38 protein-coding genes and 2 pseudogenes are annotated in these 44957 nt (G+C 46.3%); 15 read left to right on the top strand and 25 right to left on the bottom strand.

Annotated elements, in window-relative coordinates; translation table 11 throughout:
- Nucleotides 1-379 precede the first annotated feature (379 nt).
- The 3 genes from JGK11_RS21165 to JGK11_RS21175 all read left to right on the top strand — a co-directional run bounded on the left by JGK11_RS21165 (nucleotide 380) and on the right by JGK11_RS21175 (nucleotide 4240).
- Nucleotides 380-3166 carry a phycobilisome rod-core linker polypeptide gene (locus JGK11_RS21165; RefSeq protein WP_293212738.1) on the top strand — a complete coding sequence of 929 codons (2787 nt, stop codon included), beginning with the start codon at nucleotides 380-382 and terminating at the stop codon, nucleotides 3164-3166.
- A 341-nt stretch (nucleotides 3167-3507) separates the two neighbouring features.
- On the top strand, nucleotides 3508-3741 hold the full coding sequence (locus JGK11_RS21170) for a hypothetical protein (protein ID WP_293206199.1): 234 nt from the start codon (nucleotides 3508-3510) through the stop codon (nucleotides 3739-3741).
- On the top strand, nucleotides 3734-4240 hold the full coding sequence (locus tag JGK11_RS21175) for a hypothetical protein (RefSeq protein WP_293180435.1): 507 nt from the start codon (nucleotides 3734-3736) through the stop codon (nucleotides 4238-4240). The genes JGK11_RS21170 and JGK11_RS21175 overlap by 8 nt, the downstream gene beginning before the upstream one ends.
- Here JGK11_RS21175 and JGK11_RS21180 read toward each other — a convergent pair.
- Together JGK11_RS21180 and JGK11_RS21185 are read right to left on the bottom strand one after the other, a co-directional pair.
- Nucleotides 4237-4875 carry a Uma2 family endonuclease gene (locus JGK11_RS21180; RefSeq protein ID WP_293180438.1) on the bottom strand — a complete coding sequence of 213 codons (639 nt, stop codon included), beginning with the start codon at nucleotides 4873-4875 and terminating at the stop codon, nucleotides 4237-4239. The two genes, JGK11_RS21175 and JGK11_RS21180, sit on opposite strands and share 4 nt — an antisense overlap.
- Before the next feature lie 49 nt (nucleotides 4876-4924).
- Nucleotides 4925-5815 carry a LysR family transcriptional regulator gene (locus JGK11_RS21185; protein WP_293180441.1) on the bottom strand — a complete coding sequence of 297 codons (891 nt, stop codon included), beginning with the start codon at nucleotides 5813-5815 and terminating at the stop codon, nucleotides 4925-4927.
- An 18-nt stretch (nucleotides 5816-5833) separates the two neighbouring features.
- On the opposite strand from JGK11_RS21185, the gene JGK11_RS21190 reads away from it, so the two are divergent.
- The 6 genes from JGK11_RS21190 (at nucleotide 5834) to JGK11_RS21215 (ending at nucleotide 10490) form a co-directional block, all read left to right on the top strand.
- Nucleotides 5834-6001, top strand: a complete 168-nt coding sequence (locus JGK11_RS21190; RefSeq protein ID WP_293180444.1) for a hypothetical protein — start codon at nucleotides 5834-5836, stop codon at nucleotides 5999-6001.
- A 129-nt stretch (nucleotides 6002-6130) separates the two neighbouring features.
- Nucleotides 6131-6811, top strand: a complete 681-nt coding sequence (locus tag JGK11_RS21195; RefSeq protein ID WP_293212740.1) for a type 1 glutamine amidotransferase domain-containing protein — start codon at nucleotides 6131-6133, stop codon at nucleotides 6809-6811.
- Nucleotides 6812-6896: 85 nt separating this feature from the next.
- On the top strand, nucleotides 6897-7133 hold the full coding sequence (locus JGK11_RS21200) for a hypothetical protein (RefSeq protein WP_293180450.1): 237 nt from the start codon (nucleotides 6897-6899) through the stop codon (nucleotides 7131-7133).
- Nucleotides 7134-7371: 238 nt separating this feature from the next.
- Nucleotides 7372-8730: a P-loop NTPase fold protein gene (locus JGK11_RS21205; RefSeq protein WP_293206192.1), complete on the top strand. Its 1359-nt coding sequence runs from the start codon at nucleotides 7372-7374 to the stop codon at nucleotides 8728-8730.
- Nucleotides 8731-8897: 167 nt separating this feature from the next.
- Entirely contained in the window at nucleotides 8898-9947 is a 1050-nt protein-coding gene (locus JGK11_RS21210) for a shikimate dehydrogenase (protein WP_293212742.1), read from the top strand.
- Nucleotides 9948-10058: 111 nt separating this feature from the next.
- Nucleotides 10059-10490 (top strand): hypothetical protein, encoded by a 432-nt coding sequence (locus JGK11_RS21215; RefSeq protein ID WP_293180459.1) that lies wholly within the window; start codon nucleotides 10059-10061, stop codon nucleotides 10488-10490.
- 158 nt (nucleotides 10491-10648) lie between these two features.
- Here the strand turns inward: JGK11_RS21215 and JGK11_RS21220 are convergent, their stop codons facing one another.
- The 3 genes from JGK11_RS21220 to JGK11_RS21230 all read right to left on the bottom strand — a co-directional run bounded on the left by JGK11_RS21220 (nucleotide 10649) and on the right by JGK11_RS21230 (nucleotide 12020).
- Nucleotides 10649-10936, bottom strand: a complete 288-nt coding sequence (locus JGK11_RS21220; RefSeq protein WP_293180462.1) for a YggT family protein — start codon at nucleotides 10934-10936, stop codon at nucleotides 10649-10651.
- 221 nt (nucleotides 10937-11157) lie between these two features.
- A complete protein-coding gene (locus JGK11_RS21225) occupies nucleotides 11158-11481 on the bottom strand; it encodes a hypothetical protein (protein ID WP_293197038.1) in 324 nt (107 codons plus the stop codon).
- Nucleotides 11482-11651: 170 nt separating this feature from the next.
- Nucleotides 11652-12020, bottom strand: a complete 369-nt coding sequence (locus JGK11_RS21230) for a YkgJ family cysteine cluster protein (protein ID WP_293180468.1) — start codon at nucleotides 12018-12020, stop codon at nucleotides 11652-11654.
- A 349-nt stretch (nucleotides 12021-12369) separates the two neighbouring features.
- Here JGK11_RS21230 and JGK11_RS21235 point away from each other — a divergent pair, with 349 nt between their 5' ends.
- The 3 genes from JGK11_RS21235 (at nucleotide 12370) to JGK11_RS21245 (ending at nucleotide 13642) form a co-directional block, all read left to right on the top strand.
- The gene (locus JGK11_RS21235; RefSeq protein ID WP_293180539.1) at nucleotides 12370-12573 is read left to right on the top strand and encodes a hypothetical protein; all 204 of its coding nucleotides are present in this window, start codon (nucleotides 12370-12372) and stop codon (nucleotides 12571-12573) included.
- Between the two features lie 96 nt (nucleotides 12574-12669).
- Nucleotides 12670-13323 (top strand): Uma2 family endonuclease, encoded by a 654-nt coding sequence (locus JGK11_RS21240; protein WP_293180471.1) that lies wholly within the window; start codon nucleotides 12670-12672, stop codon nucleotides 13321-13323.
- A 178-nt stretch (nucleotides 13324-13501) separates the two neighbouring features.
- Nucleotides 13502-13642 carry a photosystem II reaction center protein Ycf12 gene (locus JGK11_RS21245; protein WP_293180474.1) on the top strand — a complete coding sequence of 47 codons (141 nt, stop codon included), beginning with the start codon at nucleotides 13502-13504 and terminating at the stop codon, nucleotides 13640-13642.
- Nucleotides 13643-14096: 454 nt separating this feature from the next.
- Here the strand turns inward: JGK11_RS21245 and recJ are convergent, their stop codons facing one another.
- Nucleotides 14097-16172 (bottom strand): single-stranded-DNA-specific exonuclease RecJ, encoded by a 2076-nt coding sequence (recJ, locus tag JGK11_RS21250; protein WP_293180477.1) that lies wholly within the window; start codon nucleotides 16170-16172, stop codon nucleotides 14097-14099.
- A gap of 351 nt (nucleotides 16173-16523) precedes the next feature.
- On the opposite strand from recJ, the gene JGK11_RS21255 reads away from it, so the two are divergent.
- The gene (locus JGK11_RS21255; protein WP_293197036.1) at nucleotides 16524-17429 is read left to right on the top strand and encodes a bestrophin family ion channel; all 906 of its coding nucleotides are present in this window, start codon (nucleotides 16524-16526) and stop codon (nucleotides 17427-17429) included.
- 315 nt (nucleotides 17430-17744) lie between these two features.
- Here JGK11_RS21255 and JGK11_RS21260 read toward each other — a convergent pair.
- The 3 genes and pseudogenes from JGK11_RS21260 to JGK11_RS21270 form a co-directional block, all read right to left on the bottom strand.
- Nucleotides 17745-19442 (bottom strand): annotated as a pseudogene (locus JGK11_RS21260) (hypothetical protein); the annotation flags it as partial.
- A 479-nt stretch (nucleotides 19443-19921) separates the two neighbouring features.
- On the bottom strand, nucleotides 19922-21004 hold the full coding sequence (gene psbA / locus JGK11_RS21265) for a photosystem II q(b) protein (protein ID WP_293180485.1): 1083 nt from the start codon (nucleotides 21002-21004) through the stop codon (nucleotides 19922-19924).
- Between the two features lie 615 nt (nucleotides 21005-21619).
- Nucleotides 21620-21967: a histidine triad nucleotide-binding protein gene (locus JGK11_RS21270; protein ID WP_293180488.1), complete on the bottom strand. Its 348-nt coding sequence runs from the start codon at nucleotides 21965-21967 to the stop codon at nucleotides 21620-21622.
- A 244-nt stretch (nucleotides 21968-22211) separates the two neighbouring features.
- Between JGK11_RS21270 and JGK11_RS21275 the strand changes: the two genes are divergently transcribed.
- On the top strand, nucleotides 22212-23741 hold the full coding sequence (locus tag JGK11_RS21275) for a YifB family Mg chelatase-like AAA ATPase (protein WP_293190961.1): 1530 nt from the start codon (nucleotides 22212-22214) through the stop codon (nucleotides 23739-23741).
- A gap of 689 nt (nucleotides 23742-24430) precedes the next feature.
- On the opposite strand, the gene JGK11_RS21280 is transcribed toward JGK11_RS21275, so the two are convergent.
- The 7 genes from JGK11_RS21280 to JGK11_RS21310 all read right to left on the bottom strand — a co-directional run bounded on the left by JGK11_RS21280 (nucleotide 24431) and on the right by JGK11_RS21310 (nucleotide 35102).
- Entirely contained in the window at nucleotides 24431-26299 is a 1869-nt protein-coding gene (locus JGK11_RS21280) for an adenylate/guanylate cyclase domain-containing protein (protein WP_293180494.1), read from the bottom strand.
- A 280-nt stretch (nucleotides 26300-26579) separates the two neighbouring features.
- Entirely contained in the window at nucleotides 26580-29900 is a 3321-nt protein-coding gene (locus JGK11_RS21285; protein WP_293212745.1) for a PAS domain S-box protein, read from the bottom strand.
- Between the two features lie 94 nt (nucleotides 29901-29994).
- Entirely contained in the window at nucleotides 29995-30186 is a 192-nt protein-coding gene (locus tag JGK11_RS21290; protein WP_293180499.1) for a hypothetical protein, read from the bottom strand.
- A gap of 287 nt (nucleotides 30187-30473) precedes the next feature.
- A complete protein-coding gene (sbcC, locus tag JGK11_RS21295) occupies nucleotides 30474-33593 on the bottom strand; it encodes an exonuclease subunit SbcC (protein WP_293212747.1) in 3120 nt (1039 codons plus the stop codon).
- 65 nt (nucleotides 33594-33658) lie between these two features.
- Nucleotides 33659-34000 (bottom strand): type II toxin-antitoxin system PemK/MazF family toxin, encoded by a 342-nt coding sequence (locus JGK11_RS21300; protein ID WP_293212749.1) that lies wholly within the window; start codon nucleotides 33998-34000, stop codon nucleotides 33659-33661.
- Complete coding sequence (locus tag JGK11_RS21305) at nucleotides 33993-34334, bottom strand: hypothetical protein (protein WP_293212751.1); 342 nt, start codon at nucleotides 34332-34334, stop codon at nucleotides 33993-33995. Before JGK11_RS21305 ends, JGK11_RS21300 begins: the two co-directional genes overlap by 8 nt.
- 372 nt (nucleotides 34335-34706) lie before the next feature.
- Complete coding sequence (locus JGK11_RS21310) at nucleotides 34707-35102, bottom strand: type II toxin-antitoxin system VapC family toxin (protein WP_293212753.1); 396 nt, start codon at nucleotides 35100-35102, stop codon at nucleotides 34707-34709.
- A gap of 494 nt (nucleotides 35103-35596) precedes the next feature.
- Here JGK11_RS21310 and JGK11_RS21315 point away from each other — a divergent pair, with 494 nt between their 5' ends.
- Nucleotides 35597-35857: a nucleotide disphospho-sugar-binding domain-containing protein gene (locus JGK11_RS21315; protein ID WP_366053941.1), complete on the top strand. Its 261-nt coding sequence runs from the start codon at nucleotides 35597-35599 to the stop codon at nucleotides 35855-35857.
- Nucleotides 35858-35887: 30 nt separating this feature from the next.
- On the opposite strand, the gene JGK11_RS21320 is transcribed toward JGK11_RS21315, so the two are convergent.
- From JGK11_RS21320 to JGK11_RS21360, 9 genes and pseudogenes are all read right to left on the bottom strand, one after another.
- A complete protein-coding gene (locus tag JGK11_RS21320; protein ID WP_293212757.1) occupies nucleotides 35888-37930 on the bottom strand; it encodes an amylo-alpha-1,6-glucosidase in 2043 nt (680 codons plus the stop codon).
- Between the two features lie 125 nt (nucleotides 37931-38055).
- On the bottom strand, nucleotides 38056-38181 hold the full coding sequence (locus JGK11_RS21325; RefSeq protein ID WP_293212759.1) for a hypothetical protein: 126 nt from the start codon (nucleotides 38179-38181) through the stop codon (nucleotides 38056-38058).
- A gap of 56 nt (nucleotides 38182-38237) precedes the next feature.
- Nucleotides 38238-39809, bottom strand: a complete 1572-nt coding sequence (locus tag JGK11_RS21330; RefSeq protein WP_293212761.1) for a GMC family oxidoreductase — start codon at nucleotides 39807-39809, stop codon at nucleotides 38238-38240.
- A 2-nt stretch (nucleotides 39810-39811) separates the two neighbouring features.
- Entirely contained in the window at nucleotides 39812-40618 is an 807-nt protein-coding gene (locus JGK11_RS21335) for a glucose 1-dehydrogenase (protein WP_293180515.1), read from the bottom strand.
- A 123-nt stretch (nucleotides 40619-40741) separates the two neighbouring features.
- Nucleotides 40742-41245, bottom strand: coding sequence for a peptide-methionine (R)-S-oxide reductase MsrB (gene msrB / locus JGK11_RS21340; protein ID WP_363319228.1), 504 nt, complete (start codon nucleotides 41243-41245; stop codon nucleotides 40742-40744).
- A gap of 9 nt (nucleotides 41246-41254) precedes the next feature.
- Nucleotides 41255-42622, bottom strand: coding sequence for a 2Fe-2S iron-sulfur cluster-binding protein (locus JGK11_RS21345; protein WP_293207981.1), 1368 nt, complete (start codon nucleotides 42620-42622; stop codon nucleotides 41255-41257).
- Between the two features lie 283 nt (nucleotides 42623-42905).
- Complete coding sequence (locus JGK11_RS21350; RefSeq protein WP_293212763.1) at nucleotides 42906-43283, bottom strand: hypothetical protein; 378 nt, start codon at nucleotides 43281-43283, stop codon at nucleotides 42906-42908.
- Nucleotides 43284-43342: 59 nt separating this feature from the next.
- Nucleotides 43343-44080 carry a DUF4079 domain-containing protein gene (locus JGK11_RS21355; RefSeq protein WP_293180524.1) on the bottom strand — a complete coding sequence of 246 codons (738 nt, stop codon included), beginning with the start codon at nucleotides 44078-44080 and terminating at the stop codon, nucleotides 43343-43345.
- Nucleotides 44081-44489: 409 nt separating this feature from the next.
- Nucleotides 44490-44957 (bottom strand): annotated as a pseudogene (locus JGK11_RS21360) (IS1 family transposase); the annotation flags it as partial.

Raw genomic sequence — 44957 nt, forward strand, 5'->3', positions numbered from 1 at the left:
ATGCCAAAAAGAATGACCACTTTTGAGGTGCCAAGGTTTTCTTTTGTATGCTGAGTCCACGTTTGTCCAATTAATTGGCGATTAGAGGCGTAGCGATCGTCGCAGGAGTCAGCTATCCTGCCTTTGTATTTTTTCCAGGAATGTACGGGCGAAGCAAGCGCGGAGGGAGTGCCCCGTCGGTGTCTTCGGGTCGGACATTTCCCGGCAGGACGAAAGATGAAACCAAAACATTTTAATCTAAGAAAGTAAGCGCCCTAACCTCGTGATAGGTCAAGGCAAAAAGTAAACAAAGCAAAAATACCTAATTTTACCTGCATGAGAAGGCAAGGTTAGTCTGGGTAAATGCTGCAACGATTTAGATAGGGAGCGAAGGAGTCTAATGACTGTAAAAGCAAGTGGTGGAAGCTCAGTTGCCCGTCCGCAACTATATCAAACTGTACCAGTCGCAACGATTTCGCAAGCTGAACAGCAAGACCGCTTCCTACAGCGGGGCGAACTGAGCGAACTGGCAAGTTATTTCAGTTCCGGTGCTCTTCGGATCGCGATTTCTGAGACGCTGACCAGAAACTCGGAACTCATAGTATCCCGCGCAGCCAACCGGATTTTTGTCGGCGGTTCCCCGCTGGCATTTTTGGAAAGACCAGCAGAACCTGTGATGGCTATGGCTGGCGCAACTCGCGGCGGCTCGGTAAATGTCTCTGAAGGCATGAAACTGGGAACTGTTACTTACGTTGAAGGTCGCGCAGGTGGCGGCGGCGGTAACGGCAAAGGCTCAGGTGGCGGCGGATTCTTGGGCTTGGGAAATCTGTTTTCGACTAACGGCGGCGGTGGCGGCCCAATTCCAGCAGGATTCCAGCCGATTAATGTCTCGCGCTACGGCCCGAGCAACATGACCAAATCTCTGCGGGATTTGAGCTGGTTTTTGCGTTACATTACCTACGCGATCGTTGCTGGCGACCCGAACATTATTTCGGTGAATGTGCGCGGATTGCGGGAAATTATCGAAAATGCCTGCTCGTCGGCGGCGACAATTGTGGCAATGCAGGAAATGAAGGCTGCATCCTTGAACTATTTCAAGAATGATGAGGCCGCACGCACGATCGTCGCACAGTATTTTGATGTAGCAATTACCGAATTCAAAGCTCCCACACCTTCGGCTAAGGTGCGTCAGCGCGAAAGCAACGACCAGCAAGGGCTGCAACTGCCTCAAATCTACTTCAACGCAGCGGAAAATCGGGCGAAATTCGTCATGAAGACGGGTCTGTCGTCGGCTGAAAAGATTGAAGTAATCAAAGCAGCTTACCGCCAAGTTTTTGAGCGCGACATTACCCGCGCCTACAGCCAAAGCATTTCTGACCTGGAATCTAAGGTCAAAAACGGCGAAATCTCCATGAAAGAGTTTATCCGCCGCCTTGGTAAATCTCCTCTGTACCGCCAGCAATTCTACGAACCGTTTGTCAACAGTCGCGCTGTAGAACTGGCGGCCCGCCACTTCCTCGGCCGCGGTTTGAGCTCGCGGGAAGAATTTAGCAAGTATTTTGCGATCGTCACCAAAGGCGGCCTGGCAGCCCTCGTAGACGCGATGGTTTATTCTCAGGAATATTCCGACTACTTCGGCGAAGAAACAGTCCCTTACCTGCGCGGTTTGGGCCAGGAAGCTCAGGAATGTCGCAACTGGGGCCCGCAAATTGATTTGTTCAATTTCAGCGCTCCTTTCCGCAAGGTTCCTCAGTTCATCACCTTGTTCGCAGGCTACACTCAGCCTCTACCAGATCAGCACGTTTACGGTATTGGTAACGATCCGCTGGAAATTCAGTTCGGTGCGATTTTCCCGAAAGAAACTCGTAACCCTAAGAACCGTCCAGCTCCCTTTGGCAAAGACACTCGCCGGATCTTGATCCGTCAAGGTGCGGGGATTGACAATCAATTGAGCAACCCAGCGGCTCGCGGTGCGGCTCCTGGTTCTCTGGGCCCCAAGGTCTTTAAACTAGACCAGTTACCCAGCAACTATGTGGCTTCCAAGAAAACCGCTCGCGGTGCCTCCAGCAGCTACAGCAATGCTTCCAGTGTCAAATATACCGAAAGTTCGACTCAAGCGGTGATTCGGGCTGCTTACCTGCAAGTGTTTGGTCGCGATGTGTTCGACGGCCAGCGCCAAAAGGTGGCGGAAATTAAGCTGGAAAACGGCGACATCCCGATGCGCGAGTTTATTCGGATGTTGGCGAAATCCGATGTGTTCCGCAATATGTACTGGAGCAAGCTTTATGTTTGTAAGGCGATCGAGTATATTCACCGCCGACTCCTGGGACGCCCTACTTACGGCCGCCAGGAAATGAACGCTTACTTTGACATTTGTGCCAAGAAGGGTTTCTACGCGCTGGTCGATAGCATCATGGACAGCATGGAGTACAACGAAGCTTTCGGGGAAGATACAGTCCCCTACGAGCGCTATGTGACTCCGGCTGGTTTGTCGATGCGGACGATGCGATCGGGTTCCTTTGGTGAGAAAAAGGCCAACGTTGAGCCGACTCCTGAAACACCTCGGTTTATCGAATTGGGTACTGCGATCGATGGCGGAGATCTTCAGTTGCAAACTCGGATTGCTCAAGGTGTGAGCAAGCGCCGCGAGCAAACTAAGGTGTTCAAACTGACAACAACTTCGGATAAGGTAGCTTTGAAAACTTTAATTCAAGCTGTTTACCGTCAAATTTTTGAGCGTGATATCAACTCGTATGTTGTGAAGAATGAATTCACGGCGTTGGAAAGCAAACTTGGCAACAATGAAATCAATCTCAAGGAGTTCATTGAGTGTTTAGGTTGTTCGCCGCTGTACGTGAAACAGTTCTATGCACCTTATCCAAATACTAAGGTGATTGAGTTGGGTACGAAGCACTTCTTGGGCCGTGCTCCTCTGAATCAAGCGGAGATTCGGACTTATAACCAAATCTTGGCAAGTAAAGGGATTAAGGGCTTTATCAATGCGATGTTGCTGACTGTTGAATATGCTGAGGCTTTTGGTGAGGATACTGTTCCTTATCGTCGCTTCCCAACTCTACCGGCTGCTAATTTCCCGAATACTGAAAGGCTGTACAACCAGTTGACTAAGCAGAATTCTGATGTTGTGGTTCCGAGTTTTGAGCCTGCGACTGTTACTGACAGAAGTTAGATTAATTTGAGTTTTTGGATGTTAAATTACTGGTAATTTAACATCTAAAATTAGTTGAAGGGCTGGTAACTATACCAGCCCTTTTTTGGGATAATTTGGAGTTTTTTTACCGCAGAGGGCGCAGAGAGCGCAGAGTGAGGAAAGGAAGAGTGTGCTGCGAGTTGTTTGCTTCATCAAGTGTTCCTCGACGTGAAAGTGTCAATTATAATGGATAGAATAAATTGGTATAAAAATTGGGTTCTATAATATAAATTATGTGAATGCGCCCCGGTGAGTGAGGACACACTCAACCGAGACGACTTCTCCAAAGTCCGACTATCCGAACTAGGAGTAACTTAATTATGCCAAAACCCAGATACGACGAGGAAAAAGATGAAACCCGCCATGCGGCAGCGAATGAAGAATGCTGCGAGGATATGGCAGATAATTACGGGTGGACGCTGAAGCAGGCAGAGCTAGTCGCAACTGATGTTTTACCTGTTGATTGCGTTTTCGATGGCTACTGCGAGTTTCCACCCTCTCGCATGGATTTAACGCAAGGCGACTATTTCAAGGAGGACAAAGAAGATGCGTAAACTGATTCTGTTCAAAGCGGATAAAGGTGAAATTGAAAAGTATCGTCAGAAAACTGAGACACAAATCGGAAAGTCATTTTACCGCATTGCAAATGTGGATTCAGTACCTTCTTTAACTAACACCATTGCCGAACACTACGACTCTAGTGGCAAACCTGCTCCTGCGATCGGACACCGACTGACGGAAACAGTGCCAGAAAACCGGGACTCCTTTCGAGATAGTGGCTGGGAAGTTGTGCGGGTGGAAGAATACACCCCTGAAATCCCGCCTCCCTATGGTGCAGGATTTGATACAATTTGCATTTGCTACTGCGCCTATAAGCCTTTAGCACCTGAAAATGTCTGGATGAAAAAGGCTCATCGCTTTGCTCCATCCCTAGATTCCTTTGGTGGTGATGAAAAGGCTTATCAGGAGTGGCTAGCTACTCAGTCGGAGGACGTGCAGGCTGAATCGAAATCGGCAATGGAGTGGCTCAAGACTCAAGAAAAACAGCATTAAAACCAAGCTCGCAGGTCGCGTATTGCCGCAATTTCATCTTCTTTTGCCTGTTCTAGAAAAGCAATTAGCCTTTCTTTCGGCACTTGAGGAAAGGTAGGACTCGATTCAACCTCCATATACTCGCCCTCGTGCAATTGATAAATTCGCCACACTTTGCCATTGAACCGCCAAAACTCCGGTACACCAATAGCAGCGTAGAATTTGTTTTTCTCAATATCAGTATGAGTAATATCTACTTCTACCACTAAATCAGGCGGAGGATCTTTGGTAAAATCAACATTTCGGCCTTTGACGAGGGGTTGATTTTGAATATAGTAGGCATTATCTGGTTCGGCTCCCTTTTTCAGAAAAGGATAGTTCATAGTTGTTGAACCCATCGTTTTCATCCGCATCCCCATGAGTTCAATCAGCGTCCGAATAAAACACTCGATTAATCGACTTGAAAATTCGTGTTCTTCTAAGGGCATGGTGATTTCTAGAATCCCGTTGTCATAGATCAAATGACAGCCTCGTGACTGGGGTAAGGCATTGAGAATTTGTAGATAACCGTCCCAAGATAACCCCCAAATTACGACGCGCTGTTCGCCAATAGGTTTTTGCAGTTCTGCTGTAGCTTCTGGTGCAGATGTTACCACAAGTGACCTCCAAGTGGAATTGATATTGATGGTTTACTCTAAGGCTAACTTAGTTTACATTGATTTGGCAAATTTCTAACATCCGTTTGACTTTTGGCAACTGTCTTTCCGATTTCCGAAAAGCCAGCCAAATCCGATTGGTAACAGCCTGTGTAGGTTTAAGCACAAGTGTCAAACGATTTTCTGTCACCCAATCTGCACACAAGTAATCGGGAAGCACGCTAAAGCCAAATCCGCATTCAACGGCTTGTCTAATTGCTCTTAAATCGGGAATAATTAGTTTGGGTTGAACATCGATTCTTTTGCCAAACACGACGCGCCAAAAGCGGCGGGCGATCGGTAATTCTTCGCTGTAAGCAATCCAAGGTTGAGTTAATAGCCATTGAGAAAGTGGGTTTAAATCTGCTTGACTGATTCCTTCAGCAATCGGAATCGCCATATTTGGCGGCCCGACTAGCCAGAAGTTTTCCTCGAATAGTAGTTCATATTCAATGTCAGACAAGGTAATTTTTTGGGTAGCAATTACGATGTCTAGTTTTCCGGCTTTGAGTTGTTGGATCAACTCCGATGTTAGTCCAAATTGGATTGTGTAAAAAGTGTGATCGTCTTGGGGTAATTGACTGAGGATGCGATCGGTAAAAAATTCTTGTGGTGTACCGATTCTGATGGTTTGTGGTGTTTCGGCGCTGGAGTTTTTGTGGGGAATTGATTCGAGTTTCTCGATCGCACTTGCAACTTGACTATACAGTCTTTTTCCCGCATCCGTCGGCACCATCCGTCTCGGAGTTCTTTGAAACAACGGATTTCCCAAAGCTGACTCTAGGGCTGCGACGTGTTGGCTGACAGCCGGTTGCGTCAGATGGAGAACTTGGGCCGCCCCGGATACGGTTCCGACGCGGTAAACCTCGATAAAGCTGCGATACCACTCAAAGCTAATCATAAATAAGGCAGTTCGGCAATGGATTTTAGGAACGGGCAAGATGCCCATTCCACAAGAAATGCACTTTTTGTGGAACAGGCCGGAAAGCCTGTTGCTAAGCCCCCACAAGAAATGCACTCTTTGTGGAACAGGCCGGAAAGCCTGTTGCTGACAATGGTGAAATATCTCAGATTTAACGGATGTTAGGAAGTTCGGCATTGGGATTTGGTATAACTAGATTTATAGTTACACGAAACTTTCATAATTTGTATTTTAGATGAATTCGACCTAGGATAAAAACAACGAGCACAAAGACACCCACAACAGGAATCGAATATGACTAGCCAAAAAGTTCTGATTGTTTTAACCAGCCACGATACTCTTGGTGACACTGGTAAAGAAACTGGTTTCTATCTCCCAGAAGTAACCCATCCCTTGGACGCATTTACTAAAGCCGGATTAATGGTAGATTTTGTCAGTCCAAAAGGCGGCAAAGCTCCAATGGTTGGGATTGATTTGGAAGACCCGCTAAATAAGGCTTTTTTAGACGATTCCGAGCAGGTTTTGCGAGTCGAAAATACTCTGAATCCTGCACAAATTAAACCCGCAGAATATGCTGCTATTTTCTATGCTGGCGGACATGGAACCATGTGGGATTTTGCTGATAACCAGGAACTCGCTGAGATTGCGGCTGCTATTTATGAAGCAGGCGGAATTGTCGGTGCTGTCTGTCACGGGCCTGCGGCGTTAGTCAATATTAAGCTGTCTGACGGTACATACCTGGTTGCTGACAAGACTGTGGCTGCTTTTACGAATGAAGAGGAAGCCGCTGTGGGATTGACTGATATCGTGCCGTTTTTGCTGGAGTCAACATTAATCGAACGCGGGGCGAAGTTTACCAAGGTTGCTAATTTTCAAGTCTGTGTGGTGGCGAGCGATCGACTCGTCACAGGTCAAAATCCCGCTTCCGCCGCAGGTGTAGGCAAACGAATGGTAGAATTAATTAATGCAACATAGCACTTTGAAATCTGGTGAATCGGTACACCCAACAGTTTCGGCAAATTAATCTGGCTCGGTGAGAAATCTGTTATGCGATTCGCTGATGCAATTAGATTTGAGGTTGGAGATTCCCGCCAATCTTAACTGGATAATCCATCGGGGCGAGTGCAAGTGCTCGCCCTTTCTGCATTCGGTTAACCCTACTCAAATACCCAATTTTACTGGAGAACATTACCGCCCACAGTTCGTCTTTGATTTTAGCAGACAAATTCGCGATCGCCTGTGTCAGATGCTGTTCGGCAAATTCTCCGCAATCAATCTGTTAGTTGTGATGACTTGAGTCCTCTGATTTTGGAGAGAACTCAAGTCCTCACGCTCGAAGCAATCAAGTTATTACTGACTTTTGTTCATTCCGTGACTGCAAAAAATAAGTGGGATTTGTGATTGCGGATTCCGATCTACATTTAGATATTGAAAGACCAATAAAACATCAAAACAACTAGCAATTTGTGCGGAGCGGTCAAATTGCTCAATGAAGAAGCTCTTAGGGCATAATATTATAAAACAGAGAACAGGGTATGGAACTAAATTTACAGAAATTTTATACGGCCTGCAATCCCAGCTACACCCTGGCAGTAGCAAATCAAGAAGACCGACAATACTATATCGATTTTTCGTCAGTGCGGGGCGGCACAATCGTAGAACAATTGGAGCGCACCATCAGCCGTCTCTCGCCCGATGTACCTACCTGTCAATTATTTACCGGTCACATCGGCTCGGGGAAATCCACAGAATTGCTGCGGCTGCAAGCTCAATTGCAGGAGCAAGGTTTTCATGTGGTTTATTTTGAGTCGAGTAAAGATTTAGACATGGCTGATGTCGATATCACTGACATTTTGTTGAGCGTGGCGCGTCAGGTGAGCGAAAGCATTGAGAAAATGAAAATCAAGCTGCAACCGACGGGTTTTAAAGCTTTGCTCAAGGGCGTTGCTGATGTTTTTCAAACTCAAATAGATCTGAAAGCGGGAGCTTCTGTCCCCGGTTTGGGTGAGGTAAATGCTAGCACGGATGGAGAGTTTTCTTTGTCTTTGGGTATTGGCAAAATTACTGCTAAGGCGAAGGATGCTCCGAATTTGCGATCGGAGTTGAGGCAATATTTGGAGCCGCGGACTAATGTAATTTTAGATGCGCTCAATAAGGAGTTGCTGGAACCGGCTAATCAAGAACTCAAGCGCCAAGGTAAACAGGGACTTGTGGTAATTATCGACAATCTCGATCGCATACACCTGTGCGCGAAACCAACGGGGCGGATGCAGCCGGAATATCTGTTTGTCGATCGCGGGGAGCAGTTGGCAAGACTGAACTGTCATGTCGTGTATACAATTCCTTTGGTGCTGATTTTCTCTAACGACTTGGGTCAGCTTAGCAATCGCTTCGGGGTAGATCCAAAGGTTTTGCCGATGGTGCCGGTGCAATTGAATGACGCTTCTGAGTGTGCAGAGGGTGTCGAATTGCTGCGACAGATGGTTCTGGCGCGCGCTTTTCCAACAGTGGAGGCGTCGCAGCGCTATGCTTTGGTTGGCAAAATTTTCGATTCTGCCGAAACTCTCGATCGCCTCTGTCGAGTTAGCGGGGGTCATGTTCGCAATTTGTTACAACTACTCTATAGCTGTCTGCAAAAACAAGACCCTCCTGTGTCGCGGGAAACTTTGGAAAATGTGATTGTCCAACGCCGTCACCAGCTTACTTTGGCGATCGAACCTGATGAGTGGCAATTACTCCGCCAAGTATCTGCTACCAAAACAGTGAATGGTGAAACTAAATACCAAATTTTGCTCCGCAGTCTTTGGGTATTTGAGTACCGTTACGGCGAGGATTACTGGTTTGATGTCAATCCGATTTTGGCTGACGCAAAGGAGTTTTTGATTGATAGTTGATTAATGTTATTGGTTATTTGTTATTGGTTATTCGTTATTAGCGTCCCTAAGCGTAGTAACCCTTCGACCCTTCGACTCCGCTCAGAGCGCCGCAAGTAACAAGTAACAAATAACAAATAACAAATAACAAATAACAAGTAACAAATAACAAATAACAAATAACAAAAATGATTAAAGGCACTACTAAACTGCTCGGAGTAATTGGTCATCCGATCGCACATTCTCTGTCCCCGGTGATGCACAATGCTGCCATTTCTCACTTGGGTGTCGATTTTGTTTACCTGCCGTTTCCGGTAAAACCAGAGGATTTAAAGGCTGCGCTGGCAGGATTTGCCGCGATCGACCTTCGGGGATTTAGCATCACGATTCCTCACAAACAGGCAATCTTACCGCTGCTGGCGGAGGTTTCTCCCATTGCTAGGGCGATCGGCGCAGTCAACACTGTCTACCGCACTGACAAAGGTTGGTGCGGCACAAATACCGACGTAGAAGGCTTTCTCGCGCCGTTGCTAACCCTTCCAACCCCCCCTTGCCAAGAGCCAAATTCACCCCCCCCAACCCCCCCTTGCCAAGGGGGGGAGCAAGAGGCAAGCTATATCTTAGAAATTAGCAATAGGGTTGTCGAATCCTGTCCGCCCCCTTACCAAGAGGGAGCTTTGGAATCCTGTCCCCCCCCTTACCAAGGGGGGGCTAGGGGGGGTTCCGATTGGAGTCAGAAAGTAGCGGTAATTTTGGGGAATGGCGGGGCGGCGAGGGCTGTTGTGGCTGGATGCGCTCAATTGGGATTTGCAGAGATTCACGTTGTCGGGCGCAGCGCCCCCAATTTAGCGGAATTTCAACAGAGTTGGGTTAATTCTCCGATGCCGATGCAGAATTTGCAGGTACATACTTGGGATAATTTGTCAATGTTGATTTCGCAGGCCGATTTGCTGGTGAATACAACTCCTGTGGGGATGCACCCGCACGGGGAAAAGTCGCCGGTTGCTGCTGCTGCGCTCGATCGAATTTCCGCAGGTGCGATCGTTTACGATCTGATTTACACCCCGAATCCTACTCAGTTGCTCAAAGATGCACAGCTTCGCGGTGCAATACCGATTGACGGACTAGAAATGCTAGTTCAACAAGGAGCAGCAGCCTTGAAAATTTGGCTGGACACAGAATATGTCCCTGTGGATGTAATGCGCCAAGCCTTGCGCCAGCATTTAGGTTTAGACTAATGCCGTCTCCTCCTGGAGCCGGACACGGCAGTGCCGTTTCCCGGAGGAGGTTAAGAATTTGACCTTGAATTCGCGCTAAGCTGAGTAAAATATATTTACGCTGCAATTGTTATGAAATTTCGAGCTATCAGTCTTCTTTTTGCCACTTGGGCGATCGCAATTTTGAGTTTGGTATTCACTCCACCAGCTTGGGCTACCACACAGATTAAACTTTCCGATCTTTCCTATCACGAATGTCCCGCAGAAATGGCAGAAGGAACAGTCACCAGCGGCAGTTCTATGGAAGCTAATTGCTTTTTGATTACTGGGAAAGCTGAAAATACTAGCGGCAAACCTGTTTTTGATGCTGATATTTTCGGTCGTATTTATGATGCAGATGAAAATCCAGTGATGCAAAACCGGACTCGCTTAGGTTCTATCGAAGAAGTTCCTCCCGGAATTAGCGATTTTCAGCTCAGAATTTCGGTTGCAGCCAATCAACGAACACCTTTGCAGCTCAAGCAGTTTAAAGCTACAGGTTTTACTGGCGTGGTTCGCCGTTAGTGAAACTATAGCCTTTCGAGCGAAATATGAGGTGCTCATGGGCATAGGGCATAGGGCATAGGGCATAGGGCATAGGGCATACCTCACTTTTTCGAGAACGGCTATAAATGTAAATTCCCCCTATAAGGGGGAAGTTTTAAACCCTATTTTTCTGATAACTAAAAAGCGGTTTGCAAGCTGCCCAAAAGACCGATCAGAAATTGCGAGCCAAACTGAAGTACAAAAAACGCAATCATTGGAGAAAAGTCAATACCTCCCAAGGGGGGAATAATTGAGCGGAAGAGATTGAGGTAAGGATCTGTTAACTGACTCAAAATCGAAAACGGGGGGTCGTACCAATTGATGTTGGGGAACCAGCTTAACAGTACCCTAATAATCATCAGGACTAGATAGATTTGCAGAAATGTCGCTAGCGTGTTTGCCAAAAGGCCTATTGAATAACTCATAAATTTTGGTTGTCGTTTGAGTAAAGTTTACAGACACTTTAACTTTGAGTTTAGCATAGCTGCGGAAGAGGGAAGGCACTGAGGGTAGAGGCTGAGCAATTTTGTGGTTCCTTTTTACTTTTGCCTTGGTTTTTAATGGGAAAGTTGAACAGAGAAATGTGCGACAGTTGGTCGATCGCCCGCATTCTACTCCCCGACTGCTCTAAAATCTTCAATCTTATTCAGGAGTCAGGGGCGATCGAACCCTCGCTGTTGTGGGCTGGCGCGTTCCCGTTGACATCGCCGAGTTGCAGCCGCACGTCATCAATTGCCTGATTTAGCTGGGCAATTTTATCTTCCAAACTCAGCCTTGCTACTTCCATCCCTTCGGCTTCGAGTTGGCTGGCTTTCCTCTGGCGCATCTTTCTGGTCTTGGCATCGGAAGGATCGCTCAGCAAAGCTTCAGCAGCGCGCCTCGACAGCACCGCACCCAAAACTGCCCCCACCAAGCCCCCAACTGCGGCTCCCGCAATAAATCCGCCTGTAAAACCCTCTCGATTGCTCATGGCTCAACTCAACTGCGCGATATTTCCTTGATTTGTCTATTTTTACACTCTCTGGAGCGATCGACCTGGAGAGGATTTTAGATTTTAGGTTTGAGATTTTAGGTTTGAGATTGAAATACGATCTCGAAAAATGCTTCGGAAGCACAAAGCCCACAGGGACATCAAGTCGGTTAATTGTCGGGTAAGGCGATCGTTCCAACTTCAGAGTTGAAGCGAATCATCTCCAAAGATCGATCGCCATACATATCTTCAATGTGCTCCAAACAGCAGTCGATCGCAAAATCGTTCAACTCAGCAGGCTCAATCCCGTACATATCCTGAAACACTTCCTCGTCTACCCGACAAAAGCGCGGGCGATCGGCATAAATTCCGCATTCCCTCGTTTCTTTGTCAAAGTTTATACACCAACCGTCATCTCCCACTAAGCTCAAGTAGAGCGCCAATTGCTCGGTAGATAAATACTCGTCCAGGTCAGGGCGCTCTGTTGGTTCTAGGTAACAACAAGCACCGCACTGCTTTACGCAACGCCAAGTAGCCATAATTTGATTTTAGATTTTAGATTTTAGATTTTAGATTTGGAGCATTATCTGGAAAATGCCCAACTTTAAGAGAGATTAAAGCCTTTCAAGTATACCAAGTGCCAGCGCCGCAGAAGGAGTTCGCGAAAAGACGGTTCGATTTTTGATTGCGAACACTCTCCGGTAAAGGCATCCAGCCCTGGTTCCTGTACGGATGACTGTTTTATGCTTGGGGCTGGCTCTTTTTTGGCTGTGAGCTTTATCAAAATCTACAAGTACATCACTTGTCAAGTATGATGTACCTGATGGTAAATTGAAGCCTCGGTAGACAGTCGCGGATAATGTTGATATGTATAGACAACCGCGCGATATGGCTACCAAGCGACCAAGAACTACCATCAGCTTTGACTTTGACGAGTACAAGGAGTTAAAAATTTGGGCTGATTCTGAATTTCGTTCCATTCCTCAACTGGTTCTTGTCTTGGTCAAGAAAGCCTTGATAGAGAGGAATAAACGATCGTCAGATCCAGCCAGCGCACCTCCGAGTGAACCTGATAGCTCCGGACTCACATAAACCAAACCCCCGCCAACTACCAAAGCTAAGCGGGGCAAGGAAAGTAAGGAAGCTGGCTAATATCTAGTATAAATCTAGCAAAGGAGGAACAACACCATGATCCAAGCCCAAACAATCCCCAAAACAGTCACTTTTGATGAGTTCGCAGCCTGGTATCCAGAGAACTCAGTTCACCGCTACGAACTACACAATGGAGTAATTGTCGAAATGCCTCTAGGAACTGGCCGCCATTCCGGTGTTACAGGTTTTATCAGCTTAAAAGTAGGAGTTGAAATTGACCGACGCGAATTACCTTACTGCATCCCTGGTGACTGCCTGCTTAAACCCACTCGCGATGAGGCTGGTTATCAGCCCGATGTAATTGTCCTAGATCAAGCATCTCTGGCAAAGGAACCGCGCTGGGAAAGGGAGTCCATCATCACGATGGGGTCTTCGATCCGACTGGCTGTAGAGGTCGTCAGCACGAACTGGCGAGATGATTACCATTTCAAATTTGCTGATTACGAAGAAATTGGCATCCCTGAATACTGGATTGTGGACTATTTGGGTTTAGGTGGCCGCAAGTTCATTGGGAATCCCAAACAACCCACCCTTTCAGTTTGCCAGTTAGTAGATGGGGAGTATCAGGTAAAGCAGTTTCGGGGCGATGACACTGTTGAATCGCTGGCTTTCCCAGAATTGAGGTTGACTGCCGAGTTGATTTTTCGGGCAGGTTTGCCTCCAAGCAGCCCCATGGATGAACCGGACTAATTACGATCGCCCAAACTCAGGGTTTTTTAGCCGAATTTGCGATCGCCCGCAGGTCGATCGTTCTTTACATTTTGTTGAATTTTGTAAACTTCCTTAAAAAAGAGGGCCGATCGCCCGGTAAAATCAGAAGCGGATTTTCTCATCAATCTAGACTTACTCACTACAGTCAGGAGGACACATGGACTTTATAACGGATCTTTTTAACGGCGGAGGCCCTGTAAACTTGCAACTTATTGTTCAGGTAGCTTTACTGGCAGCAGTCGTGCTTTCTGGCCCGATCGTGATTTTTCTGTTGGCAGCTAAAGGCGGCGACCTGTAATTATACCACGGCTGGCGATCGATAGTTGAGAGTTTTGCATAATTTAAAATTCAAAATTCCCAAAGCTCGATCGCCACTCAAGTCAATTTGAGATTTTAGATTGTAAATTAGACTTCTTGCAAAAATAGTTAGGACGGGCTAGAAGCCCATCCCACAAAAATCTTTTTTCTTGTGGGATGGGCTTCTAGCCCGTCCCAAAATTTGATTGACGTTGAATTTTGGTCTCAAATTGTCGATTCGATCCTAACCTTCGTGTTGGGGGCTTGTACCTGTTTTTGTGCGGGCGAATTTTCCCTAAATTTCACCCCGATGAATTAGGTTTACCAGAAAGAATTGGTTGAAAGCCGGAACACGAGTGAGGGAGAAATTAAAATAAGACTATTCATTGCTTCAATCCTCGGACTGACCGGAAGAGGTAGCTGTCAACTGTCAACTGTCAACTGTCAACTGAAGATCAAATACCGAGGGCGTGTTTAGCCGTTTGAATCAAATTCTCGAAAAAAGGTAGAGATACATCGACTTCCCTAGCATCCTGGCGGGAGTTACCCAACAAACCCATGCTTTGTCCAGGTTCAACAACCAAAACTTGCCCTTGAGAATTGCGAATTCTCAATTCCTCTTGAGAACCGGCGGGAGACAGACTACAAGAATAAGTGCGATCGCAATAATCAAACTCAACTTTTCCAAACACCGACGGCCTCGAACTAGCAGCACTGGCCACTAAGCGGACACCCAACAATTCCAACTCAACCGAAGTCTTGCCATTAAAACTATTTTCCCGCAAGCGGTACGCAATATCAACCCGCCGAGGCAACGGAAAATATTCACCCCAACGCCACGCAATCCCCTTCAAACTAGCCGAACCTTTTTCATCTTGAGTTGCAGTTAGTTTAACATGACCTCCCTTACCAACAATTTTTTGTTCAGTAATACAAACATTAGGCGTCCAAAATACAGGAGCCTTATTTTCAATCCCGCAAGGTTCTAGAGCATCAATTTGTCGGTAAAGGTCAAGATTAATCTCAGCCAAATCCGCTCGCACATCTACTGAAACCAACGGCTTGAGGTGTTCCGGCTGCAAACATTGATTCGCAAAAATTGACAGTTGCTTGCGGAATTGTTCAAGATTCTTGGCAGGCATCGAAAAACCCCCAGCCGCCTTATGTCCGCCAAATTTAGTTAATAAATCCGCGCAAAAATTCAGCCCGTCAAATACATTAAATTCAGGAATTCCCCTCGCCGAACCCCGGATGATATTACCCGTTTCGCCACCCTCATCCTCAAAAGTACCGATAAAAACGGGTACGCCGTAACGTTCGAGCAACCGAGATGCTACAATCCCAATCACCCCGTGGTGCCAACCGGGCTGCACGACAACTAAAACTCGTTCCTGCTGTAAATTGAGCGCACTTTTCTCGCACCAAGCAATCGCTTCCTGCTCAATTTCCTGACACAACTCCTGACGGCGCTGATTTATTTGTTCGCACTGCATCGCGTTTTTGAGTGCCAATTCGCGATCGTCCGTTGTGAGCAACTCTATCACAATTTGAGGGTCAGCCAGCCGCCCCACAGCATTAATCCGCGGGCCCAGCCGAAAACCAATATCTTCAGGCTTTAAGGTATTGTTAGCTTGAGTTTTTGAATTAAAAAGAGGTAAATTTTCCGCACTTGCAGGCTGCACTCCCGCCACCTGAATCAAAGCTTGAACTCCGGCTAATTGCGAGTGAGGCAAAAGTCGCAAACCCCGCTTTACCCAGCGGCGGTTAACTCCTGTCAGAGGCGCCAAATCTGCAATAGTTCCCAAGGTAAATAATTCCAGCAGCGGATTCACCAACCCGCCAACTTTCTTCAAATCTTGAGCCAAAGTAATCGCCAAAACATAGGCAACGCCTACTCCAGCCAAACCGCGATAGGGCGAAGATTCCGCAATTAATTTTGGGTTGAGAATAGCATCAGCCGGGGGCAGTTTTGGCGGCAAATCGTGGTGGTCTGTAATAATAACTTTTACACCGAGTTCTCGCGCTCTGGCAACTGGGCCATAGGCTGCAATCCCGTTGTCTACCGTCAGAATCAGAGCCACACCTTCGGCATGAAATTCTTCTACAATGCGATCGTTAATCCCGTAACCTTCGTGCATCCGGCTGGGAATCGCATAATCAACATTCGCGCCCAAAGCCCTCAGAGCTCGCAGCAACAAAGCCGTGCTCGTCATCCCGTCAGCATCGTAGTCGCCGCAAATCGCAATTTTCTGACCTGTTGAAATCGCCTCCCGCAACAATTTGACACTCGCAGCCAAATCGGGAAATTCATCCAGTGGCGCCGGCAAAACCAGAGATTCCGGTTCGATAAACCCTTGCACTTCTTCGAGAGAATCGATACCGCGATTAATAAGTACCTGTGCTAGCAAGCATGACAAACCGATTTCATTGGCAAACTGTTCGGCTTGCTGTGGTTGAGGCGAATAAATTTGCCACCGTTGGTTCGGCAATCGGGGAGAATGCGGGGGTACAGATGTCGGTAGCTCTGGCACGGAAGCTGAGGTCTAAAGATACATAACCAATCTTACCTAATTAAGTGTCTAATGAAATCAATATTAGATTGGCGATCGATCGCAAAGATGAGTTTTTTCGGTAAAATCCGAAGGTTGTGCGGATAAAAGCAGCGTGGTGAACAGTTGACAGTTGACAGTTGACAGTTGACAGCGAAGTGATAATAACGGAGATTTAAACTCGGTTCTTATCACAATCTGCCGACCTGAGTAAGGGCTTCAAACCCTTGCTATTCGGTGAAAGTGCGATCGCATCTGAAAACAATGTCTAGCAGGCATTTGTCACGCCCATACAGTCCCCAGTGCTGGATTTTATTTTAACAGGAGATTGTGATGATTACAGAAAAGCGGCCCTGGTTTAAAGTTGCCTTCCAGTTTCAAGGGTCGATCATTTTTTTCATTTGGCGCCGCGTCATGCTGTGCGCTAGTTTTGGGTTGTTGATTTCGGTACTGTACTTTTTTAACTTCCCAGTATCCTTGCCCATCCTATCAAGCATTGTTCCCAGTATAGTCCTCGGCTTATTGTTAGTGTTTCGGACAAATACAGCTTACGATCGATTTTGGGAAGGCCGGAGGTGCTGGGGAACCTTAATTATTGCAGTCAGAAATTTGGCACGTCAAATCTGGGTATCTATTAGCGATCGAGAACCGGATGATTTAGCGAAAAAAAAGTCTACTTTGCGATTATTAGTGGCTTTTGCCATAGCAATGAAATTGCACTTGCGCCAAGAACCAATTAGCTCAGAAATAGAGCCTTACGTACTACCCCAACAGTATGAGAATCTCAAAAAGATGAACAATCCTCCCCTCGAAATTGCTTTTTGGATTGGGGATTATTTGACGATACAGTACGAGGCAAATAACCTCGATGTCTATCGGCTAACTGCGATGAATCAGTTAGTAAATAACATGATTGAGGCCTTGAGCGGTTGCGAGCGGATTTTGAGAACTCCGATGCCTCTTGCTTACGCGATTCATCTCAAACAGCTACTCTTGCTTTACTGCTTGGCACTGCCTTTTCAAATGGTGAAGGAGTTAACTTGGGGGACAGGCCCTGTGGTAGCTTTAATTAGTTTTGCTTTGTTCGGTATCGAAGAAATCGGCATTGAAATTGAAAATCCTTTTGGACACGATGCCAATGATTTGCCTTTGGATAATATTTGTGCTACTATGCAGCGCAATATCAACGATTTAATTACTTTATCTCCTAGCGTTCATGCTCGGGCAAAAGAGCATTAAAGTCATTAGTGATTAGTCATTGGTTATTGGTTATTGGTTATTAGTTATTGGTTATTGGTCATTGGTTGTCGAGCGTTAGTCATTGGTGATTGGTTACGCTTTTGTGCATTTAAATTGTATTTTTACGGCGGGCAGGATTCCCGCCCCACAAAAGTTTAACTTTATTCGGACGTGCAATTTAAATGCCTCGGAGCTTATTTGTCTTATGTTTCTTGTTCGTTCTAATAACCAATAACCAGTAACTCATGCCCTATGCCCTATGCCCATGAGTACCTCATATGGAGATCGAAATGCTATAGCTTCCGCCTAACGTTAATTTCTAGCAATTAACCACATTAACCCAGCTAAAACCAACAATAAAGGCGTCAGCCAATCTCCCCACCGCACGTACAAAGTCCGAGTTTGCCGCCGATAAATAGTAGCATCTCGGACTTCATAGGTATTAATTCCAGACTTCCAAATCGTCTCGCCGCGAGGATTTACAAAAGCAGAATAACCTGTATTAGTTGCGATCGCAGCCCATCTATCAGTTTCAATGGCCCGCATCACATCCAAAGCGTGATGCTGAGCCAGCATTGGCGGTTTGTAATGGGCATTGTTGGAAGCTGTGAGTATAAATTCACCTCCATTTGCCGCCTGATATCGGAAAACTTCAGCAAACGCTGAATCGTAACAAATTCCGACAATAGCGTGGCCAAACGGCGTATTAAACCATTGTTTTGAGTTCCCTGGTACTAAATGAGTATCTAAGGGAGACAGCCGATTAATAATGCCGCCTAAGATTTCGTAAAAAGGGATGTATTCGCCTAAGGGCACTAGCTTGAGTTTATCATACCGGCTGACAATTTCTCCTGTTTTGTCGATCGCCAATAAGCTATTAGTCATGCTATCTCCTTCCTGTCCGAATCCTCCAACCCAAGCCAGAACACCGCGTTGGAGAATCGCTTGGTAAAAAGAAAGAGTAGAACGTTGATACTCGTTTGTCCAGATAAAAGGCAAAGCCGTCTCTGGAAGCAACACAGCATCTACTCCTCTGTCAGCTAACTCCTTATATCCAGCCGTGTAACCTTCCAAAGCGCGCCGCCAACCACCTGAGTCAAACTTAATCTCGTTAGGAATATTGCCTTGAATAATCCCAATTTTTAATCCTGTTCCCGCCTCTTGAATTAACGGGCGATTGTACAAACTCCAGCCGACAATATGCAAAACTAAAAATAAACCCGCAGGCAAAATATAAGCAATCCAATTCTTCCCTCTTCCTTCTTCCTTCTCTCCTTTTCCCTCTTCCTTCTTCCCTCTTTTTACCTTGAGCGAAGCCGAAAGGCCTTCTTCCTTCTTCCTTCTTCCTGCGATAAAAGCTTCGGCAATTAAGCCATTTACTGCTACAACTGCCGCTGTTACTGCGCTGGGCCCGGAGAGTTGACCGAGGTGCAATATGGCTAAGTTGTGCGGGCTTTGGGTGTATGATAGTGATGTCCACCACAGCGAGCCTGTACTCCAAATACTTTCTAAGGCACACCACAAAGCTGTACCAATTAACACGCGGATCGCAGGCAAGATGCCTGTGCCACTAATTTTTTGGGAAATCACAGGCAAGATGCCTGTGCCACTAATTTTTTGGGAAATCACAGGCAAGATGCCTGTGCCACGAAATCACAGGCAAGATGCCTGTGCCACTAATGTGGGAAGTTACGATCGCAAATAACCATGCCCAAAGGGTGACTAATGCACTTCCCCAGAAGGTGATGAATATCCAGCAAAAAAGTGCGATCGCCAAACTGGGCCACCAAGGAACTCCCAACCAAGTCATTGGGTGTATTCCCATAATCCAAGATATGGCTAATCCGTGATAGCCGATTCCCCAGAGAGCAGGAAGAAGGAAGAAGGAAGCAGGAAGAATGAATAGGAAAGAAGGAAGAACTTTTTGTTTTTTTTCTGTGATTATTGCTCGTTCATAACTGACAACCAAAACCCACAGGGGTGCTAATGCTACCCAAGCCAATAGCCAAGCATTGAATGGTGCTGTTGTCAATGCCATCAAAATGCCGCTGAAAAATGCGTTAGCGAAGCCCTCGAAGAGGATCGCCCCGCCGAATATTTGAGATTTCTCAACCGCGAGTTTTTCAAATGTAAGTCTTTTAAATATCGCCACTTTGATGATTACCAATTAAATATATAGCGGTTCTCAGAAAGATAAGGTACGTTGTTGGGCTTCAGCCCTCTTGGTTTCAGTGGTTATATAACCTGTCAGTCATACCTCACCTTTTTGATAAAGGCTATAATAATTCTTAATCAATATATCATATCATAAAGGTTTGTAGTGAGGACTTTAGTCTGCATCCAAGAAAGGACTAAAGTCCTCACTACAAACCAATTTGATTCTGGTCAGTGTAGCGGAAACAATATCAAAAATAAATCTCTTAATTTATGCTTTCCAAAACAAAAAGCGCCCTCATTTGGAGAGAGCGCTTTTTATTAATCAACAGCTAAATTTAGCCGTTGATGGAAGGAGCAACCAATGCTACTGGGGTGACAGCACCGGCGGCCAAGTCGAGGGGGAAGTTGTGAGCGTTGCGCTCGTGCATAACTTCCATACCCAAGTTGGCGCGGTTGATGACATCAGCCCAAGTATTGATGACGCGACCTTGGGAGTCGATAATCGATTGATTGAAGTTGAAACCGTTGAGGTTAAACGCCATCGTGGAAATACCTAAAGCGGTAAACCAGATGCCGACAACTGGCCACGCACCTAATAAGAAGTGCAAGGAACGGCTGTTGTTAAAACTTGCATATTGGAAGATCAAACGACCGAAGTAGCCGTGGGCTGCAACGATGTTGTAGGTTTCTTCTTCTTGACCAAATTTGTAACCGTAGTTTAGCGATTCGCTTTCACTTGTCTCGCGAACCAAAGAAGATGTTACTAAAGAACCGTGCATGGCAGAAAACAAAGCACCGCCGAAGACACCAGCAACTCCCAACATATGGAAGGGGTGCATTAGGATGTTGTGCTCGGCTTGGAACACGATCATGAAGTTGAATGTGCCGCTGATACCCAGGGGCATTCCGTCAGAAAAGCTGCCTTGCCCGATCGGGTAAATCAAAAATACTGCGGTAGCAGATGCCACAGGTGCAGAGTAGGCTACGCAGATCCAAGGACGCATTCCTAAGCGATAGCTCAGTTCCCACTGGCGGCCCATGTAGCAAAAAATGCCGATGAGGAAGTGGAAAATGACGAGCTGGTAAGGGCCGCCGTTGTACAACCATTCGTCTAAAGAGGCTGCTTCCCAGATGGGATAGAAGTGAAGCCCGATCGCATTAGACGAAGGAACAACAGCACCACTGATCAGGTTATTGCCGAACATCAAGGAACCAGCAACTGGTTCGCGGATGCCGTCAATATCCACAGGAGGAGCTGCTACAAAGGCAATGATGTAGCAGGTGGTTGCGGTCAGCAGAGTTGGGATCATGATTGTCCCAAACCAACCAACATAAATCCGGTTATCGGTGCTAGTTACCCACTCGCAGAACCGTTCCCAAACGTTGCCGCTTTCGCGACGCTGTACGGTTGTTGTCATTTGTTTTATGATTGCTTAATTGAATTTTCAACGTTCTGTTGTGGAAATCTCCACGCTTATATTAGTAACACTATTCACAACAGTTTGCAAAGGGATTAGTGCTTATATTTGAATAAATTTATAATCCTTTACATAACTTGATTCTTGATGAATTTTTGTGGCTGTTTGCAAAGTAATATTACAGAATAAATACGGTTAAAATAAAGCGGGCAGAAGAGCTGAATCTTTATTCTGTAGGTTGGTTCAGCAGTTAAGTCAAATTATTTTTGTTGAGGTCAAACTTCTTTATAGTTAAACATATCTTAATTGGCGATTGAGCAGATGAATTTTAATATTTGTTTACATATCCTAGGTGGATTGACTGTTGACAGTTGACTGTTGACGGTTGACTGTTGACGGTTGTAGAACGAGAATCAAATCATTGATGCTTGAGGAGTATCGGCTCTATTCAAGAAGTTATTTATGTTCTCACGGATGTGGCGATCGCACTAAATTCTCCAGAATCCGCAATCAACCGGATTCATCAACTAAAAACCCGGTTCATAAGGCGCTTTGCAATTGCCATAAACCGGGTTTCTGAGGATGAGTTCGTAAATTGTGCCTAAAAATTAGCCTTTAGCCTGGGGGCCACTTCATGTGCCGTCCGCCGAGAATGTGAAGGTGCAGGTGATCTACGGTTTGGCCACCGTCATTGCCGGTATTAATCACGACGCGATAGCCGTTACTGAGTCCGAGTTGTTCGGCTACCCGTTTTACAGTCAGCAGCAGGTGTCCCATGAGGGCATGATCTCCCGATTCGGCATCGGCTAATTTGGGAATAGGTTTTTTGGGAATGACGAGGATGTGGACTGGCGCTTGCGGATTGATATCTCTGAAGGCGAGGGCTAAGTCGTCCTCATAAACGATGTCTGCGGGAATCTCTTTGCGGATGATTTTGCTGAAAAGCGTTTCTTGGGTTGTCATGGGTGTTAACGAAGTTCGGCAACGGGCAATGTACGGGATGTAACGGATAAATTTTCAGGGAAGGGGGAAGGCGGAGGGGACAAGGGGAGGGAGGAAGGGGGAAGAGGCAGGAGGAGAGAAGGAAGAGAAGAGGAGAAAAGGAAGAGGCAACGAAAAGTTTTTCTTGCCTCTTCTGATATTCATTAGTCATTGTTAATCATAATAGATGATGGATCGAAGACAGGCAAATTGAGGATAAAAAATAATGCTTGCGAGGGTTTGGAGTGCATCTATCGTAGGAATTGACGCGGTAAAGGTGGGTGTGGAGGCTGATGTATCGGGGGGACTGCCGAAAATTGTGGTTGTGGGGTTGCCGGATTCGGCGGTGCAAGAGGCTAAAGAAAGGGTTAAGGCTACGCTCAAAAATTCGGGATATGGTTTTCCGATGCGGAGTATTGTGATTAATTTGACTCCGGCGGATTTGCGTAAGGAAGGCCCGAGTTTTGATTTGCCGATCGCCATTGGCATTTTAGCAGCATCCGAACAGGTCAGCGCCGAGCTGTTGGGAGATTATTTGTTTTTGGGGGAACTCTCTTTGGACGGGAGTTTGCGGCCTGTGGCGGGGGTTTTGCCGATCGCCGCTGCTGCTGCCAAAATGGGTATTTCGGGGTTAATTGTACCAGCAGCCAATGCAAAGGAAGCGGCTTTAGTAAAAGGAATATCTGTTTACGGTTTTGAAAATATATTTGCAGTTACTGATTTTTTGAACAATCCTCAAGTTTATTCACCGATACAAGTAAACGGTAGAGAAGAGTTAGGAAAAACTAGGTTTCAGGGTCTAGATTTAAAAGACGTAAAGGGGCAAATTCACGCGCGGCGGGCTTTGGAAATTGCGGCTGCCGGTGGACACAATTTGATTTTTGTGGGGCCGCCAGGAAGCGGCAAGACGATGCTGGCGAGACGTTTGCCGGGTATTTTGCCACCGCTGACTTTTGATGAAGCTTTGGATGTGACTCAAATTCATTCGGTGGCTGGTTTGTTGAAGGATAAGGGTATGCTGGTGAGCGATCGACCTTTTCGCAGTCCTCACCATTCAGCATCCGGGCCTTCTCTCGTTGGCGGGGGCAGTTTTCCGCGTCCGGGTGAAATTTCCTTAGCACATCGCGGCATACTTTTTCTGGATGAATTAACTGAATTTAAAAGAGATGTTTTGGAGTTTTTGCGACAGCCTTTAGAAGACGGTTATGTGACGATTTCTAGAACCAGACAATCGGTGATGTTTCCGGCACAATTTACATTAGTTGCTAGTACGAATCCTTGCGCTTGCGGTTACTATGGCGACTCGATCCAACAGTGTACTTGTTCGCCCCAAAAGAGGGAACAATATTGGGCAAAACTTTCGGGGCCTTTGATGGATCGGATTGATTTGCAAGTGGCGGTTAATCGTTTGAAACCTGAGGAAATTACCAGACAGGCGACGGGGGAGGAGTCGGAACCGGTGCGGGTGAGGGTGCAGCGGGCGCGAGAGATGGCGACTCGCCGTTTTCAGTCAGAAGCTGGCTTGCGGTGTAACGCGCAGATGCTAAGCAGCCACATTAACCAATGGTGTCAGTTGGATGATGCTTCGCGGAATTTGTTGGAGATGGCGATTCGGAAATTGGGGCTTTCGGCGCGGGCTAGCGATCGCATTTTGAAGGTTGCTAGGACTATTGCGGATTTGTCGGGGGATGACAGCTTGAAGACTAATCACGTGGGGGAGGCGGTGCAGTATCGGACGATCGATCGGATGCAGTAGAATTATTTGCTATTTGCGATCGGGCGTAGGGAAAATGAGACATTAATTCATCTAAAATAACAGAATGAACGTCGATATAACCCTTCTCAGATAAGTGAGGTATGTTGTTGGGCTTCAGCCCTCTTATACTAATTGTATACTAAGGATCGCGAATTAAATAATTTACACATATTTGTGGGACGGGCGGGACGCCCATCCCACAAGAACAGTAAAAATTGTAAGTTATTTAATTGTCATTCCTAAGCGAGGTCGCATCAAAAAAAACATTGGGAGCATCTCATTTTTGTAAAAAGCATTTTTTATTATAGTGCTGTCCCCGCTCGCGTATTATACGATACGCGAGCGGGGACGCTCGCACTATAGCAATCCTAATTGATTTTCTAGATATGGAAATCCTAAAATCCTTGCTATATAAGGAGTCTACTAAGACAATTGGGTCGTTATCTTGTGCCAATCAGATCGGACAGCACTATAAGAAAAAAATGCTTTTTACAAAAATGAGATCCACCCTGGATTTGGGAATTATACCAAGCACAAACAAATATTGCTACAACACAATTATTTAGTGGAATGAACGTCCAAGTTGTTTCCTCAAATATTCTCGCCTGTGCGTCGTTAGCTCGATTTTAGATTTTTTCGGGTACGAGCGATAACGACACACCCTACAAAATAAATTTGGAAAATTGCTATTATTTACGACCAGTCAACAAATAAGTAACCATGTATCCCTTGCCCTTAACTTGAATCGCCCCTCGCTTCTGAAAAGTGTATTTATTCTTTAATATTTCGTAGGTTTCGGCGGTGACTTGAATGCAGCCGGTAATCCCGTGGGATTCCATGCGCGAAGCAATATTTACTGTGTCGCCCCAAAGGTCGTAAATAAACTTTTTTAAGCCGATGACGCCGGCAACTACAGGGCCACTGCTAATTCCGATCCGAATGCTGAATGGTTCGGAATGATTTAAGCTCAGAAACCGGATTTCTTGTAGCATATCGATCGCCATATTCGCCACCGCCTCGGCATGATCCTCTCGCGGAGTAGGTAAACCGCCGACAACCATGTAAGCATCACCAATAGTCTTAATTTTCTCCAAACCGTGGCGATCGGCTAAATGATCAAAAGCTGAAAAAATATCATTGAGCACGGACACTACCGCAGTCGCTGAAATTCTCGACGAAAGCTCTGTAAAGCCCACAATGTCGGCAAACATCACCGTTACTTCCCCAAAACTTTCGGCGATATTATGTTCATTGTCTTTCAAACGCAGGACGATCGCCGCCGGCAAAACATTCAGCAACAGTTGCTCGGATTTCGCTTGTTCCACTTCCAACTGTTGGTAAGCAGCCTGCAACTGTTCGGTTTGGAGAATTCTTTCTCGGGCTAGCTTTTCGATTTGGGCGGTGCGACTCAACGCTGTCAGCATATATGTCACCGGCAGCAGAGTCCACAACATCCCCATACTCAGAGTTCCCCAAGAACGCCAGTGCTTGCGAGTCTTCCGAATTTCCGGCGTTGCAGACACGTATAAAGACCACTGGCTGCCGCTAATTTTCAGCACCCTTTGGCAAGCCGCATACTGCGGGCCTGGATTGTCCAGAATCGGGCAGTTTGACCTTTGAGTTACTTTCGCAGCGGCCGATGCGGTGAACACTTGTTGGGTGGAGGATTGGAACAAAGCCGCAAATTGCGGAATTTGCCCGTCAGCAGCCCGATTTTGCAGAACGGGGTCGGGCGTTGGCGGTAACAACGGCAGTGCTTCTGGCTTGTCTGGAGGCTCGCTGGCGAGATAAATGGTGAGGTAGTCGGTATTGCGTCCTTTTAAAGAGGTTTGGAAAATATCTTTGCCTTGAAATACGCCCAGAACAAATCCTTGTAGCAGTTGGCGGCGGGATTCCAGGGTAGTCGGTTTAGTGCTGTTTTCGTAAATCGGAACTATTACCAAAAGACCCACTTCCGGCGAATTGCGCTGAATTAGACCGTCGTAGCTGGTGACAATCATTTCTCCAGTATCGCGCGCGCGCGCGATCGCAGCGCGAATTTCTGGGTGGGAAGTGAGGTCAAATCCCAATGCTGTCTCGTTTCCCGCCGTTGGTTCGACGTAAAAAGCTGGGAAATATTCCGAACGCTGGCCGGCCTTGCGGAGTTCTCCCTGGGGGCCGCGCTCTGTAATCTGGAAGCTGGAGTCAGTTTCGGTTCTGGCTTGGGCTTCGTAGTTGGCGCGCTGGGAATTGGGAACGCGGGGGGCCCAAGCCAGCAGTTGCAGGCTGGGGTGAACGGATAGGGGACGGCCGACAAACCGAGCAAAAGAAGAACGTTCGACGACGCTAAACGCTTTCATGTAGTCGCTGAGGGCGAGAACTGCGTCTAAGTCTGAGTTGAGTTGGCGTTCAATGCCGATCGAAATATCGTCGATGCGGCGGTGCATTTCGTAGTCGTGGCGCCTGTCTTCCCAGTCCCAAACCAAGGCAAATGCCAGGGCCGAGAATCCGACACCCAAAACAAGTGTCAACCCGGCTGGAATGTAGCGAGACCAGGATAAAGGTAGTTTTTTCAGCATAATTGCCTAGCGAATAAGGGCAGCAGATGAGCACACCGCACAAATGAGATTAATTTCGGCGTCTCAGTGCCGTTAATTCAAAACCCTGATAACTCAAGCACCGACGGCAATTGGGGATTAAAAGAAGACCGTACGTTTTATCTAAATTTCCATCCTTTACCAGAAAGAATTGGTTGAAAGCCCGCCCGCCGGAGCGGGAGAAATTAAAATCAGAGTATTCATTACTCCAATCCTCGGACTTAAGGGTAGAGGTCGCTCTCAAACTGTCAACTGTCAATTGTCAACTGTCAACTGTTGAAACCGGAATTTCAATCCAGAATTCTGCTCCTTGTCCGGGCGCTGAGATGCACCGCAGACTTCCCTTATGTTTTTCTACCACAATCTGATGGCTGATGGACAATCCCAAACCTGTTCCAGACCCAACCGGTTTCGTGGTAAAAAAGGGGTCAAACAGGCGCTTGCTAACGTCTTCGGTCATTCCAGGGCCGCTGTCGGCGATGCAAATGACCACGCGATCGCACTCGCCGACATTGCTTTTACTATTGTTCAACCCAGCTTTTTTCATTTCAGTACGAATCACGATCGTCCGGGGTTGTTTGCGGTTTTCCACAGCGTCAATTGCATTGCTGATAATATTAAAAAACACCTGATTTAACTGCCCCGCACAACAGTAAATTTTCGATATAGTTCCGTAGTCTTTAATGATTTCAATTCGTTTTTCTTGAGTGTCGTGGTGCAATCGATGCTGCACAATTAACAGCGTACTCTCAATTCCTTCGTGAAGGTCTGCTAACTTTATTTCTGATTGATCTAATCGCGCAAAATTCCGCAGCGACAATACAATATCACTAATTCTTTCTACTCCTACTTTCATAGAATTTAGCATTTTTGGCAAGTCTTCCTTGAGGAAATCAAACTCTATTTGCTTCAGTGTTTCGGTAATTTGCTGAGCAGGAGACGGGTAATAGTGCTGGTAGAGATTCAAAAGTTCTATTAAGTCGTTAAAATAGATGTTGGTGTGAGAAATATTGCCGTTAATAAAATTTGCAGGATTGTTGATTTCATGGGCGATACCAGCCACCATCTGCCCGAGGCTAGACATTTTTTCTGATTGAATTAATTGGATTTGAGTATGTTGGAGTTGTTCGTAGGCTTCTTGCAATTGAGTTGCTTGTTTTCTCAATTGAGATTCCGAAGCTTGGAGTGCTGCTGCGGAAATTTTGCGGTTAGTAATATTTTCAATCATCCCTAAGTTGTAAATAGCTTTTCCTTCCCCGTCTCGGATCAAAGTAGCTGTCACATTTACCCAAACAGTTTTACCTGTAGCCGAAATATGGCGAATTTCGATTTGATAGCTCGGAATTTCTCCCCGATTGAGAGCGGCAGCAGCTTCGAGATTGTTTTGACGATCTTCGGGATGCCCAATTTCTATGAATGTTGTACTCAGCAATTCTGCTGCTGTATATCCCAGCATTTCGCAGTAAGTTTTATTGACTCGCACCAACTGGCGATCGTCTAAATTGGCTAAATAGATACCGATGGGTGCATCTTCAAATATTTTGCGAAATAGTTCCTCGCTGGCCCGGACTTTAGCTTCAAGTGAAAGCCGATCGGTGATGTCTTCCAAAGTACATAAAATGCCGACGACATTGCCGTAATTGTCATGCAAAGGTATTTTATTTGCATCCATCCAGCGCTGGGTGCCGTCGGCTTGCATTTGAGGTTCAATAATGTGATATTCAGCGGTATTTTTTGCCATGATCCGGCAATCGCAATCTCGGAAAAATTGTGTTTCTTCTGGCTTCCAGGGCATATCGTAGTCCGTGAGACCGGTGATTTCAGTGGGATGATTTAAACCTGCGATTGTGGCAAAGTTTTTGTTACCTCCCAAGTAAACTGAATCTAGATCTTTCCAGGCGATTAACTGAGGGATGTTGTCGATCACCAACCACAGCATTTTTTTGGATTTTTGCAAAGCTTCTGTGCGTTCTAGGACGCGCTTTTCTAGTTCTTGATTGGCTTGTTCCAGGGCAACTTTTGACTCGCTGAGGGCGATTTCTGCTACCTTGCGATCGCTAATATCGATTGTCACCCCTTCCCAAAGTATCTCGCCGCCCGGTTGCAGTTCGGGGCGAGCAATGGCGCGAATCCATTTCAGTTTTCCCGATCGCGTAACGATCCGCCCTTCATATTTCCAAGGTTGTAAATTTTTTCCGCAAATTGTGAGTGACTCTTGCATCGGTTGTAGGTCTTCTGAATGCACCAACGACCACATTAAATTTGAGTTTTTTTGAACTTTTTCTGGAGTTAATTCATAGAGTTCCCAACAGCCGGGACTGACATAAATGAATTCATTGGTACCGTCGAGATGCTGCAAGTATTGATAAATCATTCCCGGCAGGTTGCCGGCCATTTTTTGGAATCGGGCTTCGCTTTGTCGCAGTGCTGATTCGGCAAGTTTGCGATCGCTAATGTCGATCAACAAACCATCCCAAATAATGTCACCTTTTTCGCTCAGTTCGGGTCTGGAAGCCCCGCTAACCCACTTGATGCGATCGCCAGGTAACACTAATCTGCCTTCCCACCGCCAAGGATCTAAAGTTTTAGCTGAGATGGCCAGAGTTTCGTGGAAGTTTTGTGCATCCTCTGGGTGAATCATTTCGATCGCAGGAATAGCTGACTTTTGCAGCACCTCTGGTTCTAATTCGTAGAGTTCGCGACAGCCAGAACTGATGTAGGGGAATGACACAGCGCCGTCGGCTGCTAGCTGAAATTGATAAATCATTCCCGGAACGTTGGCGGCTAGTTTTTGCAACCTCGCTTCGCTTTGGCGGAGTGCGGTTTCTGCTTCTACGCGATCGGTAATATCATAAAATGACGATAAAATTGATGCTTCGCCCTTAAAATTAATCGCTCGCATCGACATCTTTGCCCAAAAGCAACTGCCATTTGCTTTCTTGAGGCAGATTTGATCGCTGTCGCTAAAGCCGTGTTTTTTGACTGATTCTAGCAATTGATGGCGATCGCCCGCATTAGCATAAAAGTCGATCTTTTTGCTAGCGATCAGCTTGTCTGAACTCAAACCGAAAGTTTCTCCGAGGGCAGAATTTGCGTACAAAATTGCGCTGTCTGAACGGCGCGTAATGATCGTAGGAATGGGAGTCGCAGTAGCGATCGCCCGCAATCTTTCTTCGCTTTCTTGCAGGGCTGTTTCGGCTGCGACTCTTTGGGTAATATCGTTCTGAACTCCGATAAAATGAGTGAGGTTTCCGTCGCCATCGAGGACGGGGGAAACAGTTAATTCGTTCCAAAAAGGTGTTTTATCCTTGCGGTAATTCTTGAGAATTACCTTAACTTCTGTTCCCGATCGCAAACTGCTGCGGAGTCTGTCTAATTCGGCGCGATCGGTATCCGGGCCTTGCAAAAACCGGCAGTTGTGTCCAATGACTTCTTCCCGGGTGTAGCCAGTCAGTTTCTCAAAAGCAGGATTGCAATATATAATAGGTCTGTCGAGCCTGCCAGCATCTGCGATCAGGATGCTGTTGCTCGACGCTGCGATCGCCCTTTCTAGGAGAGACAGGTGGAAAGAGTCTGTTGTCATCGGTGGCAATACACACACTCCGAGGGAGCGGACATGAAAATAAAAAAAATATAAATAGCTTCAGGCATTCTTATTTTATTATCTTATTTTTAATTTAGCCTAACAAACTCAGGAGCTCCAAAAAGCCGACGGGGAAATTAAGAGCGGGCGAATCAAACAGCGGGCGAATCAAAGAGCGGGCGAATGGATGAGTCCGAGCGGGCGAATCGGGAACAGCGAATCGATCGGGAACAGCGAATCGATCGGGAACAGGAACAGCGGGCGAATGGAATTCGCGCCTATACAAACAAAACCCGCCTCCGCGGGTTGAAGAGCGGGCGAATGGAATTCGCGCCTATACAAGAATACGCTTGGGTTAACGTTTTTTTATCATTGCGAGCGTCCCGAGTATTGCAATCGCAGCCTATACAAACGAAGTCCGCCTCCGAGGTGTCAAGAAAATAACATAATTTTAACCGTACGTCCGATCTTCAACCCGCGGAGGCGGGTTTCGTCTGTGTAGACGCGGTTTCAACCGCCGTCCGATCGCCAATCGCCAATCAAAAATCGAAAATCGAAAATCGAATAATCCATCTAGATTGACAAGGCCAGGCTAGAACCCTGAGCAGTTTTGGTGACTTCTATCCTGGCTTGAAAAGCTTCTTTGAGGTGCGGCATATGGGTAACGGTGAGGATGCAGGCGAAGTCAGAGGCGATCGCATTAATGGCAGCAATTAGGCGATCGCACCCTTCCGCATCCTGAGTCCCAAATCCCTCATCAATAATCAACATTTGCAAAGCCGTACCCGCCCGCTGAGACAGCAATCTCGCCAGCGCCAGCCGAATCGCAAAATTAATCCGAAAAGCTTCGCCACCCGAGTAAGTTTCATAGGGACGAGTACCGCGAGCATCAGCAATGAGAATGTCTAAAGTGTCAATCAATTTAGTTGCTTTTTTAGAAGCAGCCGCCCGCTGAGTAATAAATTGCACGTGCAACTGATTCGCGCTCAATCTCGACAATATCTGATTAGTTTCAGCTTCCAGTTGAGGCAAAACATTTTCAATCATCAAAGCTTGAATCCCGTTCTTGCCAAAGGCTTGACCCAACTCTTGATAAACTTTGTATTGGCGTTTAGCAACCTGCATTTGCTCTTTTTGAGCTACAAGCTGAACTTGCAAAGCTTCCAGATTTTGCTGCTGTTGTTGGAGGCGTCCGAGACTTCCCAAATGTTGGTCTAGCTGCTGGCGGCGGCGGCCCATTTGTTGTTCGATCGCACTTATTTGAGCAATCGGATCGGGATGTTCTTGCAACTGCTGGTTCATCGCTGAAGTTTGAGCGGTGACAGCTTGCAAATCGCGATCGCGCACGGCGATCGAACTGGCGATTTCATTAACCCGCTGCTGCACTTGCGGGAATTGCTGAGTTGCCGATCGCAATTTTTCAGCACGGGCGATCCAAAACTGCGTTTTACGCATTTCGCTACGGACGTGTTCGTGCTGTTCCAAGTTATAGCCAACTTCCGCGATATATCTATTTAAAGACAGAATTTGCTGCTGAATTTCCGAGCTATTTTTTTGCTGTTCAAACTGTTGCTGTACGGCGGCTAATTGAGTTTGCAAATCCGGGCGGCGGCTGTTAATTTTATTAAGTTTCTGCTGAGCGTCTTTGATTTGAGCTTGCTTAATTTCCGCCCAGCGCAAACGCTTTTCATCGCTGCGGGCGAGGGAGTGGCTGCGATCGCTATAATTGAGCTGTTGCAGTTGCTGTTCAATTTGCTGAAGTTCCCTCAAATCATCAGATCCATACTCGCCAGTACGCAACAACCGCTCGATTTGGGCAGCATCTTGACGCATACTTTGCAGTCGAGTTTCATCTTGGCCCAGGCCATCCAATTGAGCTTGCAAATGGCTGCGGCGTTCCCGCAATTCTTGGTAAGGCGCTAATTCCTGTTCTAGTTCGCGGTATTCGTGTCTGAGGACTTGAATTTCGCGCTCGGAAACTGCCAACTGTTCGCGGACAACCCACAGTTGATTCCAGATTTCTTGCTGTTGGGAGTGGTGCTTGGTGACTACCAAATTCCAGTAGTGTTCGTCTAAAGGTCGATCGCACAAAGGACAGGCGCCAAAACCCGAATCGCGCACAATTAAAGGCGAATTCGCTTCCTGAGTTTCCCCAAACTGGGCAGCTTTACCTTCCCCCGCGCTAGTTTCTGCTTCATTTTTCCGCAACAGTTGGAGTTTTTGGTCAATTTCCGCGAGTCGGGTTTGATAGTCGCGGCTTTTAGCTTGCAGATTTTCTAGAAAGCTGTGCCTTTCTTGGCCTTTTTCGCGGACTCGTTCCTGATAAACTCGCTTGTTTTCCAACTGGACAATTTGATGGGCGATGGCCGAGATTTCCTGCTGCAATTTCGGCTGTCGCTGCTGTTGCTGAACTTGCACCTGTCGGTTGATTTCGGCTAAGCGGGCGGTTAAACCGGCATGGGCGCGATCGAGCTTAGTTTGCGCCTGCTGCTGCTGTTGGAGTAGCGGCGAAACTTGCAGTTGCAGTTGTTCTAGTTCGTTAAGGCGCGATCGGGCTGCTTGCAACTGTGCGAGTCCTTTGTCAACCTCCGGCTGCTGCTTGAGAACATCTAGAACATCTTTTTCATCTTGTTCTAAGACATCTAATTGAGCTTGCAACTGCTGAATTTTGTTTTGCAAAAGGCTCAATTCTTGCCGTTGCTGTTCTTGCAAGTTTTGGCGCTGATTTTGCGCTTGTTGGTGAGCTTTGAATTTTCCAGCCTGCGTCTCTTCTGTGGATTGTAAACTCTGAAAATAGGCAATTCCTGCTGTTATCTCATTTTCTTGGGCGAGCAGGGCTTGCAGCTCGTGTTGCTGCCGCTTGGCGGCTGCGAGTTCTTGCTGCAAGCGGCGGCATTCTTGAGAGATATTATAGTGTTGTTGCTGGTGGCCGGCGAGGAGTTTTTGCCAAGTTTGGCGGTTGTGGTGCTGGAGTTGCAGTTGCTGCAAATGTGCTGTGTCGGCTTGCTGCTGCGAAGAGAGCAAATCGGTTGCTTGCTGCAATTGAATTTGTTCGGATGCGATCGCTTCTTTTTGTTGCAGTTGCTCTTGGGTTGTCTGCAAGCCGTGTTTTAGGACTTCGACTTTGGCTTTAAAATCTCTGGCTTTTTCCTTGGCTTGTTCGGATAAAGTGTCGTATCGATCGAGTTTGAGGAGGTTGGCTAAAACTTGCTTGCGCTCGATCGGCTTTTTGAGCATAAACTCATCAGCACGCCCCTGCCGCAAATAAGCCGAGTTAATAAAAGTATCGTAATCTAGCTTGATATGTTCGAGAATTTTCTGCTGAGTATTTCTCAGCCCCTTGTCAGTGAGAGTGCGAAAACTGAGTCCATCCTGAGTTTCGGCCCAATTCAAGCTAACTTGAAATTCCAAACTTCCCGATTGTCCGCGCCGGCGGTTGCGAATCACCCGGTAGATTTGGCCGCCCGTAGAGAAAGTGAAATCAACTCGGACATCAATTTCGCCGATATGGATGATATCGTCTTCTGTATCGCTGCGACAACTGCCCCAAAGCGACCAGGCGATCGCCTCTAGGAGAGAAGATTTACCAGCACCGTTAGGCCCGCAAATGCAAGCAGTGTGAAGTCCGCGAAAGTCTAAAGCAGCTTCGCGATAGCTGAGAAAATTTTTGAGTGTAAGTTGTATAGGAATCATTTAAGGCCATCGCGCCATACAATCTATTTATAAATAACACTATTTGTACGCTGTTGGCTAGTTATTCAATCCAGATCCAGCACAATTGTCAGTGTATCTGCAATTTCTTCCATAATTGTTTCCGAAAGGCTTCCGAGTTGTCGGACAAATCTTTGTTGGGAAACGGAACGGACTTGAAAAGTGTCGGCGGCTGAGAGTTTAGCCAAGCCATTTTCGCTACTTGGTTCTAGTCGAACCATCCAATTTCTCTCTGTATATCGTTCTTTCCAGTCAGTGATGGGGACAATCACTTCAAGCAGCAAAATTCCCACAGTTTCATCGCTAACAATTACTACCGGACGAGTTTTGCCGATTTCTGCGCCAACAGTAGGCTCAAGTGCAACCAGCCAGATTTCACCTCTACGCATTAGTCTTGACCCCAGCGTTTAGGTATTCTTCCTCGGATTCAAAATATGGTTCGCTGTCTGGCGACCACAAATCATGTAAAGCACCTCCCGGCATATAATCCTTGACTGCTGCTTCTGCTGCGGCTCTGAGTCTCAGCTTTCTCTCAGCTTTGCGCTGGGCTTTTTGTTCTATGTCGTCGCGCATCATCCGCGAAGCTGTTTCGATGATTTCTAGGCGTTCTTCTGCTGTCAGATTTTTGAGTGCTGCTAAGATTTCTGTTTTGGTCACGGTTTTTTTGGGTGGTGGGTAAGAAAGTGCGATCCAACCATCATTATATCTTTGAGGAAAATCCATATCGGCGATCGCAGTTCAATTTTGGGTGCATCTGGTTTTTGAAGCCTGAAGAAGCATGACCGCATATAAGTTATTAGTTATAATCCCATATTGATTGCGGTCATGCTTCGCCCCTACGGATATAATTCCCAAATTGAGATACACCCAAAATTTTGCACCTCATCCTGGGAATTTCGGTGTTCTCCAAATTGCTTTTTCTTGTACGGGCGATCGACTTTACCAGAAAAAATTGGTTTAAAGCCCCAAGCCCGATCGCCCTTGAGAAATTAAAAGAAGACTATTCATTACTCCAATCCTCTTCCTTCTAGGTAGAGGTCGCTGTCAATTGTCAATTGTCAACTGTCAACTGAATGAAGGATAGTTGTTGGGATTTTAAACGATCAAATCCTCACTTGTTGCTGCTGCATTTAACTCCCCATCAGCAGATACAAAAGTCATCGCCGGCAAACTGTTAGCTGTGCAGAGGTTATTTATGCTACAGCCTGTTGCTAGCTGCACAGCATCATAGCCTCGCAATCCGTAGGTTTCAGCTAATGCCATTGCAGAGTTAATAATACTTTCGGTGAATTCTACAACTTGATAGTCAGATTGCAAATCACTCCTGAACTGATTGCACGCTGCTGTAGCATCTGTCGCATTGATACTTCTGCCACGCGACCTTCTCGTAATTGCAGCAACAATTTCCACACTGGTAATTCCAGCAATCAATATATCGTTGTTAAGTGCAGGATCGAACAAATTCAAATGCTCTGGGAGTAAGTCGAGCATTTACTCTTTCAAAGTAATCTTATAAATACTAAATTTTACGCCCGAAAGGTACTGCGCGATCGATTTGGCTCTTATTTCGTGAGTCCTCGCCGGACGACGAGCGAACTCGTGTGTTATTTCTTGTGGCCACGGCAAGGAGTAAGGAAGGCTAAAGGATCGAAGTCTAGATTGTAGGCGGCCCCATCCGCGAATCGGTTACATCCCCACGGCTCTTATCACGGGGGATGCAAGCTCGTTTTTCGTTAACAGACTTGCGTCAAGATTACTTGCACAAATTTATATCAATGCCACGAAAAGAAATCCTTTCGGCAAACTCCCAAATGCCGAAACCTTAGAGCAACTGGGATTAATAGTTGTGCAAGAAAACGCGCCGCTAGACACCAAATTTACCAACCCAAAAAATTCTAGGGAAACTCCCAGAAATGATGGCACTTTAGAAATTCCGTTATCCAGCTTAAAAACTACTATTTTGGAAAAAATCAAACAGTCTGCCAATCTCACAGAGCGATCGTACTCCGCTGCCAGAAAACCTGCGATTGGCGCAATTTATCCCTTTCTATCATCTGATGCCTTATGTGGATGTGATGGTCACAAATGGCGGATTTGGCGGTGTACAAATTGCTTTATCACATGGAGTTCCTCTCGTTGTAGCAGGTGCAACAGAGGAGAAACCGGAAATTGCGGCGCGGGTGGCATGGGGTAGCGTCGGCATCAATTTGAAAACGGGAAGACCAGCAGCTAATTACAGCTTATAAGACTGGACATCAAAGAGAAATTTACAACAATTATTTATAATCCTTGATCGATACCCAAGCCCGTAATACTTCAGCAACAGTCCAAGCTTGCGCGATACAACCCCGTGGAGTCATCGGCGCATCGCCATCGAAGATTTCGCTACAAGTGCCCAAACCGTGGGCTGTCAAATGATGTGCGATCGGTTCTAAAAATTGTCTAGCCTGAGTAGGATTTTTATACACCTGCAAATGTGCCAACACAAACGAACCTAGCAGCCAGCCCCAAGTCGTGCCCTGATGGTAGGCTCCATCGCGTTGTAACTGGCTTCCGCCGTAGTGTCCTTGATATTGGGAATGGTTGGGATCCAGAGATCGCAAGCCGTAAGAGGTTAATAACGATCGTCCGCAAGTATCGACAATTCCACGTTGTAGATCGAGTGTCAAGAGCGGTACATAGCCCTTCGCGCCCATTCCTGGTAACGATACGGCAAAGATTTGATTCGGACGTAAAGACGCATCATCGCCATCGGGACTGTCGAGGACATCGTAGCAATAACCCAGAGCGGGATTCCAGAACCTCGAAAATTTTGCTAAAGTCCGATCGGCGAGTGCTTCATATTCTTTATACGGTTTGCCAAGCTGACGGGCAAACTGAGCAATCGATCGCAAGGCACAATACCACAGCGCATTAATTTCGATCGGTTTACCAATACGCGGGGTGACTACCCAATCGTCTACTTTGGCATCCATCCACGTCAATTGCACGCCCGATTCACCAGCGTACAGCAACCCATCGCTAGGATCGAGGTGAATATTGTAGCGAGTGCCGCGACAGTGCCAATCGATAATCTCTGCCAGTACGGGAAAAAGTTCGGATAATAAGTCATCGTCGGCGGTGGTATCGTAATAACTGCGAATCGCCTCAAAGTACCAGAGCGTGGCATCGACAGTATTGTATTCCGGCACGTCACCCGCATCAGGAAAACGATTTGGCAACATGCCGCGATCCATATATTTAGCAAAAGTCCGTAGAATCGATCGAGCAATTTCCGCTCTTCCCGTTGCGATCGTCAATCCAGGCAGACTAATCATCGTATCGCGTCCCCAATCGCCAAACCAGTGATAACCCGCAATGATGGTTTTACCATTGGGTACGTCGGGCACCGGACGCTCTACAATAAACTGGTCGGCTGCTAATACGAGTCTATCGATCCAAGCCGGACGATCTGGTTTAGAAGTGGGGGTTGCGGGTCGATCTAGTTTCCAGGTATTGAGGAGTTTGTGCTGGCGATCGCGTTCTAATTTGAGTGCTGCTGTCCCATCTAGATTGGGCTGTGGGTCGGTACTAGCGACAAAAACGATCGATTCGCCCGGATTGAGGCTAACTGCGAAGGTGGCGGCGTGGAGGTGGTCTTCGCGATCGCTCAAACCGCGATATCGTTCGATCGCTAGATCGAAATCATAGTGCCAATTATGGGCGGGGGTGGCATTCGCGAGATCGCTTAATAAGTATAGCGGTTGAGCACCAGCATTGGCAGTAATACAAATGCTGCGATGCTCTGCCAGAGCCACTTTGCGAACGCATGGCTCGACGCTCATTTCCCAGCCAGTGCTGTGGGTATCACCATGATAATCGCGATAATTCACCAAGGCTTTGAGCGTTAACTGTAGCGGTTGAGTGGCGCGGCTCAATGTATAGCGAACATAGGTAGTATTGGCTCCCCACTGCATCCAGATCCGTTTCTCTAACAGAGCATCACCGCAAGCAAATCTCCAAGTGGGGATAGTACCTTCGAGGGCAAAACTTTCGATGTGACGATAGCCATGCGGCTCAATGCTGCCATTTGCCCAACGATTGGTATGGATGTCGTAGGTGAGATCGCCATATATTGCCACCTCATCCAACTTGGCAAGCAACAAGGTTCTACCCAAGGGTGGATTTAACGCCGCAACTAGCAAACCATGATAGCGTCGAGTCAACAGTCCAGCTACCGTACCAGAAGCATAACCCCCAATCCCATTGGTTAGTAACCATTCTCGCGTTTGAGCATTATTTAGATCGCCACAGATTTCTCGCCCAAATTCGATATTCATTTTGCGATTCACTCAACTAGATTGTGGATGTGGCAATGGCTAATAGCATCCGATATTTTAGATTCTATTACCCATTACTTGCGACCTAATTTCGACAACAACTCATAAGTTAGCAACTCGATCGATTAGTGTTGTCGGCTGAATAATTGCAGATTTACAGCACTAATATAATTAGCATCGGCTTGAGTTTCGGGAGCTAGTTGTTTTAATTCGATGTCCATTGCGATCGCGCTACGCTGTTCGGGAGGCACCCAATCTACCGAATTTGACTGAACTGCGCCTTCACTGTCAGTTACGATAAATCGGATTACTTCAACCGATCGATCAATCGATCGCCAACTCGTAAAGCATTAGCAATAATCGTCAATGTCGGATTGACAGCCGAACTGGAGGGGAAAAAGCTGCCATCGACTACATATAGATTATCCACATCGTGAGTGCGACAGTTCAAATCCAGCACTGACTTAGTGGAATCTGTCCCAAAGCGACAGGTACCGCACTGGTGTCCCACCGATGGTAACATCATCATATTGCGAGGATAGATACTAAACGGAATCGTCTGCTCTACCCGATCGACTTGTTTGAGCGTGTCAATCCAGCGTTTTGTCAATCGATCGCTGGCTGCTAAATTATTCGGCGTGTAGTCCAGATAGAGCCGATCTCCTCCGACGCGCACCCGATTTGTAGGATCGGGTAAGTCTTCAGTTTGCAGCCACCACCCGACCGTTCGATCTGCGATCGTCTTGAGTTCTGCCTCCGGTCGTAGTTTGAGGAGTGGGGCTAGGAGCGCAGGAGCTTCGGCTGGCAACATATCTGCTAGGACATTGCCCGTATTTTGAACTAAACCCATCGGATAGGGAAAGTCGGGTTCCCCCCAGTAAAAATCGCTAATACAAATGGTTTTTTGATAAACAGCAGAATTGAGTTTCGGACTCAGTTGTACCAACGCCGTACAAATGTGTTTCATCAGATTGCGTCCCACAAGATCGGAACTGTTTGCCAAGCCATGAGGATGTTTATCGTTACTCGATCTCAGTAGTAATGCCGCCGAGTTAATCGCCCCGCAAGCAACCACGATAATATTGCCTGTAAAGGTTTGCAATTCGCCGTCAATCTCTGCTTCTACTTGCGTCACTTCCCGCCCCGAAGCATTAGTGAGCAATCGAGTTACCTTGGCTTCCGTCACCAACGTCACATTATGATGATGGCGGATCGGTTCGATACAGTTGACATCAGCATCCGCCTTACCCTGCGTCAGACAGGGAAAACCGTCGCAAGTATTACAGCGAATGCAGTTACCCAAACTTCGATCGACTTCGTTGAGTTTCAATCCCAACGGTAGATTAAAAGGATGCAAACCGACAGTGGTAAACGCATCCGCCAGCTCTTGCAGCCTGGGTTCGTGACTGACGGGCGGGTAAGGATAGGGCTGAGTGCGTGCGGGTTCCGTGGGGTCGCTACCTGCTTGTCCATGCACGTCATACAGTTGCTCTGCTCGATCGTAGTAAGGAGCAAAATCGGCATAGTTGAGATCCCACGCTGGAGAAATACCATCTTGATGCGCGACGCTTTCAAAATCCCGTTCGCGCATTCGGAGTAGAGCCGCACCGTAGACTTTAGTGTTACCCCCTACGCAATAGTTCGTTGCTGGACGAAAGGCTCGATCGGATTTGTCAAACCACTGTTCTTGGGTATGATAGCGTTCTCGCTGGTAGACTTCCAAGGCACTCCAGTTTTCCTTTTCCCTAGGTAAGAATGTGCCGCGTTCGAGAATTAAGATCTTTTTACCGCTAGGAGCCAGATGATGTGCCAGCGTTCCACCGCCTGCACCAGTGCCGATAATGATAACATCGTAATGTTGGTTAAGCATGGTTTTCATCTCTATTGTTCTTGATAGTTCCACAACAAACCACCATCAACGACTACTGTCGAACCAGTGATATACCGAGCGTCATCTGAAGCTAGAAAAGCAACTACCGCCGCAATATCATCTGGTTTTCCAAATCGACCTAATGGAATATTTTTAAGCAAAGGTTGCAATTGAGCGGGGTTATTTAGTAGCTGTTGATTGATTGGCGTTTCGATCGCACCTGGAGCCACATTATTGATAGTAATACCCAATCTTCCCAGCTCTACCGCCAGATTTCGCATCATCATTTTCACGGCACCTTTACTAGCACAGTAAGTAGTGAAGTGTGGAAATGGTAATTCTTCATGAACGGAACTAATATTAATAATACTGGCGCGATTTTTGCCCGTATCGATTTGATGTTTGACGAAAAACTGTGTAGCAAAGAAAACTCCTTTGAAATTGATATTCATAACCGCATCAAAATCTTGCTCTGTTATATCCCAAAAGTCAGAATGTTTTTCAATCCCAGCATTATTAACCAAAATATCGATCGTGCCAAAATGTTCGATACTTTCAGCAACTAAACGCCGTACATCATCAACCATTCCCAAATCTGCACCGATACTATAACCCCGATCTCGATCGCAAAATCCATCAGCCATCAAGCAATTACCGCCGATCTCATTAATTGCCTTCAGCGTTTGTTCCGCGCCTTCAGGATTGGAACGATAATTGACAACAACTTTCGCGCCTTCCTGTGCCAATCGAATTGCAATACCTTGACCGATACCGCCACTACTACCAGTGACTAAAGCAACTTTTTCATTCAGTTTCATGATTTTTATTGTGAATTGATAGTTTGACAGCAAATCGGACTGATACACTCAGTAGTATGATTCGGGCAAAGCTTACTGCAAATTTGTCTCTGCACCTTCCGCTGCCCACTGCGTAAAAGCTGGTCAAGCTGCAATAAATTTCATTGCCACCCCATTCATGCAATAGCGTTTACCCGTCGGTTTGGGGCCATCTGCAAAGACATGCCCCAAATGTCCGCCACAGCGACGACAATGTACCTCAGTTCGAGTCATTGCAAAAGCTCGATCGATCGTCGTTCCAATAGCACCCTCGATCGGGGCATAAAAGCTCGGCCAACCCGTACCACTGTTATATTTAGTAGTAGAGGTAAATAGTGGCAAATTGCAGCCAGCACAGGCAAAAGTGCCGTTACCATGCTCCAAATCCAGGGGGCTACTACCCGCACGTTCGGTGCCATGCTGACGCAACACTTCAAATTGAGCTGGTGTCAAAATTTTCCGCCATTCTTGCTCTGTTTTCATAATTGCAAACTGATGATTTTCAGCTATTTTTATGGTTTTTCCTTGAACTTTGTTCGGTAAATAATCCGACAACCAAATCGAACCGATCGTCGCAATTCCAGCAGATAAAAAATAACGTTTTTTCATAGGATTAATCTACAGATCGAGAACTACCCTTGCCGTTTTGGGATGAGAAATACAGATGAGTACCGAACCTCGCTCTACAGTCGCACTTGGTTGTTCTTGATACTCCACTTCTCCTTCAGCAATCTTGCACGTACAGGTACCGCAAATCCCTGCACGACAGCTATATTCAGGTCGCAGACCATTTGCTTCGGCAAACTCTAAAATCGTCCCATCGGCAGGATTCCAAGTATGAGTTCGACCAGATTTACTGAAGACAATTTCTTTAGTATCGCTAGTTGCTGTGGTTACAGATTCACCCGCTTTTGCTGGTTTTGGCATTGCCTTGGCAAAGGATTCAAACATTACTCGCTCGTCTGCTACCCCCCACGTTCTCAATCCATTTCTAATCGCATCCATAAATGATGCCGAGCCACACAGAAAGTAATCTGCTTCAGTGGAACCACACAATTGCTGCATTTCTGGTGCCACTATATTTTGAATCAGAGCAGCATCGACATATCCACGCTGGTGATAATGTCCGATATCTGTTGCCATCGGTTGGCTATAGCAGTAGATAATATGTAAATTAGAATGACTGGCAGCGAGGGCATTAATTTCATCGCGAAAAGCATGATTTTGGCTATCTCTAGCACCATGTAAAAACCAAATGTGTCGCAATGGATTTAGTTGCATCGCCGCTTTTGCCATACTAATCATCGGCGTAATTCCTACACCATTACTAATTAAGATCGCAGGTTGGGGATGGTGAAGATTGAGTACGAATTTGCCAGCCGGAGGTTTTACCCAAATTATCGAATCTTCTTGGATGCGATCGTGCATAAAATTAGAAGCAATTCCTGGAGGTAGATCGGTACCGACTGGTGCAATTTCTCGCTTAATCGACAGGCGATAATAAAGTGGAGATTGATGATAATCGGATAGAGAATAAGTGCGGATTACTGGCTCGGCTCGCTCTGGCAAATCGAGTTTTATCGTCAGAAATTGTCCCGGCATAAAAGCCGGAATCGGCTCGTTATCTTCAGGATGTAAATAGAAAGATGTAATATTATCGCTTTCGCTTACTTTCCGCATGACGATAAATTTTCGCCAATCATGCCATCCCGAATTTAATGATTCTCGATCGCCTAAATCGTTAGACTCAACTTCATTATCTTTATTACGCTTACCCGAACTCAAACCGATCGCCGCACCGATAACAGAACTCGCTAACGAGGTGTAGACAACTAGCTTACTTGCTGATTCGGGAGTTGTCTGCTTTGGAGATTTGAGTAATTCTAAGGCAAGTCCAGCAGGAATTGTGACTAAACTGCCTAGAAAGATACCAGCAGCGATCGATCTAATAATGGGATTGGAAATTTTTTGTATATTTTCTAGCATTTTCTAATTCCTCGTTGGCATAGCTTCTTTCCAATAGAATCAAATTAATGGGCAAATATTTGACTGAATTCTATTTTGGTTATAGATATTACTTGTTGGCATCAACGATCTTCAGAGCAGGTTTATCCAACTTTTCATGGCAGTAAATATTGCTAAAATATAGATAGTGGGCAACAGCTCCCGCTCGTCGGCAAACCCGACGATTTTGGTTAAGATAATGCCCACTATCCAGTTCGATCGAGAGACTAAGAATACTAAATTCTAGAATCGATCGCAGAGGATATTACTTAACTTCACTGGGATTGAACCTAGCAATTTTGCCTTTTTTGACTGCCACAACCACATCGAAAACAGTACAGAGTGAGAGTGTAGTGTCATTCTTTTTACTGTACAGATTAACTACCATGCCCGCACCACCTGGTTGCACGCCAATTGGACTGAGATCTTTGGGATATAGTTTGCGGAGTAAGTCTCCACTACCTGGTTTACCTTTAACCGCTGTAATTTGGTCGATCTTTTCTTGCGTAGTTTCAGTTTGAGCGATCTTAACTTCTTGGGCAGATGCTTGGAGAGAATTAGGAGCGAATGATTGGAAGGGAACGGTGGCGATGGCGATCGTACCCAGAGCGATTGTTGTCAGCAGAAAAGAAGTAGCTTTCATGTTGTAAATCCTAGAATTGGGTTGTAAAAATTAGAAGTGAAGTCGAGTATAAAGATCGACTATTTTGGGATCGATGGTGCAGACTGAGGTTGTACCAGACAGGTTTGTTTGTCACATTCATATTTGTATAGCGATTCTACATAGGGCTTTTGCCAACTCAGCGGAATTTCCAACAAATCTCGCGTGCCAGTAAACCCCTGACCGATAAATAATAGTAGTGCCAAGCAGTTGAGAATGATATGGACGTTGCGCCAACGATTGCTGCGATCGCGATAAATATCTTGAATAATCGCTAATGAAAAAATCATTAACATCGCAGCAACGATCCCATAGTAATAATGGGAGACATACCATTCAGATTCGCGTCGATAGATCTCTGGTTGAGAACCGATCACTACTAAGCCCATTCCCGTTAATGTGGCAAATATGCCCAGCCAAATCTTTTCGCTCGATCGATATAAAAAGAACAGCGCTCCGCTAGTGGCGACGAACATCATCAGGATAAATACCACCCGAAATGGTTCTTTAATCCAAGCTTGTTGTTCGAGTATTTTTGAGAAGATCGGATGTGCCAGTCCAATTAAGGACAGCACTACAACCGAGCCGCTCAGCCATCGACCCAAATCTACGTGCTCTTTGCCTACAACTCCAGGAATTTGACTTTTCCCACCAGTTGCCACAGCTAGCCGTCGTTGGCGGGTTTGCCATGCCATTCTCACTACCATGCCGATGAGGGGGAAAACTACGGCAACGGCGAAAAAAGGATGCAATAGCAAGAATAGATCGTTGGCATTCATAAAAATAAATCCACAGCAGAAGATCGACTATTAACGTCAGTTAGCAGTTCGTTTTCGACTGGCGGACTGGGGAACATAGATGCTCCCAAAATCCCAACTTCTCACTCGAAAAATGCTACTAGCAACTTGGGTTATTAGTATCATCGCAATGGTTTTTTAAGCACGCCTGAAATGAACTTAATAATTTCCTGAATTTTTGGGTATAGATCTTTCAGCCGATTCTCAGCTAATTCTCAGTAACTGTCACGACACGTCAATTCACTGACATCTAACATCTAATCCTCGTCACGATCTAAGATTGCATCAGCCAGCGTCTTTGCCGCCTTACCCTGCAAGGCATCACCGTGCCGGTAGTGCCCTGAAGGAAAGGATCGACAGAATAAAACTGAATTCAAATAAAAGTAGACATTTAGAGTTGTAAATTATCATTGTAATGATGTACAAAGCGCCAAATTGCAGCAATATGATTTTCTAATTTTTTAGAGAAGGCTAAGCTCTTTCTTACCAACCCTTGATACTCGTTGTCGAATAGTACAGTTGAAGCGCTCGATATAGCTAGTAAAACCACTATCTTTATCTACACTTCGATGACGTTTGCTGGGCAATACAGAATCATAAGCACAAAGCGTGATCGGTATAAAATACTGCACATTGACGGTAAACTGGTGGCATTGAATTCCATAAAGATTGAGCCGATACTGCGCTACGATCTCCAATATGTACACCAACAATTTCCCTAGTCTGGGCATCCAATGCCAGCCAGACACACTGCTGATTTCCTTTACTATCAACGAATGACCATAACTCATCCATCTGAACATTCAAGCGCTTTTTTTCTTTGGGAGTCACTTCCACTTGCTTCTTAACAGCAGCCGCT

Origin of the sequence: Microcoleus sp. PH2017_34_RAT_O_A (genome assembly GCF_020737885.1) — a bacterium.
GTDB lineage: Bacteria > Cyanobacteriota > Cyanobacteriia > Cyanobacteriales > Microcoleaceae > Microcoleus.

Coding starts and splice junctions, on each gene's coding strand:
- JGK11_RS21165 (WP_293212738.1), top strand. CDS start 380: ATGACTGTAAAAGCAAGTGGTGGAAGCTCAGTTGCCCGTCCGCAACTA.
- JGK11_RS21170 (WP_293206199.1), top strand. CDS start 3,508: ATGCCAAAACCCAGATACGACGAGGAAAAAGATGAAACCCGCCATGCG.
- JGK11_RS21175 (WP_293180435.1), top strand. CDS start 3,734: ATGCGTAAACTGATTCTGTTCAAAGCGGATAAAGGTGAAATTGAAAAG.
- JGK11_RS21185 (WP_293180441.1), bottom strand. CDS start 5,815: ATGATTAGCTTTGAGTGGTATCGCAGCTTTATCGAGGTTTACCGCGTC.
- JGK11_RS21190 (WP_293180444.1), top strand. CDS start 5,834: ATGGATTTTAGGAACGGGCAAGATGCCCATTCCACAAGAAATGCACTT.
- JGK11_RS21195 (WP_293212740.1), top strand. CDS start 6,131: ATGACTAGCCAAAAAGTTCTGATTGTTTTAACCAGCCACGATACTCTT.
- JGK11_RS21200 (WP_293180450.1), top strand. CDS start 6,897: ATGCAATTAGATTTGAGGTTGGAGATTCCCGCCAATCTTAACTGGATA.
- JGK11_RS21205 (WP_293206192.1), top strand. CDS start 7,372: ATGGAACTAAATTTACAGAAATTTTATACGGCCTGCAATCCCAGCTAC.
- JGK11_RS21210 (WP_293212742.1), top strand. CDS start 8,898: ATGATTAAAGGCACTACTAAACTGCTCGGAGTAATTGGTCATCCGATC.
- JGK11_RS21215 (WP_293180459.1), top strand. CDS start 10,059: ATGAAATTTCGAGCTATCAGTCTTCTTTTTGCCACTTGGGCGATCGCA.
- JGK11_RS21220 (WP_293180462.1), bottom strand. CDS start 10,936: ATGAGTTATTCAATAGGCCTTTTGGCAAACACGCTAGCGACATTTCTG.
- JGK11_RS21225 (WP_293197038.1), bottom strand. CDS start 11,481: ATGAGCAATCGAGAGGGTTTTACAGGCGGATTTATTGCGGGAGCCGCA.
- JGK11_RS21230 (WP_293180468.1), bottom strand. CDS start 12,020: ATGGCTACTTGGCGTTGCGTAAAGCAGTGCGGTGCTTGTTGTTACCTA.
- JGK11_RS21235 (WP_293180539.1), top strand. CDS start 12,370: ATGGCTACCAAGCGACCAAGAACTACCATCAGCTTTGACTTTGACGAG.
- JGK11_RS21240 (WP_293180471.1), top strand. CDS start 12,670: ATGATCCAAGCCCAAACAATCCCCAAAACAGTCACTTTTGATGAGTTC.
- JGK11_RS21245 (WP_293180474.1), top strand. CDS start 13,502: ATGGACTTTATAACGGATCTTTTTAACGGCGGAGGCCCTGTAAACTTG.
- JGK11_RS21255 (WP_293197036.1), top strand. CDS start 16,524: ATGATTACAGAAAAGCGGCCCTGGTTTAAAGTTGCCTTCCAGTTTCAA.
- psbA (WP_293180485.1), bottom strand. CDS start 21,004: ATGACAACAACCGTACAGCGTCGCGAAAGCGGCAACGTTTGGGAACGG.
- JGK11_RS21270 (WP_293180488.1), bottom strand. CDS start 21,967: ATGACAACCCAAGAAACGCTTTTCAGCAAAATCATCCGCAAAGAGATT.
- JGK11_RS21275 (WP_293190961.1), top strand. CDS start 22,212: ATGCTTGCGAGGGTTTGGAGTGCATCTATCGTAGGAATTGACGCGGTA.
- JGK11_RS21280 (WP_293180494.1), bottom strand. CDS start 26,299: ATGCTGAAAAAACTACCTTTATCCTGGTCTCGCTACATTCCAGCCGGG.
- JGK11_RS21285 (WP_293212745.1), bottom strand. CDS start 29,900: ATGACAACAGACTCTTTCCACCTGTCTCTCCTAGAAAGGGCGATCGCA.
- sbcC (WP_293212747.1), bottom strand. CDS start 33,593: ATGATTCCTATACAACTTACACTCAAAAATTTTCTCAGCTATCGCGAA.
- JGK11_RS21300 (WP_293212749.1), bottom strand. CDS start 34,000: ATGCGTAGAGGTGAAATCTGGCTGGTTGCACTTGAGCCTACTGTTGGC.
- JGK11_RS21305 (WP_293212751.1), bottom strand. CDS start 34,334: ATGGATTTTCCTCAAAGATATAATGATGGTTGGATCGCACTTTCTTAC.
- JGK11_RS21310 (WP_293212753.1), bottom strand. CDS start 35,102: ATGCTCGACTTACTCCCAGAGCATTTGAATTTGTTCGATCCTGCACTT.
- JGK11_RS21320 (WP_293212757.1), bottom strand. CDS start 37,930: ATGAATATCGAATTTGGGCGAGAAATCTGTGGCGATCTAAATAATGCT.
- JGK11_RS21330 (WP_293212761.1), bottom strand. CDS start 39,809: ATGAAAACCATGCTTAACCAACATTACGATGTTATCATTATCGGCACT.
- JGK11_RS21335 (WP_293180515.1), bottom strand. CDS start 40,618: ATGAAACTGAATGAAAAAGTTGCTTTAGTCACTGGTAGTAGTGGCGGT.
- msrB (WP_363319228.1), bottom strand. CDS start 41,245: ATGAAAAAACGTTATTTTTTATCTGCTGGAATTGCGACGATCGGTTCG.
- JGK11_RS21345 (WP_293207981.1), bottom strand. CDS start 42,622: ATGCTAGAAAATATACAAAAAATTTCCAATCCCATTATTAGATCGATC.
- JGK11_RS21350 (WP_293212763.1), bottom strand. CDS start 43,283: ATGAAAGCTACTTCTTTTCTGCTGACAACAATCGCTCTGGGTACGATC.
- JGK11_RS21355 (WP_293180524.1), bottom strand. CDS start 44,080: ATGAATGCCAACGATCTATTCTTGCTATTGCATCCTTTTTTCGCCGTT.